This is a genomic window from Aeribacillus sp. FSL k6-2211, assembly GCF_037966125.1.
Taxonomy (GTDB): Bacteria; Bacillota; Bacilli; order Bacillales; family Aeribacillaceae; genus Aeribacillus; species Aeribacillus composti.
The window spans coordinates 2867878-2925548 of the sequence record NZ_CP150190.1; the positions used below are offsets into that span (position 1 = coordinate 2867878).

The window sequence follows — 57671 nt, forward strand, 5'->3', positions numbered from 1 at the left end:
TACCATTTTCCTTCCCGTCGCATCTCCTCCTGCATGGAGAATGCGGCGAAAGGAGTGCGCCCCTTCATTTCCTAAATCCACATTTCCTTGCTCGTCCTTGTCAAATGGAAAGCCCTCATCCATAAGGGATGAAATAATTTCCTTTCCTTCTTGCACGAGCAGCTCAACTGCTTCCTTTTTATTGTGGTAGCGCCCAGCATATAATGTATCTTCATAATGAAGGCAGCTATGATCATTTTCATGTATGGCACATGCAATTCCACCTTGAGCCAAATGAGAATTAGAACTAGTTTTCATCGTTTTTGTAATCATTAATATGTTCATTTTTTCACATAATTCGCTTGCAACCGTTAATGCGGCAATACCGCTTCCGACGATGATGACATCATAATGGGTCATCAACAACCCCCCTTATAAATTTACACATGTCTTGACACATATATTTACACAAAAATACAATATTGACAAGAGGAATTTTTCACAAAATTTTTAAGGCTTGAATAGAGAGGGGCGAAAACAATTGATATACTTTGATTTTGCAGCAACGACCCCCATGAGTGAAAAAGCGATTGCTTCATACACCGAAGCGGCAAAATTTGCTTACGGAAACTCAAGCAGTCTGCATGATATCGGCGGCAAAGCGTATGAACTATTGACAGCGTCAAGGAAAGCATTTGCAGCGTTATTAGGAGGAGATCCAAACGGTGTTTATTTTACTAGCGGCGGTTCTGAAGGCAACATACTGGCCATCCAATCATTATTAAATAGCACGCCAAACAAAAAGCATATTATTGCTTCTTCACTTGAACATGCATCCATTGACCATTATTTGTCTTTATTGCGTGCGAAAGGATATGACATTACATTTTTAAAGCATGATCAAAATGGAAATATTTTAATGGAGCATCTTGAAGAAGAAATCCGTGAAGATACGGCCCTTGTCACCATCCAGCACGGCAATTCCGAAATCGGAACAATTCAAAATATAAAGGAAATTGGCTTGTTTTTAAAAAAGAGGAAAATATACTTTCATACCGATTGTGTGCAAACGTTTGGAAAACTGTTGATTCCCGTCGATGAGATGAATGCTGATGCTTATACATTTTCTTCACATAAAATTTACGGTCCAAAGGGCGTAGGAGCAGTGTATATTCATCCAGCAGCAAGCTGGTCGCCAGTGATTCCCGGAACAACACATGAGGACGGATTTCGTCCAGGCACTGTCAACGTTCCAGGCATTTTTTCCTTTGTCACTGCCGCAAATGAGTTTTATAATCAAAGAGAGAAGCATTTTAACCATTTCATCAAGCTCAAGCAGCATTTGATCAGCCAATTAAAGACACAGCTGCCCACGATAACGATTGTCAATGAAACGAAAAAAGAGGTTCTCCCAAATATTGTTGGTGTTGTCACAAACAGTTTAGAAGGTCAATTTGTAATGCTCGAATTGAACCGAAAAGGATTTGCGGTCTCAACTGGAAGCGCCTGTCAAGCTGGAAATAGTCATCCTTCTAAAACCCTTCTTTCAATCGGCTTTGACAAAGATTCCGCTCATCAATTTATTCGTATTTCCTTTGGAATTACAAATACAATCTCGGAAGTCGATGAGCTTATCAATGCGATTCTATCCATCGTTCGATAAGAGTTTTGAAAGGTTGGTGTTTATGGAAAAAATATTAGGGGACAAGCGGAGGGAAGTGATTCTCGAATGGTTGAAAAATGAAAATCGGCCGATCACGGGAGGGGAATTGGCCTCACGGACGAATGTCAGCCGTCAAGTCATCGTTCAAGATATTTCTCTTTTAAAAGCACTCGGAGAACCGATTTTAGCCACAAGTCAGGGATATATGTATTTAAAAGAAAGAACGAATGAGGCAAAAAAAGCGAAACGTCTTATTGCCTGCAAGCACGCTCCGGAAAAAACAAAGGAGGAATTGAACATTATTGTTGATTACGGAGCGACCGTAAAAGATGTAATCGTTGAACATCCAGTGTATGGGGACTTGACCGCATCGATTATGGTAAGCAATCGAAAAGAAGTAGATGAGTTCATAAAAAAAATCGAAACAACAAACGCCTCTTATTTGTCGGAATTAACGAACGGCATTCATTTGCACACCATTCTTGCCGACAATGAAAAAACTTTAAATGAAGTTTGTGCAGCTCTTGATCAAGCAGGATTTTTAATTCGTGACGATCATTGATTAATCAAGCCAGGCATCCTGCAATGGATGCTCGGCTTTTTTTATAGTTTATAAGCCGGAAAGCTTCCGAGAATCTTGACGCCGCAGCCTAAAGCCTCCAGTTCTTGGATTGCCCCGGGTATTAAAACATCATCCATTTTTGATTCTATATCTATAATAAACAAGTAATCTCCTAATCCCGTTTTCATTGGACGAGATTCAATTTTTGATAAATTCAGTTTTCTCCATGCAAATGCAGACAATACTTGATGCAGGGCGCCTACATGGTCTGTCGGCAACGTTACAACTAATGTCGTCTTTTCACCGACTTTATTATGGTGGTTATTTTCTATTTGAAAATCTTGATCCGGATGTAAAATAACAAATCGTGTATGGTTGTAATCATAATCGTGAATATTATATTTCACAATAGCTAAATCATACTCTTTTGCCGCCAACTCATTGGCAATGACAGCCATATTTTCTTCCGGATGTTGATGGATATATTCTGCAGCGGCTCCTGTCGATGTGGCATATTCGATCGAAACATCCGGCATATGCTCATGTAAAAATTTATGGCATTGTGCAATAGCATGTGAATGAGAAAATACTTTTTCGATTTTTTTCCAATCATCCTTCCTGCAAGGATGAACCATTAAATGCTGCTTGATTGGAACAACAATTTCACCGACAATATGCAGTGTATTTTCATGAATTAAATAATCAATTGTAAGATTGACCGACCCCTCAAGCGCGTTTTCAAGCGGAACAACGGCAATGTTTGTTTCTTGCTTGACGACTGCATCCATGACATGTGGAATCGTTCGGTAAGGGACTAGTTTTACATCGTTTTCAAAAAATTTTGAGACGGCCAAATGAGTAAATGTTGCTTTCGGTCCCAAATAGCTGATTTTCATCTGTATATCTTCCTTCCTAATTCTATGCACCTGAACTTAATAGTTCGACCTTTTCTACAAATTCTAGCTTCCGCAATTTTAATAATAAAACGTTCATATCTTCTTTCATTCCGTTCGTGTTTAATGATAAAGTCACATTGGCTCTCCCTTGAATCGGAATGGTTTGGTGAATTGTCAGCACATTGCAGCCTGCTTCAGCCACAACTTTAAGCAAATGCGACAGCGTTCCGGAACGATCTTCTAAATGGAAAAACAACGTAATGATTTTTTCTTTGACAACAGTATGAAAAGGAAAAACCGCGTCTCTGTATTTATAAAACGCACTTCGGCTCAAGTCAACGAGCTGCACTGCTTCTTGAACGGACGAGACTTTGCCTCGTTCAAGAAGCTTTTTCACTTCGAGCGTTTTTTTCATTGCTTCCGGCAGCACATCTTCCCTTACCAAATAAAAAATTTCGTCTTTCATCTACCGTCTCCTTTCCCACCCATATGCGATGAAGCATGAAGGACACAGATTTTATGTGCAAAATGTTTTATTCAATGAATTCAAATTCAAATTCCAGCAGCCTTACTGTATCCCCATCTTTTGCACCGCGCTCTCTTAATGCGTCGTCTACCCCCATTTTGCGAAGCTGTCTTGCAAAACGGCGAACGGATTCGTCTCTTGAAAAATCGGTCATTTTAAACAGCTTTTCAACCTTTTCACCTGATAAAATAAACGCTCCATCGCTGTCACGGCTGATGGTAAAGCTCGGCTTTTCATCCTTTAATGTATACACGACACGATTCGGAGCAGATGTTTCCGTTTCGTCAAAGTAAAGAGGGAATTCCGGCGTTTTTTCCAATAAATCGGCAATAGCAAATAACAGCTCGCGAATTCCTTGGCGTGTAACGGCTGATATTGGAAAAATGCTGACATTTTTGTCTTGCAGCTTTCTTTTAAATTGTGAAAGATTTTCAGCAGCATTTGGCATATCCATTTTGTTGGCGACAACAATTTGCGGCCGCTCCGTCAGCCTTAAATTATATTGTTTTAATTCTTCATTGATCGTCAGGTAATCCTCATACGGATCACGGCCTTCCATTGCGGACATATCAATGACATGAACGATGACTCTTGTTCTTTCAATATGACGCAAAAATTGATGTCCAAGACCTACTCCTTGATGAGCGCCTTCAATAAGACCCGGTAAATCTGCCATCACAAAACTGCGTCCGTCTTCGGTCTCAACAACACCTAAATTCGGCACTATCGTTGTAAAATGGTAGGCAGCGATTTTTGGTTTAGCACTTGATACAACTGATAAAAGAGTGGACTTCCCAACGCTCGGAAATCCGACAAGCCCGACATCAGCCAAAAGCTTTAATTCCAATGTTACATATCGTTCTTCGCCCGGCTCTCCTTTTTCGCATATTTCGGGCGCCGGATTCGTTGGCGAGGCAAATCGGGTGTTTCCTCTGCCGCCCCGTCCTCCTTTGGCAATCACGCTTCTTTGCCCGTGCTCGGTTAAATCTGCGATCACTTCTTTTGTATCATCATCTATTACAACAGTACCGGGAGGAACTTTCACAACAAGGGGGTCGGCATTTTTCCCGTGCTGATTTTTAGACATCCCGTTTTCGCCTTTTGGAGCTTTAAAATGTTTTTTATAGCGAAAATCCATTAACGTCCGAAGACCTTCATCCACTTCAAAAATCACATCTCCGCCCTTTCCGCCGTCTCCCCCTGCAGGGCCTCCTTTCGGAACATATTTTTCACGGCGGAAAGCAACCATGCCGTTCCCGCCATCTCCGCCCTTCACATATACCTTCACTTGATCGACAAACATTGAGCTTCAGCCTCCTTTCATTGTTTCATCACGACTTACTGACCATCAATGTAAATTCATATGTATCAAAATGTATTTGTTGAATGGTGATTGCATCTGATTGGTACTGCTCTAAAAATGTTAAAAGAGTCTTATCATCCGTTAGTATACCATTAAAATCATAAAAGAACCGGACATTGTTTTCTGTTTTAAAGAGTTCTAATGTTACGGTTATATGATTTTCTTGTTTTTTATCAATATTTTGATTAAGGATTTGAAAAAGATCTGTTGTAAAATGGAACATTTCCTCATCTAGACCAGAACAATCCATCGCTTCCCCTAGCACTTCATAATCCAAAATGAGAAGGTGTCCTTTCCAGTTATATGTTAAAAGCAGCTCTGCAAAACTGGGCATGTTTAAATTGCAAAGTTTTGATTCTTGCTTTGCTTCCACGACAATTTCATCAATAATTTCCTTCACCCGATCGTATTTTTTTAATGATAAATGGCCTTTAATTAATTGCAATTTATTCATCCAATCATGTCTGGAGTGGCTTAATGCGTCAACAATACTCCATCTCTCTCTTTGATCAGCCATGGTTCCACTCCCATCAAGCTATCTTTTTAAACATGTACAAAAATTATATCAACTTTCCATTAAAAAAACACCGAAAAAGAAAACTCTAACCAAAAAGGCTAGAGTTTTTCAAGTGTTTGCTTATGCTTCTTTTGCTATCGGATACACGCTGACTTTTTTCTTGTCGCGTCCATATCGTTCAAAACGGACGATGCCGTCTACTTTCGCATAAAGCGTATCATCCCCGCCGCGGCCAACATTCAAACCAGGATAAACTTTTGTACCTCTTTGACGATAAAGAATGGAGCCGCCTGTAACAAATTGGCCGTCCGCACGTTTTGCACCTAATCGTTTTGCGATGGAATCACGTCCGTTTTTCGTGGACCCAACTCCTTTTTTCGATGCGAAAAATTGAAGATCCAATTTTAACATGAGTGCCACCTCCTAATCTTTTTTTGTAACGATTCGAATAAACTTTCCATACCCTCGCTCGATCGTTTGTAATGAAACAAGCATTCCTTCAAGCAATAATTGGATTTTTTCAAATGAATCCGTGTCAACTTGATCAGGAACCTGTACGTGCAAAAATCCGCCTTCTTCCGATTGTTCAACATTCATATCGACATTGGCTAAAGCTTTGATCGCATTTACTGCTCCAAAAGAAACAGCTGAAGCGCCTGCACATACGATGTCCTTCCCGTGCTCTGCGAAGTCCGCATGCCCTTTCATTGTAAACGACCGGATGAATCCTTCTTTCGAACGATGGATGGTCACATGTATCATATGAAACAGCCTTTATTATGCATTAATTTTTTCAATGACAACTTTTGTGTACGGTTGGCGATGACCTTGTTTTCTACGGTAATTTTTTTTCGGTTTATATTTAAAAACGATAATTTTCTTACCTCGGCCATGCTTTTCAACTTTTGCCGTAACCGTAGCTCCTTCTACCAGCGGGTTACCTACCTTTACGTTGTCTCCTCCAACGAAAAGCACCTTGTCAAAAGTAACTGTTTCACCTTCTTGAGCGTCTAATTTTTCCACATAAATGGCTTGACCCTCTTCAACTTTCACTTGTTTCCCGCCAGTTTCAATGATTGCGTACATATTCTGCACCTCCTATTTAACTAAGACTCGCCAGATTAGGGTGTCGGATAACCGAGCTTCAAACCCAAACTGAGCGGTTGTAGCACGGGTGCTACAAAAAACAATAACAAATTGATCTTAACAAAATATGAATGTATATGTCAATACATTTTGGAGATCCGTAAAGACACTTCCTCTTCTGTTCCCCATTGGCGAATTTCGAATCCTTTTACATGATCGGAAGGACTGAAGAAAATCTTCATGCCTATTAGTTCTTCAAGCTTTTTTAAATGTTGCTCATATCCACATGTAAAAAAATCGCAAACTTCTGGGGCCGCTTCTACAAGGACGGCTTCGTCATCTGATCCAGCATGTTCAAGAAGGGTTCTTTCAAGTTCAAAAGCAATGCTTTCAACCGTCCTTTTTCTTCCTGTTCCGCCGCATGCTGGACATGGTTCGAGCAAAAGCTCGGAAAGAGATTTTCGAGTTTTTTTCCTTGTTAATTGCAATATATTTAATTCGGTAAAACCGATGACTTTTGTGAAAATGCGGTCTTTTTCCAATTCTTTTTGAAACAATCTCAAAATCCGGCTTCGATCTTCCTTCTCCATATCAATAAAATCGATCAAAATGATTCCGCTCAAATTTCTTAATCTTAACTGCCGGGCAATTTCTTTTGCCGCCTCCTCATTGGTTTTTAAAACCGTATCTCGGTACGTATTTTTCCCCGAAAATTTCCCTGTATTAACATCAATGACAATCATTGCTTCCGTTTCTTCAATTACGATAAACGCGCCGTTTTTTAACCAAACAATTTTTTTCAGCGCCTTTTCGATTTCATGTTCGATTGCATAATAAGAAAAAATATTTTCGTTTTCGGAATAAAAATTAATGGAAAATGGGAACAATTCTCCGTAATTTTTTTTCAATTCTTTTACAGTGCTTATGTCATCAATGACAATTTCATCCAATACATGCGGTGAAATTTCAGCGATAATTTGCTCTACAAAACTTTCTGAACCGAATAATAAGCTTGGCACTTTTTTGCTTTTCAGCTGTTGTTCAAAACTGCTCAGCATGTCATCGAACCATTTTTTTATTGTTTGGTCATCCGCTCTTTCAGCAGCAGTTCGGAAAACGATGCCCCCTTTGTTTGAGCATAACGTTTCCCCGAGAAGCTGCAATCTTTTTCTTTCTTCCTGGGAAATAATTTTTTTGGAAATTGCTACCGAGCGGCCAAAGGGCTGATATACAAAAAAAGGGGATCGCAATTCAATATTCATTGTGACTTTAGGGCCTTTAAATTCTCCTGATTCTTTTACAACTTGAACGATTACCTCTTCACCTTGAGAAATAAAATGTCGGACATTTTTATTTTTTAATGCCTCATTCGTTCGGGACGTCTCAAAATATGACATAATGTCATTCCGGTGAAGATAGCCGTTTCTTCCCTGACCTAAATCAACAAAAACAGCCTCCATACCAGGAAGGACTTTTGTTACTTTTCCTTTATAAATGTTGCCGACAATCGTGTTTTTTTCTTTTATCCATACTTCCGCCAGTCGTCCGTTTTCCAACAATGCAATGCGTTCATCATCCGTTTTTTTATTTATAATTAATTGCCGCAACCCAACAACCTCTTTTCATGTATTGTTTCCTATTTCAATATCATGTTTTCCTGCAGGCGTCAATAAACGTACTGTAAATCGCCCATTTTTCTGTCCGTCTTTTTTTCCGAAAAAAAACTGTGCAGCAGCTCATTTTCATCAAGCTGAAAAAGTTTTTTTCCATCGTCCTCCACAATAATAGGGTGCTTGCAACCCCGCTGAAATTTCAGCAGCACGTGGTAAATCAAATCATCGCGATCAACAATGATCGGCTTTAACACTGTGAACGCTTGATGATTTCCATAATACCTTTCCATCAAGAAGCGAATATATACAAACTGTCTTTGTTTATATTCCGTATAAATGGAGTGGACGATAAAGGCTGCGATAATCCACCCGCTTAAAAGAGTAGGGTTGAAAAAAAGCAAAAAAAGGAACAAACATGAAAAAACAACTGCAGATATGCGAAGCATTTCCTTATGAGCAACTGAAAAAGGTTTTTGTTTGCTCAGCAAAATAAAAAGAAGCTTTCCTCCATCAAGGGGCCAAATGGGAAGAAGATTAAAAAGGAAAATAGACATATTAAAAAAAATAAACATTTCATATGTAGAGTCGTTTATGAAATTCGCTTCCCAAAAAATCCATGCAGCTATTTGCATCCATAAATGCTGAATCGGTCCAGATATAACAACAAACAGATCTTCTTTCAAGGGACGATTTCCATGCTCCTCCATTTCCACTGCACCGCCAAAAGGAAGAAGCTGAATGGACTTGATCCTCCATGAAAAAAAACTGGCGCAAACAGCATGCCCCATTTCATGAATAAAAACTATTGAGAAAAGGATGCAAAGAGCTTTAAATTGCGCTGTCATTGCTCCGATTGCAATCAACACCCAAAAGATAGGATGAATATGTATTTTCGACAATAAGGAAAAATATTTATTCAAATGAGATCACCTGACTCGGGTCAATAAATGTGTCGCCCTTTTTTATGGCAAAATAGTATGTTCCGTGCTGGTTTTGGCCTTGCTTTACTTTGCCTACAGGTTTTCCCGTTTCGACAAAGTCATACAGCGCTACATTTAGCTCTTCCAGGTTCCCATACCAGGTTTCTATTCCATCAGCATGTTGAATCACCACAGTCAGACCAGTATCCTCCTTCTTTCCAGCTTCAATAACAATTCCTTCATTCATGGCCTCTACCGTTTTATTATTTGTTTCGATCATCACGCCTTGCCCGGTATCTTTAAAGCTCTGAAGCACCTTTCCTGATGCCGGAACCGCATATTGGCTTTCTTTAGATCCACTTTCCTCTTTCGATTGTTTTTTCAAAAACGCTAATGGATTCCCAAATTGCTCTTCGTACCATTTGGAAACATATGCAAAGTTAAACTCCTTTTCCATCACATGGCTGACGAAATCTCTAGCTTTCAGAAATTCTGCCCGGTCATTTTTAAAAATAATACCGATCATCAGGACGATGCAGGCAGAGATTAGCAATTTTGTTATAAAAACGTCCGAACGAAACAATGGATGAAAATTTTTACTTCCTTCTGCCTCTACATAAAGAGGGGAGTCCGCGTCAACTTGCACGTTTTCTTGTGTGATTTGATTGATAAATGGAACAGATGTATCATCACTGCTGCTTGAACTGCTCGAAAGCATGCTGTTCATTCTTTTTCGTTTACGCTTTGCTATTCGTTTTTTTATTTCTTTTGCTCGACGATTCATCATCCATCATCCTTTTGCAATTTTGTACAAGTTTATGCCCTGTCCTTACCGTTTATGACAATAAAGCCATTTTGCATTTCTTAAAGCGATATCTAGGCAAATGTTTATCTTTGACCTTGATATAGAACTTTTACCTACAACCTAGTAAGTAGGTTCTTCACTGTTTTCTGGTTCAAAGGAATACTGGATGAAGCAAAATAAAATATGGCGCTATCCGAGAAAAGCAAAATTTTGAAATCAAAAAGAAGACCACAAAATGCTTTTGTCGTCTTCTTTTTGAAATAGTAGTATATGGTGAATTAACACAAAAGCTAGACTGCCTTTTATTTGAAGCCGCTTAACGAAATAGGTTGACTAGTTCATTGATCGATAAAATGAAAAATAAAACAATATTTAAACTCAAAAGTACGTTGAAAAACCATTTATTTCGATCTTCCTTATGAGGAAGATGCTTTTTACTATTAAGCAAATAGATAAGGGTCAGCGCCAGAAAGGGCATAAATAGCGCACCAAGGGCACCATACAAAATAATGAGGCTCACAGGTTTTCCTATAAAATGCAAGAGCATTGGCGGGAATGTTAACCAAAAAACAAAAAATTTATAAGCTTTTGTCTTACTTAATTGTTCTTTATTCACATCATGTTTTTTAACAGTATAGACAAAATCAGCAAATAAATAAGAGACGCCATTCCAAACACCTAATACTGATGTAAAGGAAGCTGACCAAAAACCGATGAGAAATAAGATGCGTACAGTTGGGGACAGCTCGTTTCCTAAAATGGTAGCAAATGATACGAGACCTTGCTCACCGTTAATGTTTGTATTCGTTCCATATAGTAATGCAGCCCCTAAAATTAATAAAGAAATTGTAAAAACTGCTGTAGTAATATAGGCAATCATGGAGTCAAATCTAACGTAGCGGAGATAGGATCGATCCTTCCAATTGTTTTCCTGCAGCCAATAGCCATAAGACGCCATGGTAATGGATCCGCCAACTCCCCCAATTAATCCGAGTGCGTAAAGCAGTGACCCTTTCGGCAACGCCGGAACAGCAGTGTCCATGATATCAGAAAGTTCCGGCAGAACAATAACAGCTGAGCCGACAACCGAAATAAACATAAGTAGAATTAAAAGATTCATAACTTTTTCAAATAGCTTATATTGCCCCATCCATGTTAATAAAAAACCTAACAAACCGCTTATAACCGCCCATACCCATAAAGGCAAGACAGGAAATAATGCAGACAGAGCCAATGCACAAGATGAAGTCGCAGCCGCTCCATAAACAAATCCCCAAATAACCGAATAAACGCCAAAATAGCTTGTTGCCCATAATCCCATAGAATGCCAGCCTTCTAAAATAGTTTTTCCAGTCAGCAAATGATATCGGCCAACACCCTCATTTAAGGCAAATTTTAAAATAGCCCCGATAATGATTGCCCATAAAAAGACAAGTCCAAAATTTGTACCGGCAACTAAGGCAGCAACTAGATCACCGGCTCCGACGCCCGTTGCTGCGACAATTAACCCCGGACCAACGGCCGGCCACTTTTTTGTGGATTTGCCATGTTCCATCACTGTCACCTTCCATCTGAGATTTGAACGTAGAAATGAGTCATCTAATATTTCTTATGAATGATCTTTCTCATTAGGGAATATAAATGTGCATGAATCAATTGCTGGATGAACATATTTTCGCATCATGCTGTTATATCTAGTTTTAGCAATTGTTCATCCATGCGAAACTTTCTCACTTATAATTTCTTATGTAAAGAATTCATATTTATTAATTGAATATTCTGTATTTTTAAGTCGATCGTTTTCATTGCTCTTGTATCAGCTGTTTGAAATGATTTCTCGCACCTGTCTCCTTCCCTTTGTAAACGATTACGACTGTAGAAATAAACATTTACATATCGCCTCAATTTTGAAATAATTCTAATTGAAAATCATTATTATTAAGGAGGCATCAGAAATACCAATGGAAACATACAAAGTAGCCAATATAATTAAAGAGCGTCGATCGATTAAAGAATTTAAGAAAGATCCAATCCCTAAAGAAGTAATATGTGAATTATTAAATACGGCTGTTTGGGCTCCTAATCATGGATTAAGAGAGCCATGGCGGTTCGTGCTGTTTATGAATGAAGGAAAAGAAAAATTAGTTGCTGCTATTGCACAAGAAACGAACAATGGAAAAAATATCGATCGATTACGAGAAAAGCTGCTGCCGATTCCAGCACATTTATTGGTAATCATGAAAGAGGATCCGCGTCAAAAGCAGTGGGAGGAGGATTTAAAAGCGACAAGTGCATTAATCCAAAATTTTCAACTAGCTGCATGGGAAAAAGGTATTGGCGTTATATGGAAAACAGGTGCTTATATTTATTCACCATCTTTCCGACAAAAAGTTGGAGTAGAACCAGGAGAAAAAATTGTCGGCCTTCTACATATTGGCTATCCTGACTCAATCCCAGAACCAAAACAGCGGACAAACGCAGAAGAAAAATTGACGATTATTGAATCATATTGAAAGGGAAAAGATTCAAGAGGAAATATTTTGTACAGCCTTCAAAAAATCTCCCACCTCAAGAGATAGAAGAAAAAACCGATCAGCAGGTGGGAGATATATCAGTGTGATGGCAGTGATTCTAATGTGTGCAAAGAAAAAAGCTAATGCCTTATTCAAGGAAGTGTGATTTTTAAATTGATTGAGGTTAAGCACGTACTCCAAAAAATTTTTTGATTTTTGCGATAACACCTTTTTCAGGCTCATCTAATGATTGAAGCGGAACCGCTTCACCTAAAATTCTTCTCGCAATATTGCGGTAGGCAATGGAAGCACGATTGTCAGGGTTCATTACAATCGGTTCACCATTATTAGACGCTTTTATTACCTCATCATCATCAATTACAATCCCCAACAAATCAATAGAAAGATGGCTGACAATTTCATCGACATCCAGCATATCACCGTTTTTCATTAAATGATTTCGGATCCGATTAATAATTAATCGTGGCGGCTCAATATCTTCCTTCTCCAGCAAACCGATAATTCGATCCGCATCTCTCACAGCGGAAACTTCTGGTGTTGTCACGACAATCGCTTGATCCGCACCGGATACGGCATTTTTATATCCTTGTTCAATCCCGGCAGGACAGTCGATAATAATATAATCAAAATCTTGTTTTAGCTGGTCAATTAAATTTTTCATCTGCTCAGGTGTTACGGCAGTTTTATCGCTAGTTTGCGCTGCAGGCAGCAAATAAAGAAAATCATTAAAGCGTTTATCTTTTACGAGAGCTTGATGAATTTTGCATCGTTCTTGGACAACATCAACTAAATCATAAATAATCCTGTTTTCCAATCCCATGACAACATCGAGGTTCCGCAAGCCGATATCTGTATCAACTAGACAAACTTTCTTTCCCATAATGGCAAGGGCTGTACCAACATTTGCAGAAGTTGTTGTTTTGCCGACCCCGCCCTTGCCAGAAGTGACCACAATTGCCTCACCCATTCATTATTCCCCCTTCAAGCCTAGTTAAATTGGGTCTCAGATGAGCTAATTGTTGAATCCGTTCAATAATGATTGTCCCATTTTCATCAATATATGCACATTCCATATCATTTCGAAATGATGGCTCCTTCTGATCGGGTGGCCTACTTAAAATATCGGAGATCCTCAGCTGTGTCGGCTTCATCAAGGAGGCGGCAATCACTGCATTTCGATTCCCTTCAAAACCAGCATGAGCTATGCCTTTTAAAGCCCCCATGACAAAAATATTGCCCGTTGCCATGACTGTCCCGCCAGGATTGACATCTCCTATCAGCAACAAATCCCCTCTAATTTTCAACACTTGCCCAGAACGGACGACTTTAGCAACTGAGATAACATCTGCTTCCTCTTTCCACTTCAACGCCTCTTCCTTTGAGATGACATTTGAATCAATTGCATCGACAATTAAATTTCTTTTTTTTCTTATTACGTCTTTTATTTTCTCCTCTTGTTCCTCCGTCAAAAAACGATTTCCAGCCTTTATCGTCACCCTGATCATCGGTTCATTTTCCTGAACATACTGCCTTTTGGAGAGCATCGAATCCAGTTCATTCACAATATCATGAAACGAACAGGAATCATCTAAATATAATGTTAATCCATCCTTTGTGCCTTTAATCGTTACATAATATGGTCTTTGAGCTTTCACGAAGTTCACCCCAACAAAAATCTATTTCGACAGCAATAACAAAAACTCCTCTATCAAACTTTAAAACTTAATCGTTGTGTTCACCTATTTTCAAGCCCAAAACGAATTTCTTTAAAGGATAGATTAACACACAAGCTAATACAAAATTCAGAGCAAGTGTCGGTAGCAGGCGATCAATTGTAAACAATTGCAGAGGAACAGCTGTCATCCCGATTAGTAAATAAATACCGTATGTGAAAAATTCAAGCAATGCAACGGAAAGCTCAGTTAAAAAAATTAAAACAAAAATATTGGGATTGAGCACCCGCAAAGCTTGCATCACTAAATATGCCAAGGTTGGAAATGAGAAAGCATATATGCCGATAACTTGCGTGTAAACAACATCGAACAATAAACCGAAAACAATTCCATAAATGACGGCAATTTTCCGAGAGCCGTACGCCGCCAAGATGACAATCATCAATAGTAAAAGATGGGGAACTGCCACTTGGTGATCTGAAAGAAAAGGGATCGGAACAAGATCAACGATGATGCTTTCCAATACGAAAATAAACATAACCATTACGGGGAGGAAAAACGTTCTCAAGAGTCTTCCTCCTCTTCCAATTGATTGATATCAACTGTTGGAAGAACCCGCTCGATGATCATGACACGATCTATATCATAAAAGTCAGCTGATGGGGTTATATAAGCTATCTTTGTTAATCCGTACGAATCAAGTTCGACTTTTTTTACTTTTCCGATCACTAAACCTTCAGGAAACACTCCGCCAAGGCCAGAAGTCGCTACAATTTGATTTTCTTTGATTTGAGCATTTGATTCAATGATGTTCATTTCAAGAGCATTTTCCTGCTCACTGTAGCCGACAATGAGGCCGAATACCTTTCCGTTATTCGTATGAACCATTGCTGAAATCCGGTTTTTTCTGTCGGAAGCACTTAAAAGCTGAACGGTGGACGTAAATTCAGAAGTATTTTTCACTTTCCCGATCAATCCTTTTGCCGTTATAACCGCCATGTCTTTTTTGATTCCGTGCTGTTCGCCTTTATCAATTTTGATATAATCATGCCAACGATCAGGATTTCTTGCGATGACTGTCCCTTGGATCGACTTATATTTTCTTATATCGTTATCAGCAGATAATTTTAATTCTTCTTTTAATTGTTTGTTTTCCTGTTCTAATTCCTGCAGCTTTTCCTCCAATTGAATATAATTATTCAGTTGTTTGCGAAGCAGCTCGTTTTCTTCGTATGTATTTTTTAAATGATTCAAATTCTCAAAGAAGCCCGCAATATATTGTGCGGGCTGATGAAATACCTTCTGGACTAGTCCAACCGAATCTTGAATAAACTTCTCCTGCCACGAAAGATTGCGGTCTTCCTTTAGGGAAAAACCAATCAATGCCACCAAAATAATGATCCCGACAAGGAGCACAATTAATCGTTTATTTAGAAAAAATTGTGGCATGATTTACACCTCTAACTTATCTGTGGTCTTTTGTACGATTTTTGAATAGGTGGATATGTTCAAGAGCTTTTCCTGTTCCGACCGCTACACAATCAAGAGGATTTTCCGCAATGATTACAGGCATTTTCGTTTCGTCGCTTATAACTTTGTCTAAATTGCGAAGAAGGGCGCCCCCACCCGTTAAAACAATTCCTCGATCCATAATATCCGCCGCAAGTTCAGGCGGAGTTTTTTCCAAAGTAATTTTTACAGCATCTACGATCGCATAGACAGTATCGCGTAATGCCTCTGAAATTTCTGTCGCAGTAATTTCAATCGTTTTCGGAAGGCCTGTTAACAAATCTCTTCCGCGAATTTCCATGTTTTCAACACCTTCCGGAGCGCTTGCAGAACCGATTTCAAGCTTCACCGCTTCCGCTGTCCGATCACCAATCATTAAGTTGTAGGTTTTACGGATATAGTTAATGATGGCTTCATCCATTTCATCACCGGCAACACGTATAGATTGGCTTGTCACAATTCCGCCGAGAGAAATGATGGCAACTTCCGTTGTTCCCCCGCCGATGTCTACAACCATGCTTCCGGTCGGTTCCCAAACTGGAAGGTTGGCTCCAATAGCAGCCGCAAATGGTTCTTCGATCGTATACGCATCTCTAGCGCCTGCTTGTCTCGTTGCATCAATGACCGCACGTTCTTCAACCGCAGTTATTCCCGAAGGAACACAAACCATCACATAAGGTTTTCGCGAAAAAATACCTGCATTTTTTGTTGCCTGTTTTATGTAGTATTTCATCATCGTAGCAGTCGTTTCATAATCAGCAATCACTCCGTCTTTCATTGGTCGAAGTGCTACAACATTTCCAGGCGTACGCCCGATCATATTTTTTGCATCATTACCAACTGCAACAATTTGCTTTGTATCAGTTTGCAAAGCAACAACAGATGGTTCACGCACTACAATACCTTTTCCTTTCACAAACACTAACGTATTGGCTGTCCCTAAATCTATTCCAAGGTCTCTCGTACCAATTCCAAACATAGCTGTTGTATCTCCCTTTCTTCCAAAATAAATACGTTTTTATATTCATGTAAATGTCTAATCATTATTGAAAAAACCCATAAATTATATTATAACGTAATTTTTCAAAAAAAAAAGTGCTATCAATACCCTGCGTAAAATAAAAATTTGCGAGGTATTTTTCATGAAACTTGATGAAAAGCTGATCATTGTGTTGGACGCCTCAAAAATTTTTACTAAAAAATTTTCCTAGTGGAGAATAGAGGATGAAAAATAGATGTCACAGCAAATACCGCCCGTATGAAAACCTTGATTTAATTTATCCATTGAGAATAATAACTTAAAAATATTACAAGTCCATACAAAAAATATTATTTTATGTTTACAAATCCCCCCTTTGCACTCTTTATTAGCGATGGTTTAGAATGTCATAAAAAATAATGGTTTTTTCAGTTGATTGTGTTTCAATTCAAATGACTCCAATAAAGTATTACATAACAATTCTGCCGAAGTTTCAAGTTCATCTATTATTGAAAATCACTAAAATATGAGATTTTTCTCCAACTTTGGCTCTTCTTATGTCGCAAACCCTTTGTAAATGCGGACATCATTTGGAGCTCGCGAGGCCGTGCAAATGTTTTTTTGAAATTCCTTCTATCATGCACTTATGTGTTGTAATAACGTTACTGCCCTGCTTCAAGCAGCTTTTTATCGTGCTTTGCGAGGCTGGTCAGTATGTTATTTACCGTTGATGTCTCCCATCTGTCCCCCTGCAAATTCAGCAAGACGGTGGTTGTTCGCATTACGTGTCTAGAAGCGCAAAAATCTGTCCGAAAAAGCGCTAGCAGTTCAGAATCCAAAGCTATTAACTGTAATACGTGTTAGGATTGATTTTAAATGAAGGTATACTTTTTCACCCATTTATAACTCGGGAAAATAAGTTTTTTAACCATATAAAGTGTGTAAAAATAACTCCTTTTTCGCAATGACAAAATTTTGGGTGAAATGTAATGATTATACATATAAGTGGTTTTCATAAAACTTTGTTGCTGGAACTGAGGTAGAATGACTAGAGTAAAATGAATTGTTATTTTTCAATAATAAGTTAGCTGGTCTGATGCAGTTGCCAAAAAAAGAACATCAATACAAATTCAAGTGCACAATCACATAGGCAGCAGTGCGACGAGGATCTTAACTTCAGAAGTCTGTAATCTTAAATGAAAACATGCTTCCTTACAATTCATTATAAAAGACAGGAGCATCATATGAGTAATATAAAATAGAACCTTATATATGAAAGTTTTCCAATAAAGTAAAGGGATGCTATTGATTATATATCAAGCCATTCTCCATCAGCAATAGATATTCAAAGATAAAAATTCATAAAACTGCGAATGTCATTTTTAAGCTTAAAAAATTGGAAGTCATTTATCAATAATTTCATAGATCTAATCTTCACACATCATAAAAAGAGGTGCACTTCATATCCAGTGCACCCCAACAATTGACATAGAACCTTTTAAAAAAACGTTATAAATATCCCTTTTCTTTTAAACTGACGTATTTACGCTCTCCGATTATGATATGATCTAAAAGTTCAATCCCGATCAGCTTTCCGCATTCGGACAAGCGCCTCGTGACTTCAATATCCTCTTTGCTTGGGGAGGGATCTCCTGATGGATGATTATGGATACAAATAAAAGATGCAGCTGAACATTTCAATGCCTCCTTGAAGACTTCTCTTGGGTGAACAATTGATGTATTTAAACTGCCAATGAAAATCGTTTGCTTATGCAGCACTTGGTTTTTTGTGTTTAAATATAAACCTACGAAATGCTCTTGTTTTAAAAAGCGCATTTCTTCCATGACATAATTGGAGGCATCTTGCGGAGAACGAATGACATACCGATCTTCGTATGCGAGCTGATGAATTCTTTTTCCCAACTCTAATGCTGCTATAATTTGCACCGCTTTTGCTTTTCCAATGCCGGGTATGCCCATAATTTCCTGAACTGACGCCTCTTTTAACATTCTAAGACCGCCGAATGTTTTTAAAAGCTTATTCGCCAGTTCAAGCACTGATTCTCCCTTTGTCCCTGTTCTCAATAAAATTGCCAGCAGTTCATGGTTGGAAAGGCCTTTTGGTCCGTTGTGTATCAATCGTTCCCTCGGTCTTTCTTCTTCTGGAAAATCTCGAATAGCGAGCATATCTTTCCCCCTTGTTTGTTACCAGTGAAATCCAAAATTTTTTAATTCTCTGTACAGTCTTGAAACAGGAAGACCGACAACTGTAAAATAATCGCCATCAATTTTTTTCACTAGCAATGAGCCGAAATGTTGAATTCCATAAGCACCCGCCTTGTCCATCGGTTCGTTTGTCTCAATGTATTCCAGGATTTCATCGTCTGAAAGCGGCCAAAAAGTAACTTTTGTTGATTCAGAAAATGTTGTATGCTTTTCACCATGAATAATCGAAACTGCTGTTAAAACAGTATGTGTTTTCCCAGAAAGTGATTTTAACATGTAATAGGCGTCACGGCGGTCTTTCGGTTTTCCTAGTATTCGATTTTCGAGGATCACCGCCGTATCTGCTCCGATGACATATGCATCTTTATACCTTTCGGCTACATGAAAGGCTTTTTGAAAGGCAAGTTTTTGAATGGCTTTTTCGGGTTCAGCTTCTTCGTCCAGCCTCTCTTCCAAATTGCTTTCAATCACAGCAAATGGTATTCCTAACAGCTTGAGGAGTTCTTTTCTTCGCGGAGAGCTTGATGCAAGTATGAGGCGTTCCATTTTTATTTCATCCTTTCAACCAATACTATCCGTATGTTATCAAAAAAGGCTTTTGCAAACAATTTTTCAAAAAAGAATTATCTAATCGCCATTAATAAAAACATTTATTCAATTTACAGAAAAAACTACATTATCTAAGGAAAACTGCTTGTGAAAATAAAAAAAGAAAACGAATGCTCGAGCAAACGCTTTCCCGTTATCAAGAAAGTTTTTCAAAAAAATCTAGCAGCGACTGCTGCAGGCTCCATAGCTGTTCATTTGCCGATTTTTCTGTTTGCAGTTTTTTTACTGCTGCCAAAATTGAATCGTCTTTTATTTGACCAGCCTCATTTAATAATGACTCTACTTTCTCTTGTTCCGGGGCGGTTCCATTCACAAAAGACGAAGACAGCTTCAGCATCTCCTCAACGACCGTTTTTGTTTTTTCGTTTTCCACCTTTCCTTCCCATTTCATCTTTTTCACAAACGTTTCAATTTGATGTGATTCAGCCATGTTTTTCAACTCTTCTGCTGTCTTTTTATCCAACGCTGCCCCAACGAATACGTAATGATCGCCGCCTTGTGAAACGATAACAGAAGGCAATCCTTTAGCCTTTATCTGCCCGCTGACGGTTTCCGCCCCTTCTTTTTTTGTAAATTTTCCGGCTTGTACCATATAAACTTCAAAAACGATGTTTTCCGCACCGCTTGGCGCTGAAGCATTGCTAACGTTCTGTCTGTGAGGAGACTTTGACACATCCCTCAATTCAGATGATACAGGCATTGAATCGTTTGAAATAAATTGCAGGGCTAAAACCCCAAAACTCAGTCCAAGAATAACAGCAAATATGATCGATATCACATAATTTTTTATTTTAGGAGGCAGCGTTCTGCTATGGTTCTTTGAGAAGGCTATTTTCGGGTTTTCTTTCTTATCCTCCTCATCATCCGGCAAAATCCAAGGAAAAGATGTCTCCTCTTCGTTCTTATCCTCTGATGCTGCCATTTCTTTTTCAGCCTTCACCTTTTCCTCCCAGCTGGATACTTTTAATTGTTTGCCAGTTTCACTTGGTTCAGCAGAAACATCCGTATCGTTGGAAAAATTGTTTTCCTGACCGTTGATTTTAATGGTTATTTTCGATGATGGCTTGTCCAAAATGATCACCGCCCTTTTTTGCTGGACAAACTTTTTTTTATGCTAACATATGTAAAATAAAAAAGAACGAGACATTTGTCGCCTCGTTCATAATTGTTGTCGTTATTTTTCGACATCCTCGTACTCATGAGCTATGTTTTATATGTTTTCTCACTTCACCGATAAAATAAAGGGAACCTGTAATAATGAGAACCGTTTCGTCATCCATTGTGTTGATAATCTTTTCATAGGCAAGCTCCCAATTGTCTTCATACTCTTTATCCTTCATGTCGCAAGCCTCGTATAATTCTTTCGCATCAGCTGCTTTCGGGAAATGAAAGGTTGTAAAAATAATTCGATTTGCCGTTTGTGCAGCCTGCTCGATCATTTCTTTATATTGCTTGTCCTTCACACACGAAAATAACATGATGATTTTCTTATCAGGGTAAAACTTTTGTACAGTTTCTTTCAACGCTGCCATTCCTTCCGGATTATGTGCTCCGTCCAAAATGACTCTCGGTTTTTCCTTTACTTCTTCAAACCGCCCTTTCCAAAAAGTGCGCTTCAATCCTTCCTGTATATGCTCCTCCTCTATGATAAACGAATAATAAACTCTTAAATAATCAAGCGTCATGACACTCAGTGCAGCATTGATCGCTTGATGGTTTCCTTTCATCTGTAATGAAAGGCTGTTATATCGTTTAAAGGGGGTTTGTACAAAAAATTCATCAAAATCTCCTGCGTGAAAATCCCTAGTGAGCCAATAATGCTTTGCTTTTTTTTCTTTTGCAACACGCTCAATGACATCAAGGGCTTCCTTTTGTTCCACAGCTGTAATGACAGGAACTCCGTTTTTAATAATGCCTGCCTTTTGCTCTGCAATCTCTTCTATCGTTGAGCCAAGGATGTTTAAATGATCATGTCCAATCATTGTAATCACTGAAAGAATAGGATTCGCAATATTCGTAGAATCCCATTTTCCCCCGAGTCCTGTTTCTAATAAAACAACATCCGGCACGTTGATTTTACCAAAATAATAAAACATCATCGCAGTAATGACTTCAAACTCTGTCGGTGCTCCAAGCTCCGTTTTCTCAAGCTCGTCAACAACCGGTTTGATCACATTGGATAGCTGCAATATTTCCTCTTCAGAAATGGGATTGCCATCTATCGTAATTCGTTCATTGAATGATTCCAAATAAGGCGAGGTGAAAGCACCTACTTTATATTCAGCGGCTTTTAACACCTCTTGCATAAAAGCAATCGTTGATCCTTTCCCGTTTGTTCCGGCTACATGAATGAAGCGGCATCTTCTTTCCGGATGATCAAGCTTTTCCATCATCCATTCCATTCGCTGGAGACCAGGCTTTATTCCAAAGGTTAGGCGGGAATGTATCCACTTGAGTGCTTCTTCATATGTTTGAAACATATAAATTCCCCTCCTTGAACTCTCGAACATTTTCAATGAATTTGAATGGCCGGATGTATCATAAACGTTTTGATGGAAGAAAATCCGGGGCATACCCGGATTTGTTTTAGCCTTTCAGCTCCTGAAGTCGTTTTAACACCGCCTGCTGTTTTTCTAAATAGTCCTTTTCTTTTGCCCGCTCTTCTTCTACGACTTCTTTCGGTGCTTTTTTAATAAATCCTTCATTGGCAAGCTTTTTCTGAACGCGCTCGACTTCTTTATTCCATTTCTCTAATTCTTTTTCAAGCCGTTTGATTTCTTCTTCCACATTAATGAGTCCTTCAAGAGGAAGAAATACTTCTGCCCCGCTCACAACAGCTGTCATAGCCTTGTCAGGAGCTTCAATGTTTGTATCAATTGTTAATGAGCTAGGATTGCAAAATCTCTCTAAATAGCTGCGGTTTTTCTCCAACTGGTTTTTAACTTCTTCACTATGAGCATGAATGATCATATCCACCTGCTTCTTCATCGGCGTGTTCACTTCAGCGCGAATATTACGGACTGAGCGAATCACATCAACTAGAAGCTTCATTTCGTTTGCAGCTTTTTCATCAGAAAGCTCCTGACGTACAACCGGCCATGAAGCAATTGTAATCGATTCTCCCTGATGTGGAAGGTGCTGCCAAATTTCTTCTGTTATAAACGGCATAAAAGGATGAAGGAGTCGCAATGTTTGATCTAACACATATGCCAAAATGGAACGAGTTGTCTTTTTCGCTTCCTCATCATTTCCGTACAGCGGAATCTTTGCCATTTCAATATACCAGTCGCAAAAATCATCCCAAATAAAATTGTACAGCACCCGACCGGCTTCGCCAAATTCATATTTTTCCGCAAGTCTTGTGACAAGCTCAATCGTTTCATTTAACCGTGTGAGAATCCATTTATCTACCACTGATTTTTTTCCGTTTAAATCAATTTCTTCATATGTTAAACCGTTCAAATTCATCAGTACAAAGCGGGAGGCGTTCCATATTTTATTGGCAAAATTCCACACGGCTTCTACTTTTTCAAAGCTGAATCTTAAATCCTGTCCTGGACTTGAGCCGGTAGCTAAAAAGTAGCGCAAAGAGTCCGCACCGTATTTGTCAATAACATCCATCGGATCGACGCCATTGCCTAATGATTTGCTCATTTTTCTTCCTTCTGAATCGCGCACAAGTCCATGAATCAAAACATCTTTAAACGGTCTTTTCCCAGTAAACTCCAATCCTTGGAAAATCATCCGCGAAACCCAAAAGAAAATAATGTCATACCCGGTAACAAGGACATCTGTCGGATAATAGCGTTTATAATCTTTTGCCTCTTTATCAGGCCAGCCCATTGTTGAAAACGGCCATAAAGCAGAGCTGAACCATGTATCTAACACATCTGGATCCTGCTCCCAATTTTCAATATCTTTAGGCGGCTCATGATCAACATAAACTTCGCCTGTTTCCTTATGATACCAAGCTGGAATGCGATGTCCCCACCATAACTGACGGGAAATACACCAGTCGCGAATGTTTTCCAGCCAATGCAAATACGTTTTTTCAAATCGTTCAGGAATAAAATGAACTTTCCCTTCTGTTTTCTGAAGGTTCAAAGCAGCTTCGGCCAAAGGCTTCATTTTCACAAACCATTGAGTTGATAAATACGGCTCGATAACTGCTCCGCTTCGTTCACTATGGCCTACGGAATGGATATGCTCTTCAATTTTAAATAAAATTCCTTCCTCCTGCAGGTCTTTCACCAACTGCTTCCGGCATTCAAAGCGATCCATTCCTTCATATTTTCCCGCTTTTTCATTCATTGTCCCGTCTTCATTCATGACTAATATTCTTTCTAAATTGTGGCGGTTTCCGATTTCAAAGTCGTTCGGATCGTGTGCAGGAGTTATTTTTACTGCTCCTGAACCGAATTCCATATCGACATATTCATCTGCGACGATCGGAATTTCCCGTCCTGTTATTGGCAGCTTCACTGTTTTTCCGATTAAATGCTTATACCTATCATCATCAGGATGAACTGCCACTGCTGTATCCCCAAGCATCGTTTCCGGGCGAGTGGTCGCGACTTCAATATATCCGGATCCATCAGCCAGCGGATATTTTAAATGATAAAGTGCCCCTTTCACTTCTTTATAAATGGCTTCGATATCGGAAAGGGCTGTTTTTGTCACCGGATCCCAGTTAATAATGTACTCTCCTCGGTAAATAAGACCTTTTTTATAAAGCGATACAAAAACCTCTCTTACAGCTTTTGAAAGACCTTCATCAAGGGTGAACCTCTCTCTTGTGTAGTCAAGACCTAGGCCTAATTTTGCCCATTGTTTGCGAATATGGTCTGCATATTCTTCCTTCCATTTCCATGTTTCTTCTACAAATTTTTCCCGCCCGAGATCATACCGACTTTTCCCTTCTTCGCGCAGTTTTGCTTCCACCTTGGCTTGTGTGGCGATTCCCGCATGATCCATCCCTGGCAGCCACAAAACATCGTACCCTTGCATTCGCTTCATTCGGGTAATAATATCTTGAAGAGTTGTATCCCATGCATGTCCAAGGTGAAGCTTACCGGTGACGTTTGGCGGAGGAATAACGATCGTGAAAGGAGTTTTCCCCTCATCATCTTTTGCTTCAAAAAATTTTCCCTCGAGCCAAAATGCATACCGATCCTCTTCAACCGTTTTCGGATCGTATTTTGGGGAAAGAGTGATTTCTGAATTCGACATATTTATGAAAACCTCCTTATTTTCATTCTAAAATATAAAAACTCCTTCCATCCTAAAAGGACGAAAGGAGATGTTTTCGCGGTACCACCTTTTTTCACAGATACGTCTGTGCACTTCTTTCAGGTAACGGCTAATGCCGGCTCCCTTTACTAAAAGCTTTCAAGGAAGCTGCTCCAGGGCGACTTTCCAACGGGATCTCCTAGGAAATCTTCCAGCTTGCGATTTCCCTCTCTGGAAGGAGTCGTTCGTTGTACTACTCCCCTTCAACACATTTTCACAAACTATATAAATTTCTATATTTAATAGTACTAAAAAATTGTTTTTTTCGTCAATATTTTCCCCATCTTCCTTAACCTTTAAACAAAAATCACAAAATGTTCTTTATTTCATAATATAAATTAACAAAGTTGAAGGTGATCAACATGAGAAAAAAAATAAAACCATACTATATTCAATCGTTTATTAAACAATTCCGATCTACTCTTGAACAGTTCATCGTTCCTTTAATGATTTTTCAGGGAATTCGAACAATCCTTTTACCAACTATGTTTGATATTATTTTATTAGCCATTTTACTATTTCTAGCAGCCGCGTTGTATATGGAACGGGGTTAAAGCTGCCAGATCCCCCATTCATTCTGATGCCAATGAATCGTTTTCTAGTTTTTCATTCCATTTTAAAGCAATGTACCCGGTATTTTTCATTTGCCAATATGCTCTTAACAGCTGTTTGCAATATTCTAATTCTCCCTTTTCGCTTTTCTTTTTTTGATATTGCCGGACAAGCTTTACTAATTTAGCTGGATAGGATAAATAGCTTACCAACAGCAATCTCTCAGTTTTTGTTAAAGGAAGCACTTTTTCGTAATCTGATATATATTGCACATTTTGATCACTAACGGTTGGTTCCGCTTCGGAGAGGTTCATAAACATTAAGAAAAGGTCGTAAATTGGAGTAGCAAATGCTGCATCTTCCATATTAATAAAATAAATTTTCCCTTTTGGATCTAACAGAAAATGAGATAAGGAGACATTTACTTTGTTCAGTGCAATTCGCATGTGAGGGGATTGCTTTATTTCGTTATACCACTCATCAAGCTTTGCTTCTGCAAATAAGATGGCTTGCCTCGTTTCAAAATAATAACTGAAGACCGCCAATTCAAAAGGCGACATATACCATTTTTTTTCGATTTGTTCCATAAATGCTTCCAGCAGGTTGAAATTTCTCTTCCACTTGTTCTGAATCTGTTGATACACATTTTCGAGCTGAACTAGAGGTATGTTGATTTCCTGTTTTGTTTTTTTATGGAGTTTCGCTAAGTGGTAAAAAAGGATTGAGGCATTTTTTTCATCAACGATTGAACCTTCCATCCAAGGCATTACATAAAACGATTGCGTTGAGTCATTAACAAACACATTTCCGTTCGTTGTCCTATAAATCGGCACGATTCCTAAAGATGGAAAGTCGTGAAAAATTGAATATAATTTTAGAATGTTTCTTTGCTTTTTAATCGTTGTTCGTTTTAAAGCATAGGTTCTTTTTTCACAATGAATTTTCAAGACATTTTTTGTTTTTTTCTCTAAATAAATCGGTTTGATTGGATAATGCTGCAAAATCCTCATGGCCGTTTTCAGATCATCGCTCATCTTCCCACACGCCTTTAAAGAAAATAAAGAAAAGCTTGAGCTGGTTTGATCCCACTCAAGCCGCTTGCAAAAATTACGTTTGTTGTGTTTCAAGAACCGGGATATATAAAATGTCTCCTTCACTAATCTCTTTATCATGGTGAAATTGATTTACTCGATTGAGCTGCTGGAGCGTAATGTTGTAGCGTTCGCAAATATTTTCGAGCGAGTCTCCCTGCTGGACAATGTACATTCTTAATTTAGAAAATTCTTCTTCCTCATTTTTCGTAAACAATTTTGTTAAATATAAGGTGTTATCATTTTTCCTTACAGATTCTTTTTCTTCATCGTCTTTTTCGACATAATTGGAAATTTTATTGATCACTGGCTTTTCTTCTTCAATGCGGCCTTTCTCTTCCAAACTGACTTGATTTTTCTTCGCTTCAACAGTGAATGTATCGTAATCCGTTTCCGTTTCTTCTTCTCTCTTTAATGGCATCATAAAAACAATGTCTGCCGTCTCTTCATTGTCATCCTTTTGAACAGCATCACGATCATGTTCGATTTGCTCATTTTGATCGCGTTCGGCTGTATCGAATTCGAAATATTCATTAAGACTTTTCTGTTCATTATCTTTTTCAATATTTTCCGCTTTGTTGATTGGTTCATCATTGAAACGATTTTCTTTGAGCGTTGATTCGGTTTCATCTTCTTCCCTTTCATCAGACTGTCGATCGGATGAGATTTCCGCTTCAGCATCTATGATCTCGTCCACTTCATTTGCAGCAGTTTCTTCCGCCTGCTCTTCTCGAATTCCGTAAATGGATAGATCAGCTATAAGCTTTAAACCATTTGCTTCCGGAAAATCATAATCAAATGATTCAATCGCCACAAACACCTCTTCTAAATTGGCAATTCTTTTTTTCGGTATTGTAATATCGACCGGAAGCTCGTGTCTAAATTCCATTACACCGTCATTTCTCGCTTCTACATTTTGTATATAACGGGCGATGGAGGAGGTTTGAAGAAGTTTATCATTCTGTTGCTCCTCTCCATCGAATTTGTATTCTCCGGAAAGCTCTAGAGCACCTTTTATCGTTACATATCCATCATGTTCTTCAATTGAGATGTCAGGTTCCAGTGAAATGGACAATAGTTCAGAAGGTTGAAAATGATGGCGAAACAAGACCGATTCCTCTACCGAAAATCGTAAAACGGACGTTTCTTCAATGGACATGCGGACTTCCTCCTTTCTCCAATCAATCTAATTTATCGTGCCATTAAAGATGTATGAAGGAGGATGACAAAATATGCACGGGAAACAAAAATAAAAGGACCAGCTTCAATCAGAAGCTAGTCCTTTTAGCTCGTTATCTCAAAACCGAAAAAGCTTTTTCACATGCTTCTATTGTTTTTTCAATATCTTCATCCGAATGCTCTGTTGACAGAAACATTCCTTCAAATTGGGAAGGAGGCAAGTAAATGCCTTCATCCGCCATAACACGATAATACTTTGCAAAAAAATCAAGGTTTGATGTTTTTGCTTTTTCGTAATTGACAACATCTTCATTTGTAAAGAAAAATCCGATCATTGATCCCGCTCTATTAATTGTATGAGGGATTTCATATTTTTGAGCAGCTTTGCGCAATCCTTCCTCTAATTTATCCGCTTTTCTTTTAAATTCTTTATATGTGTCTGGTGTAAGCTGAATGAGTGTTTCATATCCGGCTGTCATCGCAAGCGGATTTCCTGAAAGTGTCCCCGCTTGATAAATAGGACCGACAGGAGCGATTTTTTCCATGATGTCCGCCCGTCCGCCATAGGCTCCGACTGGAAGTCCTCCTCCAATGACTTTTCCTAAACATGTCAAATCCGGAGTCACTCCAAAGTACCCTTGGGCGCAATGATAGTCAACGCGAAAACCGGTCATCACTTCGTCAAAAATCAGAAGCGATTCGTATTGTTTGGTGATCTCGCGCAAGCCTTCTAAAAAGCCTTCTTTAGGCGGTACAACACCCATATTTCCGGCTACTGGCTCGACGATCACGGCAGCTATGTCTTCGCCAAATTTTTCAAAAGCAAAGCGGACGCTCTCTAAATCATTATATGGAACAGTAATCGTATGCTGGGCAATTCCTTCCGGCACCCCTGGACTATCCGGAAGCCCTAATGTGGCCACTCCTGATCCAGCCTTAATGAGCAGCGAATCTCCATGGCCATGATAACATCCTTCAAATTTTAAAATTTTATTTCTTCCCGTATATCCGCGGGCAAGGCGCAATGCGCTCATTGTCGCTTCCGTACCAGAGTTCACCATCCGCACAATTTCAACGGAAGGAACCCTCTCCACAACAAGCTCCGCCAGCTTATTTTCAATCAAGGTCGGCGCCCCAAAGCTCGTTCCTTGCTCCGCTATTTTCTTTAATGCTTCAACAACTTTGTCATTGGCATGTCCTAAAATTAACGGTCCCCATGAAAGAACATAATCAATATATTCGTTGCCATCAATGTCATACACTTTAGAACCTTTTCCGCGCTCAATAAAGATCGGATTCATTTGAACGGATTTAAACGCGCGCACAGGGCTGTTGACCCCGCCGGGCATCAATGTCTTCGCTTTTTCAAATGCTTTTTTCGAACGTTCATATTTCATGAAATGAGCCCCCTTTTCAATAATCAGACTGTTCATCTAACCAACGGGCAACATCTTTTGCATGGTACGTAATCATTAAATCCGCGCCGGCTCTTTTCATGCTTGTAAGCATTTCAAGGACAGTGCCTTTTTCATCAATCCATCCATTTTCAGCTGCCGCTTTAATCATTGAGTACTCGCCGCTTACATTATAAGCAACGACAGGAAGGTTAAAATGATTTTTAACATCACGGACAATGTCTAAATAAGAAAGCGCCGGTTTCACAATTAAAAAATCGCATCCTTGTTCAACATCTGCTTCTGCTTCCCTTAATGCCTCCAGCCTGTTAGCCGGATCCATCTGGTACGTCTTCCGATCACCGAATTTCGGCGTGCTTTCAGCTGCTTCCCGGAACGGTCCGTAAAAAGCACTGGCATATTTGACCGCATATGACATAATTGGAATATGAACAAATCCTTCTTCATCAAGCGCTTCCCGAATGGCTGCGACAAATCCGTCCATCATATTGGATGGAGCAATTATATCCGCCCCGGCTTTTGCCTGGCTGACAGCTGTTTTGGCTAATAATTTTAACGAAGCATCATTTACAATTTGCCCGTTTTCCACAACTCCGCAATGACCGTGATCAGTATATTCGCATAGACAAGTATCTGCGATAACGACAAGATCAGAATGCTGCTGTTTAATTTGAGCGATAGCCCGCTGCACGATGCCGTGATCATGGTATGCTCCTGAACCGACTTCATCCTTTTCATGAGGAATGCCGAATAAAATAACTGATTTAATTCCCAGCTTGACAACTTCTTCAATTTCTTCATTTAACCGGTCCAATGAAACTTGAAAAACTCCCGGCATCGATTGCACTGGATTTTTTTGATTTTCCCCTTCGACAACAAAAATCGGATATATTAAATCTTCTTTATGAAGGCGGGTTTCCCTGACCATAGCCCGCAGATTAGCTGTATGCCGCAATCGTCTATGCCGTGCAAAATTCAGCATGATCTATTCCTCCCTTTTTTCTGCGTATGCACACATTTTTTCCAGCATTCCATCAATTGTATATTTTTCTGGCATAATGCAAGTACACTTTATTTTATAAGACAGTAATTTATCTCTTGTTATCGGTCCGATGCAAACAAACACAATATCCCGAACCCTGTTTTCCAGCCCGTTTCTTTTGACAATTTGCATAAATGCAGAAGCTGTGGAAGAACTCGTCAGCGTAATAAAATCAATCGTTTTATTTTCAAGCAAATGCAACACTTCTTTTTCATTTTCCAACAATTGTATTGTTTCATAAACAACAAAATCAAAGAAAAAAATCTTTTTTTCTGTTAATACTTCACGTAAATAAGTGCGTGCCAAATTCCCGCGGGCAATTACTATTTTGCTGTCTTGCCGAACATGATCGATTAATTCTTCCGCTAAGCTTTCGGCACGAAACTCTTCAGGACATAAAGAAACCTTCCATCCTATTTTCTCCGCAGCTTTTTTTGTCTTTACACCGACACAAGCAACGTTGACGTTTTTCAGATCTTCTAATTCCAATGACAAGTCTTTTACATGTTCGGAAAAATATTGAACGCCGTTTGCACTAGTAAAAACAATCCAGTCTTTAGATGTTAACTGTTTTAAAACGGGGAGGGCATTGAAATCCGTTTCTGTTTTCCTTGTTGCAATTAACGGAACTTCTATAGGACAGCCTCCCGCCGCTTGAATTTTCTTTGAGAATTCGGCAGCCTGGCTGTTCGCTCTCGTCACTAACACATTAAAACCATTCAATGGTTTTTCAGCACTCATTCATGGTTTAGCTCCTTTCTCACTTGTTCGACCAGCTCTTTGGCGCCTTGAGACGATAGAAGTGCTGCCATATCCTTTCCAAGTAAATTCGGATCTTTTCCAGTTTTCGTCTCTTTATATACCGTTTTTCCATTCGGAGATGCAACAAGTGCTGTTAACACAATTTCTTCATTTTCATCAACTTGAGCTAAACCGGCAATAGGCACTTGACAGCTTCCTTCCATATCATGCAAAAAAGCCCGCTCTGTCAAAACGGCTTTCTCCGTCCGTTCGTCATTTAGTTTTCTTAAAGCTGCAAGCAGTTCATGATCATCTTCTCGGCATTCTATCGCCAAAGCTCCCTGACCGACTGCCGGAACGCACATATCAGGCGGTAAAAAGTACGCATTTTCCAATTCGTCTTTCCAGCCCATTCGTTTAAGACCTGCTGCTGCTAAAATGATTGCATCATAATCGTTGCCTTCCCGCAGCTTCTTTAGACGCGTATCAATATTTCCGCGAATCCAACGGATGGTTACATCGGGGCGGACGGCTAAAATTTGGGCGCTCCTTCTTAAGCTGCTCGTTCCAACAACAGCGCCAGCTTTCAAATCTCTTAAAGTTTGGCAATCCTTCGAAATCAAAACATCGCGGTAATCTTCTCGTTTAGGAATGCAGCCGATCGTCAAGCCATTCGGCAAGACAGACGGCACATCCTTCATGCTGTGCACGGCCATATCAATATCACCGTTTAGCATAGCCTGCTCAATTTCTTTTACAAAAAGGCCTTTCCCGCCTACTTTTGAAAGAGTGACATCAACTATTTTATCACCTTTTGTGACAATTTCTTTTATTTCGAATTCAAATGGGGCTCCAAGCTCTTTTAATCTCTCGATCACCCAATTTGTTTGGGCGATTGCTAACCGACTTCGCCTTGACCCGACAATAATTTTTCGCATAAACATCCTCCTGAGCACATGCATTAATGGAAATTCGATAAGCTTCCAAATAAAAAGAAATTAACTAACAGCACTAAAAATGAGGCAACGTTTAAAAAGGCAATTCTTTTCCATTGCCACTCTTTTACTACTCTGGCATACAAATAAAAACTGTATATGCCTAAAACAGAAAATGAACCGATCACTTTTGCATCATACCAGTTCAAATTTGGCACCTTTAAATAAGCCCATATCATTCCTAAAATGAGAGCTAATAGCAATATAGGTACACCGATCATATTTAAAACATATGTCATATAATCCAGTTTTGCCAAATCTTGAATGCGATGAAGCCTTTTCCCCCATTTTTTCTTTTTTAATAAGTTGTGCTGTATCAAATAAAGAATGGAAAAAACAAATGAAAGCGAAAACGCTCCGTATGATAGTATCGCCATCGTGATATGGATCAATAACAGTTCTGAAATTAACCTGCTGGATACTTCAGTCGATACTGCCTCTGAAGGAGCAAACGTCCGGATGGCCATAATGATAAAACCAATGACATTCGTAAAGAAGACAATAAAATCGACTCGAAGCAGCCGGTTGATCACAAGGGAAAGAGTGACCAATACCCATGCATAAAAATAAAGACCTTCCGCTATGTTTAAAACCGGAAATCTGCCCGTTTGCGCCATTTGCGAAAATAAAAAAAAGGATTGTAAAACCCAGACAATAGAAAGTAACCAGAAGGCTATTTTGTTTGCCTTCCGGTTATGATGCAAAAAATCTATAAAATATAAGAAAACGCTCAATGCATATAAAACAATCATCAATTCGTTTAATCTAATGATATTCCAATCAAACATATATTAGTTTTTCCTTTCACTTACATTTCAAGTGAAACATTTTTTGAATGCGTTTTTAATTGAACGGAAGGAGTTTGTTCTATTAATTCTTCATCTAAATCTAAATTAAAAATCTCTTTAAATAATTCCAAAGATTGTTCGCCATTTGGAAGAGCAGCCAGCTCTTTCACTTTTAAAATCGGATCTCTCAACATTTGATTGACAATGCTTTTCGTATGTTTATTTAATATTTTTCTTTCGCGTTCTGTCAAATTCGGCAGCTTCCGTTCAATACTTTTCATTGTTTCCGATTGGATAAGAAGAGCTTTTTCCCTCAATGCAGCAATAACCGGAACAACCCCTAATGTATTCAGCCATTTCGAAAACTCCAAGACCTCTCGCTCGATCATGATTTCAATTTGTTCAGCCGCTTCTTTTCTTTCCTGCAAATTCGCTTCGACAATTCCTTCCAAATCATCGATGTCATATAAAAAAATGCTGTCTATTTCACTCAATGCAGGATCTAAATCGCGTGGAACCGCAATATCCACCATCAGAAACGGGCGGCCTTTTCTTAACTTTTCAACATCTAACATCATGTCTTTCGAAATCACAAAACTCTTTGCACCTGTTGAACTAATTAAAATATCTGCCTCAATAAGCGCACACTGAAGCTCAGACATCATTTTTGCTTGTCCGGAAAAACGCTTCGCCAATTCATTCGCTTTTTCAAATGTACGGTTCATAACCGTAATTTGTTTGACTCCGCTGCCATGTAAATTTTGTACGGCAAGCTCTCCCATTTTTCCTGCGCCTAAAATAAGCACATGCTTGCTCGATAGGTCGCCGAAAATTTTTTTTGCCAATTCTACGGCAGCATAGCTGACGGAAACAGCATTTGAACCGATTTCCGTTTCCGAATGGGCTTCTTTAGCCAATGTTACTGCCTGTTTAAACAGTTGATTAAAAATCGTTCCGATCGTGTTATGTTCTTGAGCTAATAAAAAGCTTGAACGGACTTGTCCTAAAATTTGCGTTTCGCCTAAAATCATAGAATCCAGGCCGCATGCCACCCGAAACAAGTGCTGGACAGCCTGTTCATTTTCAAAGTATTTTAGATACGAATCGAACTCCTCAATGTCCATATTGAACCATTCAGCTAAAAATGCTTTTATATAATAACGCCCTGTATGAAGCTGATCAACAACTGCATAGATTTCTGTCCGGTTGCAGGTGGAAACGATCACGTTTTCCAAAATGCTTTTTTCATTCTTCAACCGTTTCATTGCAGAAGCTAAATCATTGCTGCTAAAACTCAACCTTTCGCGAATTTCAACAGGGGCTGTTTTATAATTTAACCCAACAGCTAAAATATGCATCTCCGACCCCCCAAAAGCAAATACATACTGACTTTATTATAACAAAATATCGACAAAAAAATGTGAACAGTATATGAAACTGTATGATATGATGATAAAGTAAGAAACAGATATAAATTATATTAATTATTACATTAAAAATATTATCAAAAAAGAGAGCCGGAATCAAGTCATCAAAACAGAGGTGATCGTTAAGTGCGTTGGACGTTTGTTGCTATGATTATGCTGGAGATCGGGCTTTATTTCTTGTTGAAAAATTTCGATCTCTTTTTCAATATGAACATGAACACTTTGCCTTTCTTTTTCATCATGTTTGGCATCGCCTTTATGGTTCAGGCAAAAGCGGAAAAGGATGACCAAGCAATCGTTCCTGCCGTTCTGCTGCTTGGCCTTGGCATCCATTTTTTATGGGGAAAATCATTCCCGTTCTGGCCTGATGATTTAACCGCAATGATCTGGATCATTGCCCTTGCTTTCATTATTCGGTCTGCTCAAGCAAAAAGCGGGTTTGCACAAGGATTTATCCTTCTTTTGATCGGAAGTTTCCTTTACTATTTTCCTTCCGCTTTGACATCTTTTATTCAAAAGAGCGTTTCCAATTGGCAAGCCTTTTGGCCGATTCTTTTTGTTATTGCAGGTTTGTATTTATTGTTTTTCAGAAAAAAATAAAAGGAAACAGCTCGAAGCGGTTAAGCTTCTCGAGCTTTTCCTTCTGTATCCAGCCTAAAGCAATTTCATTTTATGATAGGAATGGATAAATGGCTGACCATGCATCCTCTTTTCCGTAACCAGTTTCTGCTGAAAAAAGAATAAGCGGATCATTTTTTTCCATTTTTAGCGTTTCTTTCACTACTTTTAAGTGTTTTTGCCATTTTCCTTTAGGAATTTTATCCGCCTTTGTGGCGACAATTACAGCAGGAATTCCATGATATTTTAAAAATTCGTACATCATGACATCATCAGATGTAGGTGCATGGCGGATGTCTATGATAAGAATACATGCTTTAAGCTGTTCTCTTTTGAGCAAATACGCTTCGATCATTTTCCCCCATTTTTCCCGCTCCCTTTTCGACACTTTGGCAAATCCATATCCGGGAACATCAACGAAATAAAATTGATCGTTAATTAAATAAAAGTTTAACGTTTGCGTTTTCCCAGGCTTTGAAGAGGTTCTCGCCAAATTTTTTCTATTGATCATTTTATTAATAAACGAAGATTTCCCGACGTTAGACCTTCCTGCCAGAGCGATTTCTGGAAAATCGGTTGATGGATATTGATCAGATTTAACCGCACTTATGACAATTTCTGCTTTTGTTACCTTCATTCTTTTTCTCCTGCCAATGCATGTTTTAATACTTCATCCATATGTGAGACAAGAACAAAAGTCAATTCTTTTCTCACGCTTTCTGGTATATCATCTAAATCCTTTTCATTTTCCTTCGGCAAAATAATTTTCTTTAAACCGGCACGATGGGCGCTTAATGTTTTTTCTTTTAAACCGCCTATCGGCAGAACGCGGCCTCTTAAAGTAATTTCACCTGTCATTCCGACTTCTTTTCGAACCGGTCTTCCAGTTAATGCTGAAATAAGCGCCGTTGCCATCGTAATGCCTGCAGACGGTCCATCTTTTGGAACAGCTCCTTCAGGCACATGAATATGGATATCATATTGTTCGTGGAAATCTGGATCTATCTTTAGTTCTTTTGTTCTAGATCGAATATAGCTGAAAGCGGCTTGAGCCGATTCCTTCATGACATCTCCGAGCTTTCCGGTTAAAATCAGCTTGCCTTTACCCGGAGAGATGGACACTTCAATGGACAGCGTATCGCCGCCGACCGTCGTATATGCGAGACCGGTCGCCACACCGATTTGATCCTGCAATTCTGCCTGACCGTATCGAAACAATTTTTTGCCCAAAAAGTCTTCAAGAGTTTTAGCGGTTACAACAATTCTTTTTCTTTCACCTGTTACAATCGTTTTCGCTGCTTTTCGGCATATTGCTGCGATTTGGCGTTCTAACCCTCTTACCCCTGCTTCGCGCGTATAATAACGAATTATATTTAAAATTGCTTCTTCTCTTATTTGCAAGTGACCTTTTTTCAGTCCATGCTCTTTTAATTGTTTTGGAAGAAGATGATCTTTGGCGATATGAACTTTTTCTAATTCGGTATAACCGGCAATTGTGATAATTTCCATTCTGTCGCGCAGCGGACCTGGAATAGTTGCTAAATTATTGGCTGTCGCAATAAACATGACTTTTGATAAATCATATGGCTCTTCAATATAATGATCGCTGAAATTATGGTTTTGCTCCGGATCCAGCACTTCAAGAAGAGCAGCTGAAGGATCACCGCGAAAATCGCTGGACATTTTATCAATTTCATCCAGCAAAAATACCGGATTAATCGTTCCCGCTTTTTTCATCCCTTGAATGATCCGACCCGGCATCGCACCGACATATGTTCTTCTATGGCCTCTTATTTCCGATTCATCCCGAACGCCGCCAAGAGAAATTCGAACGAACTTTCTATTTAATGATTTTGCAACAGAACGGGCAAGAGATGTTTTCCCAACGCCAGGCGGTCCCACTAAACATAAAATAGGGCCCTTAAGCGAATTTGTTAATTTTTGCACTGCTAAATATTCAAGCACCCGTTCCTTTACTTTATCTAGTCCGTAATGCTCTTCATTTAAGATCACTTCCGCCAGCTTTATATCCAGTCTGTCCTCTGTTGCCTTGTTCCACGGCAAGGAAATGAGCCAGTCTAAGTAATTGCGGATCACCGCACTTTCAGCGGATGTTGAAGGGATTTTTTCATATCGGCTGAGCTCTTTCATAGCCGTTTTATAAACATGTTCCGGCATTCCCGATTTTTCGATTTTTTCAGTCAAATCTTCTATTTCGCCCGTTTTCCCTTCCTTTTCTCCGAGCTCTTTTTGAATGGCCTTCATTTGTTCGCGCAAATAATATTCTTTTTGCGTCCGTTCCATTGATTGACGGACCCGCTGGCCTATTTTCTTTTCAAGCTGCAGGACTTCCTTCTCATTATGGAGCATTTGAATAATTTTATTTAATCTTTCTTTCACATCAAATGTTTCTAATATTTCTTGCTTATCTTTCAGCTTGATCGGCAAGTGGGAAGCAATAATATCGGCCAATCTTCCCGGTTCATCTATATCCAAAACGGTTGCAAACGTCTCACTTGAAATTTTTTTAGACATTTTTATGTATTGCTCAAAATATTCAAGCGCAGTTCGCATCAAAGCTTCTTCTTCAACATCTTTTTGAAGCGGTTCTTCATAAGTATCAACTTGTACAGAAATATATGGTTCCTTGCTTTCAAAACTTTTGATTGCGCCTCTTTTTTGTCCCTCGACTAGCACGCGAATGGTGCCGTTCGGCAGTTTGAGCATTTGCTTAATTTTCGTCAGCGTTCCAATATGGTATAAATCATCCTCTTTTGGATCATCTATTGAAACTTCCTTTTGTGTTGTTAAAAATATCATATGATCATCCATCATCGCCTTCTCAAGCGCCTGTACAGATTTATCGCGTCCTACATCTAAATGTAGCACCATCGATGGATAAACTAACAAACCTCGAAGCGGTAGGAGGGGGACGATTCTATTCTCTTTTTTCGCCATATTTTTACACCTCCATCATGTGAAAAATAGATTATACAGCGTCCTTGTTCAATTCTATCCTATTCTTTCTGCACTGTCTATTTTCAAACTTATCTTTATTGAAAGGAATAAATAACTGCCTCAATAAAAATAAAGGTTCAGTGCCACGGCCTGAACCCTGTTAGGCATTTGGAATAAAGACGCTGCTTTAAACCGATTTTTTCTCTATGATTGTCTCTGGATAAATTTGCTCCGTTGGAGGATTGATGAGCGCACAATCTAACACTTCCTGAAAGCTTCGAACAGGAATAATTTCAATGTCTTCAATCGTTTTTAAAATTGACTGCATATTCTCCTCTGGTATGATCACTTTTTTTGCACCTGCCATCTTGGCAGCTTTTATTTTTGGAATAATTCCGCCAATCGGTTTTACATTCCCATGAATGCTGATCTCTCCAGTCATCGCAACGGTATTATCAACAGGAATTTTGTGGATGGCAGAAAAAATGCCGGTTGCCATCGCTATTCCTGCACTCGGTCCATCAACAGGTACCCCGCCGGGAAAGTTTACATGAATATCATAATCATGGGCATTAACTCCCATTGATCGTAACACTGTTATGACATTTTCAACGGAGCCTTTGGCCATGCTTTTTCTTTTGATGGATTTTCCGCGGTCGCCAATGTTTTCTTCTTCTACAATACCTGTAATGTTGATCGTTCCTTTTTCTTTTGCCGGAATAACCGTCACTTCCACCTCTAATAAAGAGCCGCTGTTTGGTCCGTAAACAGCAAGACCGTTCACCAGTCCAACTTTAGGTTCATTTCCAATTTTCTTTTCATATTTTGGTGTAAGCTGGCTGGAATGGACAATCCATTCAATATCTTCGACTTTCACTTCATTTCGGTCCTCGGTGATGGCAATTCCAGCAGCAATTTGCATCATATTGGCAATTTCTCTTCCATTGCGGGCATAAGAAGTTAAAATGGATATTCCTTTTTCTGAAATTTTTACATTTACTTTTTCAGCCGCTTTCCGAGCAACGACCGCGAGTTCATCGGCCGTTAAATCTCTAAAAAATACTTCAAGGCAGCGCGAGCGAATGGCGGGCGGTATTTCAGATGGTGTTCTTGTAGTTGCCCCGATCAAGCGAAAATCAGCCGGGAGACCGTTTTGGAAAATATCATGAATATGACTTGGAATTTGAGAATTTTCTTCACTATAATAGGCGCTTTCTAAAAAAACTTTTCGGTCTTCAAGTACTTTTAACAGTTTATTCATTTGAATGGGATGGAGTTCGCCAATTTCATCAATAAACAACACGCCGCCGTGTGCATGTGTCACTGCTCCTTGTTTCGGCTGTGGAATTCCGGCTTGTCCCATCGCCCCAGCACCTTGATAAATGGGATCATGAACAGAACCTATTAAAGGATCAGCTATTCCCCGTTCATCAAATCTCGCTGTTGTTGCATCCAATTCAACAAAAACAGCATTATGTTGAAAAGGAGACTTTTTATTTCTTTTCGCTTCTTCAAGAACGAGCCTTGCAGCAGCCGTTTTTCCTACACCAGGAGGTCCGTAAATAATAACATGCTGGGGATTCGGCCCGCATAAAGCTGCTTTTAATGCTTTGATGCCATCCTCCTGTCCGACGATGTCAGAAAAGCTTTTTGGACGAATTCGTTCTGAAAGCGGCTTTGATAATTGGATAGCTCTCATTTTTCTCAATTGTTCCATTTCTTTTTTCGACTCGCGGTCAATGGAAATTTTTTGCGTCCGCTGATTCCGCAATAAATTCCAAAAATAAAGACCGACAATGACTCCGAAAATTAATTGTATGAAAAGGGCAATCCCTGTCCAGTTCATCCTGAGTTTCCTCCTCAACAAATGTTTATCCCCTATTATCTCCTTTGCATATACGGATTAAACATATGTTGAGGACGGATTTTCATGAAAAGAATCGAGTTGTATGAACTCGATCCTTCTTATTTTTATGAGAACAACTATCCTTTTACAAAACTAAACTGCTGCAAATTCAGACTAAAAAGCCCGTCAAAACGTGTCTTATGCGGAAGTTTTCGTATCTTCATTTATAATGGTTCCATCATTTGCAATCAGCTTCGGAGGAATTTTTTCTCTTACAGTGTTTGCCGTGATGACACATTTTGTAATATCATCACGAGACGGCAATTCAAACATCACATCAAGCATAATGCCTTCAATGATAGAACGAAGGCCGCGCGCACCTGTTTTTCGTTCAATTGCTTTTTTCGCAATTTCTGATAATGCTTCTTCTTCAAATTCCAGCTCAACGCCATCTAGCTCGAGCATTTTTTGATATTGTTTAACAAGCGCGTTTTTCGGTTTTGTTAATATTTCGACAAGTGCTGCTTCATCAAGCGGTTCAAGGCTGGCAATGACAGGCAAACGCCCGATAAATTCCGGAATTAACCCGAATTTTAATAAATCCTCAGGTAGCACCTTTGAAAGCAGTTGCTTTTGATCAAGCTCTTTGTTTCGGCTATCTGCTCCAAATCCAATGACCTTTTGCCCTAATCTGCGCTTGATGATTTGCTCTATGCCGTCAAATGCTCCGCCGCAAATAAATAATATATTAGTCGTATCGATTTGGATAAATTCTTGATGCGGATGTTTTCTTCCGCCTTGTGGAGGAACACTTGCTACAGTTCCTTCCAAAATTTTCAGAAGTGCTTGTTGGACGCCTTCACCAGACACATCTCTTGTAATGGATGGATTTTCTGATTTTCTAGCAATTTTGTCAATCTCATCGATGTAAATAATTCCTTTTTCCGCTTTTTCCACATCGTAATCAGCAGCTTGGATTAGCTTCAGCAAAATATTTTCAACATCTTCCCCAACGTATCCAGCTTCCGTTAGCGACGTTGCGTCAGCAATTGCAAATGGAACATTCAAAATGCGTGCAAGCGTTTGTGCAAGCAGCGTTTTTCCGCTTCCTGTCGGCCCGATTAACACAATATTACTTTTGGACAGCTCAACATCATCAATTTTATTGTTTGAATTAATCCGCTTATAATGGTTGTAAACTGCAACCGCCAAAGATTTTTTTGCCTGCTCCTGCCCGATTACATATTCATCTAGGATGCTGAGAATTTCTTTCGGTTTCGGAACATCCTTAAATTCAGCCTCTTCTTCCGTGCCAAGCTCCTCTTCTACAATTTCTGTGCAAAGTTCAATACATTCATCGCATATATAGACGCCAGGACCAGCAACCAGCTTTCTCACTTGATCTTGAGTTTTTCCGCAAAACGAACATTTTAACTGTCCCTTTTCATCGTTAAACTTAAACATGATATCACCCCTTAATTTCCTTCATTGCCTCCCCACCCATATATAAACCGTACGCATGAATCGGGGAACAATGCTTTTCAAACAAAAGAAAAGTATGTATCGCATTTTATCATAAAACAAAAGAAAAGCGGTAATGAAAAGTATGTATAGTTATGTGACAATTATTATGTACAGTTTCGAACGATTTAACGCTTTTCATTTTATAAAACAAGGCACGATCAAATCGCGCCTTGTTTATCAACTTTATCAAAAATCATGATGTCCCTGTAACTATATTATGCAACATCTTTTCTATTTTCTACAAGAAAATCGACCGCTTTTTTAATTTTTAAATCTTCTTTTATTCCTTCTGTTGAACCGAGTGCTCTCTTAACGCTTTCAACTGGCATATTGTACATGTCAGCCATTTTTTGCAGCTCTTCATTTACTTCTTCTTCTGTCACATCAATGTTTTCAGCTTTCGCAATTGCTTCTAATGTTAAGTTATATTTCACGCGCTTTTCAGCGTCTTTTCTCATTTGTTCACGCAATTCTTCTTCGCTTTGGCCAGAGAATTGGTAATACAGTTCTAAGTTCAAGCCATGCAATTGCAAGCGTTGTTGAAATTCATTCATCATTCTTTCAAGTTCATTGTCAATCATCACTTGCGGAATGTCCACTTCAACATTTTCTGCAGCTTTTTCAACAAGTTCATCACGAAGTTTATTTTCAGCTTGTGTGTTCTTTTGCTCTTCTAAACGCTCTCTAATTTTCGCCTTTAATTCTTCAAGTGTTTCAACCTCATCGTTTACATCTTTTGCAAATTCATCATCCAATGCAGGGAGTTCTTTCGTTTTGATTTCATGAATTTTCACTTTAAAGACAGCCGGTTTTCCAGCAAGCTTTTCCTCATGATATTCTTCAGGGAACGTTACTTCTACATCCTTTTCTTCGCCTGCTTCAAGCCCGATCAACTGATCTTCAAAACCAGGGATAAATGTGCCGGAGCCGACTTCCAAAGAATAATTCTCAGCTTTTCCGCCTTCAAACGCTTCGCCGTCAACAAAACCTTCGAAGTCGAGGACGACTGTATCTCCCTCTTCCACTTTTCCTTCTTCTTTCACAACCAATTCAGCATGCCGTTCTTGAAGCTGTTTTAATTCGTTTTCCACATCTTCATCCGTAACGGTTGTATCTTCTTTTTGGACATCCAAACCTTTATATTCGCCAAGTTTCACTTCTGGTTTGACCGTTACTTTAGCCGTAAAAATAAGCGGTTTATCTTTTTCAATTTGTTCAATATCAATTTCAGGACGGTCTACCGGTTCAATTCCAGCTTCTTCAACCGCTTTTGGATAAACTTCTGGAAGCAAAATATCAAGCGCATCTTGATATAGCGCCTCAACACCGAATCTCTTTTCAAAAATAGGGCGCGGCACTCTTCCTTTGCGGAATCCTGGAACGGCTACATTTTTTACAACTTTTTTAAATGCTTGATCCAGCGCTTCTTTAAATGTTTGTGCATCTACTTCAACGGTTAAGACTCCTTCGTTTTTCTCTAATTTTTCCCATTTAACTGACATTTGTTTCCCTCCAACAATCTATAAATATTATTCGTGAGTACACGATAAAAATTTTTTATATGCCTTGTCCGTAAAGAAACAAGCCATAAAATAAATATGTCAAAAAAGGGTAATCGGCACCAATAGCAAGAAAGGTGCATACAAAAAATATACATTTTACAACCATTTTATTATACCATAGGATACAATCCTTTCAATAGGACTCTACCATCTAATGTTTGAAATTTCTTCAATTTGTCTAATTTTATCGCAAACTGAAATAAACTCTGCACTTTTTATGTTGTAAATCCGCTCAACTTCCGTCAGCTTGATGACGATCCCAAAAATTTCGTAGCCAACGTAATGAAGCGCTGCTGCCCAAATATTTGCATTTTCCGGTTTAGGATGAAAAGGATACATGACATATAAATGACGAATCCATATATCTTTTACAGCTTCGAAAAGGGTTGGATTTTCATTTCCTAAAAAATCGTCCAAAAGATTGAGCACTTTTTTGGCAAACGTCATTTCTAATAAATCTTGAAGATGGATAGGATTTACAGCAGTAGTTTCCCCGAATTTCTCGACGGTCATTATTCGTGCTATTTCATGATCTCGTAATATTTGCAGCAGCATTGTTTTCACAACCGGATGGACCGTTTTTGACTGAAGCATCTCTTCAATCGTATGTAAATTTTTTTTAACATTATTATTATTTTTGATCGAATGTATGTAGGAAATTTGCTTGTCCAGCCTGCTGAAAAGATCATCGTCATTCGGTTCTGGACTGATTTGCTCTTCGCTCATCCTCCGGCTAAAATGAAGCAGCTTGTAAAACTGTTCTGCATGTGCTGCCGGAAGTTTATTTTCTTCCAAAACCGCTTCAATCGTCGTTTTTACCTCATCATATTGTCCAAGCTGTACTAAAATCGTTAAATACATCTGCAATATTTCAAAATAATTTCCTTTTGCTTCGTGAAGCATTTTTTTACAAATTTGTTTTGCTTCCTGATATTCTCCAAGCTCCATTAAGCATAAAGCAATTCCTATTTCAATATCAGGGTGATTTGAATTCCATGATCTCGCCTCTAAAAAAAGGTCGAGCGCTTGTTCAAATTGTTTATTATGTAACGCATTCATTCCTTCTTCAATCAATCGTTCTTTAAGTCGGGGAAAGGGAATGATTTTTCCATTCGCTTTTTTCATTGTAGAAAACCTCTTTATGATTTTGCTACAAGTTTACCAGCTGGGCAACGAGAAAACAAGAATCAAAAGAAAAAGCGGAGGATGCAATCATCATCCCCACGCTTTTGCCTTTTGTTCAAATTGGCTGATCTGCTCTTCATATAATAATGTAAATCCTATTTCGTCGCGTCCATTTAAAAGCATTTCCTTCCAATGCTCATTAATGTCAAAATGAAACTCAAATCCTTCTTGATCAAATACTTTTTGCTGTTCTAAATCAATCGTGCATTCGTACACATTTCCTTCCGCTTTTTTGAGCAATGTTTCAAACACTTCTTCATTGACCCGTATCGGCAGGATTCCGTTTTTTAAACAGTTTTGATAAAAAATATCTGCGAAGCTAGGCGCGATAATTGCGCGGAAACCAAAGTCTGCTAAAGCCCATGGAGCATGCTCTCTTGATGAACCGCAACCGAAATTTTCGCCAGCCAGCAAAATTTGTGCGCCTTTGTAGACTGGCTGATTTAACTCGAATTGTGGGTTTTCCTCACCGTTATCTAAATATCTCCAATCAAAAAAAGCAAATCTTCCATATCCTGTCCGTTCAATTCGTTTTAAAAATTGTTTCGGAATGATTTGGTCCGTATCCACATTTGTTCTATTTAATACTGCAATATGGCTAGTTAATGTTGTAAAAGGCTGCATGCTGCTTCTTCCCTCCTCATTTTACTGCTTCAAGCTTCTCTGTCCGAATATCAACAAACTTACCATAAATTGCTGCCACTGCTGCCATTGCAGGACTCACTAAGTGAGTTCTTGCCCCTTTCCCTTGACGTCCTTCAAAGTTGCGGTTGGAAGTAGACGCACATCGTTTTCCAGGAGGCACGACATCGTTATTCATGCTTAAACACATGCTGCATCCAGAATCTCTCCATTCAAAACCAGCATTGATGAAAATTTCATGCAATCCTTCTTGTTCTGCTGCTTGTTTTACTTTTTGGGAGCCTGGAACTACGATCGCTTTCACATTTGGAGCAACCTTTCGTCCTTTAATTACATTCGCCGCTGCACGCAAATCAGTTAGTCTTGAGTTTGTACATGATCCAATGAATACATAATCGATTTCAATGTCTTGAATGTTCGTTCCCGGTTCAAGTCCCATGTACTCATACGCCCGTTTGAAGGAAGCTGCTTCATTTTCATTGCGTGCATCCTCAAGCGTCGGAATCGAATGGTCAACAGGCAGCACCATGCTTGGATTTGTACCCCAGGTAACCATCGGTGCGATGTCTTCCCCGCGGATTTCAATTGTTTTATCAAATGTAGCTCCTGGATCAGATCTTAAAGATTTCCAGTAAGCAACTGCTTTTTCGAACTCTTCCCCTTTCGGAGCATATTTTCTTCCTTTTATATAATTAAAGGTTGTTTCATCCGGAGCTATTAAACCGGCGCGGGCACCTGCTTCGATTGACATATTGCAAATGGTCATCCGTTCATCCATTGATAAGCTTTCAATCACTTCACCCGAATATTCAATAACATAGCCTGTACCGAAATCAACACCAAATTTTCCAATAATGTAAAGGATGACGTCTTTGGCCGTGACTCCTTCTGACAAAGATCCTGTCACTTTCACTTGCAAAGTTTTCGGACGGTGCTGCCATAATGTTTGAGTGGCCAAAACGTGTTCTACTTCACTTGTTCCGATTCCAAATGCCAGCGCCCCAAAAGCGCCGTGTGTCGATGTATGGCTGTCTCCGCATACAATAGTCTTTCCTGGAAGAGTAAGCCCTAATTCCGGACCGATAACATGGACAATTCCTTGATCATCGCTGTCTAATCCTGCCAGAGTAATGCCAAATTCTTGGCAGTTTCTTTCTAAAGCACTTATTTGGTTTTTAGCTACATCATCTTCAATGACAAAGCGGTTCACGGTTGGGATATTATGATCCATTGTGGCAAAGGTTAGATCAGGACGTCTCACTTTCCGTCCGTTTTGTCTCAATCCTTCAAAAGCTTGCGGTGATGTAACTTCATGTATGAGATGAAGGTCAATATAAAGCAGATCCGGTTTTCCCTCTTCCCTTACGACCACATGATCATCCCAGATTTTTTCTATTATGTTTCGAGGCTTCATTTTCTTTTTCCCCCTATTTCCTGTTTTGTATCTATTAAGAAAACGGTGAGCTTCTCCTCCCGGAAAAGCCCACACCCCCCCATTTTATTCGTAGGAATCGATAATATTTAATAGTGCATAATCGTTCGCAAGCACTTCTTTGATTTCTTCCACCATTTCAGTTGTATGAATAAATGCACCTTCATTATTTGTTAAATCTCTCGTGCACTTTCCGGAATCCAACACGTGTTTAACCGCTTTTTCAATGGCTCTAGCTTCTTCATGAAGATCAAAGGAATAGCGGAGCATGAGCGCACCAGATAAAATCATTCCGACAGGGTTTGCCAGGTTTTGGCCGGCAATGTCAGGAGCTGATCCATGCACTGGTTCATATAAGTGCAATCCACTGTTTGATAAGCTTGCTGAAGGAAGCATGCCCAACGATCCAGTGATCATGGATGCTTCATCGCTTAAAATGTCACCAAACATATTTTCCGTCACAATCACATCAAACTGGCTTGGCATGCGGATCAATTGCATGGCCGCATTATCAACAAGCATATGCTCCAATGTGACATCAGGGTATTTAGAAGCCAATTCTTCGGCAATTTCACGCCAAAGCTTGCTAGTTGTAAGCACGTTTGCCTTATCAACAGACGTTACTTTTCCTCGGCGTTTTTGCGCCATTTGAAAAGCTGTTTCCAAAATGCGTTCAATTTCTTTCCGTTTATAAAAAAGCGTGTCAACCGCTGCTTCTTCTCCGTCTGAAACGATTCTTTCACTCGGTTTCCCGAAATAAAGTCCGCTTGTCAATTCGCGTACAATCACCAAGTCAACATCTTCTATTTTTTCTCCCTTTAACGGAGATATTTCTTGAAGGGCTTTATAAGTTTGAACAGGGCGGATATTTGCAAATAAGTCCAACTCTTTTCGAATGCCTAGCAATCCTTTTTCCGGACGGAGTTCAGGAAGATTTTTATCCCATTTCGGACCGCCTACAGCTCCTAATAAAACCGCATCGCTTGAACGACATAATTCAATCGTTTCTTCAGGAAGAGGTGTCCCGCACTTATCTATCGCTTCTCCGCCAATTAAGCCGAATTCAAATTCAAAATCATGTTTGTAATATTGTCCAATAGCCTTTAAAACCTCAATAGCTCCGTACGCTACTTCTTTTCCAATGCCGTCTCCCGGCAAAACAGCGATTTTTTTCTTCATCACGTTCCACCCCTTTCATGATTTTATACAGTCGCCTGATGTTTTTCCTTCGCTGTATGTTTGAGTAATATCGCTCTGTTGACAGCATTTAGATAGGCTTTGGCAGATGCTTCAAGCACATCCTGGGCAATGCCGCGTCCTCCCATTTCAATTCCGTCCACGTTAACTTTTACATATACTTGCGCTAACGCATCGCGTCCTCCTGAATTAGATTGGATTCGGTAGTCCAGCAAAGTGACGGACTGTTTCAAACAGCGCTCTAACGTATTGTAAATAGCTTCTACGCTTCCATTTCCTGTCGCAGCCTCTTGAATTTCCTCGTTTTCTTTCGTTTTCAGCGTCACAGTGGCAGACGGGACTCCAGTCGTACCATATGTTACCTGCAGCGCCGCAAGTTCATATGTTCCTTCTTCACCTGTTAATTGTTCTTCTAATACAAGAGCTACAAGATCATCTTCTGTCAATTCTTTTTTCTTTTCAGAAAGTTCCTTAAAAGCAGTGAATAAACGATTTGTCGCTTCTTCATCCATTGTAAAGCCTAATTCCTTGAGCTTTACCCGAAATGCGTGACGACCGGAATGTTTTCCTAATACTAAACTGTTGGACTGTACCCCAACAAGTTCAGGAGATATGATCTCATATGTTGTTTTTTCTTTCAGCACACCGTCTTGATGTATGCCCGATTCATGGGCAAAAGCGTTTTTCCCGACGATCGCTTTGTTTGGCGGAACTATCATTCCTGTCAATTTGCTCACTAAATCACTTGTTCTCTTAATTTCATTTAAGCGGATGTTTGTTTCAACTTTGTAATAGTCTTTTCGAATGTACAGAGCGACAGCCACTTCCTCTAAAGCTGAATTGCCCGCACGCTCTCCAATTCCGTTAATCGTACCTTCAATTTGCCCTGCTCCATGTTCTACAGCGCTGAGAGCGTTCGCTACTGCCATTCCTAAATCGTCGTGGCAATGAGCGGACAAAATGACTTGATCAATGTTTTTCACATTTTGTTTTAAATATTCAAATATTTTGCCATATTCAATCGGAGTGATATAGCCTACAGTATCAGGAATATTGATGACTTTCGCGCCGGCTTCAATCACTTTTTCAACAATTTCCGCCAAAAAATCGAGTTCAGTGCGGCAGGCATCCTCTGCAGACCATTGTATAATAGGGAAAAATTTCGCTGCATATTTGACGGATTCTACTGCACGCTCGATCACTTGCTCCTTCGTCATTTTCAATTTATATTCCCGATGAACAGGCGATGTTGCAATAAACGTATGAAGTCTTGGCTCCGCCCCGTCTTTCAATGCTTCCCACGCCGCATCGATATCTCCTTTAACAGATCTCGCCAATCCTGTAACAGAAGAATTTTTGATTGTTCTGGCAATTTCCTGTACTGAGCGAAAATCTCCTGGAGAGGAGGCAGGAAAGCCTGCCTCAATAATGTCCATTCCAACTCGTTCCAGCTGTTTTGCGATTTCTAATTTTTCTTTTAAGTTTAGGTTTACTCCAGCGGATTGCTCGCCATCTCTTAAGGTTGTGTCAAAAAAGTTAATTTTTCGCACCAGTTACCACCGCTTCCTTATTTTTAGGCTTTACAAACGGCATCATGTCTCTTAACACTCTTCCGACCTGTTCAATTTGATGCTCATTTTCACGATTGTTGATCGCGTTAAACTGCGGTCTTCCTACTTGGTTTTCCAAAATCCATTCTTTCGCAAATTTTCCAGTTTGAATATCATTCAATACAGCTTTCATGTTTTCTTTTACATGCGCATCGATTACGCGCGGTCCAGATACGAAATCACCCCATTGAGCTGTATCGGAAATGGAGTATCTCATGTTGGAAAGTCCGCCTTCATACAGTAAATCCACAATTAATTTTAGTTCGTGCAAACATTCAAAATATGCAACTTCAGGCTTGTAACCTGCTTCAACAAGCGTTTCAAATCCAGCTTTCACAAGGGATGTTAACCCGCCGCAAAGAACTGCTTGCTCACCGAAAAGATCCGTTTCTGTTTCTTCTTTAAACGTTGTTTCAAGAACGCCGGCACGTGCGGATCCGATTGCTTTTGCATATGCTAAAGCCAATTCTTTCGCTTGACCTGTTACATTTTGCTCAACAGCAATCAATGCCGGAACCCCAGCTCCTTCAGTGTAAGTTCTTCGCACAAGATGACCTGGGCCTTTAGGTGCAACTAAAAATACATCCACATCGCTTGGCGGAACAATTTGATTAAAATGAACGTTAAATCCATGGGCAAATACGAGAGCATTTCCTGCTTTTAGTCCCGGCTTCACTTCATTTTCATAAAGCTCTCTTTGCTTTTCATCCGGAACAAGCACCATAATAATGTCTGCTTCTTCAACAGCTTCACGAACTGTTTTAACTTCCAATCCATCCTCTTGAGCTTTTTCAAATGATTTACCTTTTCTAACGCCAACTACTACATCTACGCCGCTTTCTTTTAAATTTAAAGCATGCGCGTGACCTTGAGAACCATATCCTAAAATCGCTACTTTCTTCCCTTCTAATACAGCTCCGTTAATATCTCCGTTATAGTATACTTTTGTCATTTGTACATCTCCCTTTCTTAAATGTTTTACTATATTTAAAAATGTATTAGACGATTGAAAAAGTTTTTTCGGACTGCTGCAGCTTTTGTGTACCGCGAGGAAAAGCTGTCAGTCCTGTTCTTGCTATTTCCTTGATGCCGTACGGTTTCAATAAGTCAATCAGCGCTTCAATTTTGTTCGGCTCACCTGTTACCTGTACGACAACGCTGTCTCTGCTAACATCAATGATCGATGCGCGAAACGGTTCGATCACACCGTATATTTCCATTCTTGTCGATGGATTTGCAACAACTTTAATTAATGCTAGTTCTCTTGCAACAATTGATTGATTTGTGATATCCATCACTTTCAACACATCAATTTGCTTATTTAATTGCTTTGTAATTTGTTCAATTTCTTTTTCTTCTTTAACATTTACAACAAATGTAATTCGCGAAACGCCTTCTATTTCCGAATGGCCGACAGAAATGCTTTCGATATTATAGTGTCTTTTCGTAAACAGGCCAGTAATTCGGTTTAAAACTCCTGATCTATTCATGACAGTCAGCGTAATGATTCGCTTCATTTCTTTATCCCCACCATTTCATTCAGTCCTTTGCCAGGAGCAATCATTGGATATACGTTTTCTTCCGGTGCTACGACGATTTCAATCAGCTCCGGCTCTCTGTTTGCAAAGCTTTTTTCCAACACTGTCTTAAGATTTTGATGATTTTGGATTCTTACTCCTTTTATTCCAAACGCTTCTGCCAATTTAATAAAATCAGGCTGCGTTTGAAAGACGGAATGAGAATAACGTTTTTCATAAAAGAGCTCTTGCCATTGGCGAACCATACCGAGCGAATTGTTGTTCAAAACGATTACTTTGATTGGCAAATTGTGCTCTTTGATTACCGCAAGCTCTTGGAAGGTCATTTGGAACCCTCCATCACCCAATATCGCGACAACCGTTCTGTTGCGGTCAGCAAATTGCGCGCCGATAGCTGAAGGGAGTCCAAAGCCCATCGTTCCAAGTCCGCCCGATGTCACCCATCTGTTTGGCGAATTAAAGCGATAATATTGCGCAGCCCACATTTGATGCTGGCCTACATCTGTTGTAACAATTGCTTCTCCTTTTGTTTGTTTATAAATTTCTTCGATCACTTCTTGAGGTTTGATTTCATTTTCAGATTTTTCATACCATAATGGATATTCTTTTTTATATTCAGCAAGATGCTGAATCCACTCTTGATGATCGCCTTTATTTCCTTCCTGCTCGATCAAAAGCTTCAATACTTGTTTCGCATCGCCGACAATCGGAATTTGTGTGGGAACATTTTTACCAATTTCGGCAGGATCAATGTCAATATGTGCTACAGTTGCATTAGGCGCAAAATGTTTAAGATTTCCTGTTACTCTGTCATCAAAGCGGGCTCCGATGCTAATCAATAAGTCGCATTCATAAAGAGCCATGTTAGCCGCGTATGTTCCATGCATTCCTGCCATTCCTAAAAATAGAGGATGATCCGCTGGGAAACTTCCTAATCCAAGTAGAGTGTTTGTGATCGGAATTTGCTGCTGTTCAACATATTCTCTCAGTTCATTCGCAGCATTGGCATGGAGAACGCCGGCACCAGCTAAAATCACCGGTTTTTTTGCACTGCTGACCGATTCCACCAGCCTGCGGATTTGCAAGTAATTCGGCTCTAATTTCGGCTGGTAGCCGGGCAATGACAATTCCATATCATATTCGAAATTGCCTTCCGCCTGTGAAATATCTTTTGGAATATCGATCAATACAGGTCCTGGTCTTCCAGTTGTTGCGATATGAAACGCTTCTTTAACAATTCTCGGTAAATCATTTATATCCCGAACTTGATAATTATGTTTTGTAACGGGCATGGTAATTCCGATCACATCTGCTTCTTGGAAAGCATCAGAACCGATCACAGTTGTTGCTACTTGCCCTGTAAAGACGACGAGCGGCAAAGAATCAATTAATGCATCCGCAAGCCCTGTCACTAAGTTGGTTGCACCAGGTCCTGAAGTGGCAATGACGACACCCGGTTTTCCGGATATACGTGCATATCCTTCAGCAGCATGGATTCCTCCTTGCTCGTGTCTTGTTAAGACGTGAAAGACTCCAGAATTATATAGCTTATCATATATTGGCAAAACGGCTCCACCGGGATAGCCGAAAATGACTTCTACATTTTCCCTTTTTAAGGCTTCGATGAGCATTTCCGACCCCGTCATGGTTGTTGTTGTACATTTGGTTTTCAACTCATCCAACTGTACATTCGCAGTCATGAATATATCCTCCTTTTAAACAGATGTGATAGAATTTTTAGATAATGAAAAACCTTCCCGCCCCTATGAAACCCACTTATAGCAGGCCAAAGGGGCGAGAAGGTTGAATTCCCGCGGTACCACCCTTCTTCGTGATCAAATCGATCACCTCATGAACGGAATATCCGTTCTTTTCCTAACGAGTGCATTGGGATGCACCCGGCCAATCCTACTCGCTGTCCGCTTTCGAAAAGGCACTCGGAGGCGAGTTCATCCTTGGTGATAACGCCGGTTTTCAGCTCCCCCGGCTCTCTGGAGTTATCTTAACCAAAGATTACTAATCCTCTTCATCGTTTTCATCTATAAATTTTTACATTCAATTCTTCTACGAAAATTTATGTTTGAGCCTTATAATACGCTGATTTTTCAAAAGTGTCAACACCATTTTTATGAATTATTTGATTATTTTTATGAAACAGTTTTTTTGGTAACGTTTACAAACTCATTATTTCAACATTTTATAATACAATGAAAATTTTTTATGCTCTAAATTGAAATAAATATCGATTCCAAGCCATTAGGCAAAATGTGCGTAATATTTTATTTAAATTAATTTGAATAGCCAACGTTTTCAACAAATGCGGCAAAAGAAAAAACATCCATTTTATTCGAAATTACACCAGTTTTTCTTAAAGGCTCGGCAACCCGAACACTTCAGAAAGAGGGCTGTAATCTGTTTTAAACAGTAATGCAGCATATGTATGTTCTAAAACCTTGAACGTTATTCGATTTTAAATAAAAGCCCTTCACTTGAAACGAGCAATTTCGGAAGAAGGAAAAAAGACAAAGTATGTTGTATAAAAAATATTTGGAACAATATATGGTGGAGGAGATTATATGATGAACAAACAAAAGCTTGAATCTTTCTGTCTCAAACTTCCCGGTTCTGTTCATGATTACCAAATTGATTGGGAAGCAGACCGATATAAAGTGGGAGGCAAAATATTTGCGATTATAGGATGTGATTCTGAAGGAAAGCCAATCATCACGTTAAAATGTGATCCGCATCATTCTGAACAATTAAGAGAAAATTACGATGGCGTCATTCCAGGCTACTATATGAACAAAAATCATTGGATCTCAATATATTTTAACACGAACATCCCGGAGGAAATTTTGGAAAACCTGATTTTTCGTTCCTACGAACTTGTTTTTCAAAAATTGCCGAAGAAAATACAAAAGCAAATAAAACTGCAATAACTTAGGAAATAATGACATTGCTGTTTTGGGCGTCACTTATTAGATGTGAACTCCTCCTCAGTGAAAAGCCTCAAATCTTTTTAAATGGAGCTTAGAATTGGATTTGCATCCACGGATTTCGCTTATACACATGCTAGTCTTTTAATGCATAGAAACCATAGGCCTGCAGCAATAAATTTTTAAACATTGAAACGATAAAAAGCAGAGCAAGCTAAATCCTTACTCTGTCTAATAAACTGTATTAATTATTTTTTTAAATTACTAATTGTTCTAAAGCATGTTCATTGTATTTATTAAGATCTACAATATCAAACCCGATAAAATGTTCAAACTCTTTATCAGAAAAGCAAAAATTAATTCCTTTATATTGGAATTTATTTTTTACTTCTTGTTCTGACAGACGAAACGAAAAGGTATTACCATTTTTCTTATATATTTTCTCTGCCCCAGCTAATTTAGATAATTGATGGGCTGCAGGTCCAAAAAAATTCAATCCCCACAATCCTTTCATGATGATCAATATCAAGCACTAAAAATTCATTAACTTCTAATTCCTCGGTACATTCAATATCATATGGAAAATCTGCAGGGAAAATATATAAATAGGCTAATTTAGCTTCATTGTCATACGTTATTCTAGGTTCCATTTTATCTTTTACCTCGTTATCTTTTTTCATGAACAAGAGGCACAACATTCAAACTATAATTTTTCTTAATAACATTATAACATCTTTTTTCTTCGTCATAATAAAAATCAACCTTCTAAAACGCTCCACTTTTAAAAAGCGATCGAATTCTTGACCGCTTCACTAAGCGCTTTAAAAGGTTGATTTGATGGGCTTTATCGTTATAAAAATGGCGTCCCAGGAGAGATTCGAACTCCCGACCGACGGCTTAGAAGGCCGCTGCTCTATCCAGCTGAGCTACTGGGACATTGGATAATTTTTTATTATTTTTTCGAAAGACAATGTTTATTATAATTTCATGCTAAAAGTATGTCAACTACTTTTTTAAAAAAATTTTTTGAGGGAGAAAAATTCTCCCTCAAGGAAGAGTGGTTAAGCAAATTGGAATTTAGTGGACAAGTTTGAAATTTTCTCTCCATGAAGATTGTAAAAATCTACAATTGCTTGGCCATTCATCAATTCTAGTATAGCATAAGTTTTTTCATTTCTCATCCTCGGAAGGAAAATACTTCCTGGATTGATAAACAATTTCCCGTCTACAAGCTCTGCTCCGGCTATATGCGAATGGCCGAAACAAACAATGTTTGCTTGTGCTTCCTCTGCACGATATTTTAATTTCATTAAAGTCGTTTTGACAGAATATAAATGGCCATGGGTGATAAAAAAGCGATAGGATCCGATTGTTTCAATGATTTCATTCGGGAAGTTTCCAAGGAAATCGCAATTTCCTTTCACGATCAACATATCTTGAATTTGTTCCGCTCCATCATTCAGCTCTGAATCACCGCAATGGATGATTGCTTCTACTTCGTTTATATGCCTTTTCTTAATTTCCACAAGCTCATCCGTAAGACCGTGGCTATCACTAATGATTAAAACTTTCACGATTAGCCTCTCCCCAATCGCCTATTAATTTTTCTAGTTTTTTTAAAGCTTTGGCACGATGGCTGATTTCGTTTTTTTCGAACTGCTTGAGTTGAGCCATCGTTTTTTCTTTGCCTTCCACAAGAAAAATAGGGTCATATCCAAAGCCATTGTCACCGCAAGGTTCAGTTGTAATTTGTCCTTCACACACACCTTCCACCGTCATCGTTTCACGTCCTGGAGCAGCAAACGCCAAAACACATATGAACCTTGCTTTTCGATTTTCAACGCCTTCCATTTTTTTTAAAACCTTTTGAATATTTTTTTGATCATCTTTTTCATTTCCTGCATATCGGGCCGAATAAACCCCTGGTTCGCCATTTAAAGCATCAATCGAAAGCCCGGAATCATCTGCAACAACGGGTTTATGGAGCAATTGGCTGATTGTCTCCGCTTTTAGAACAGCATTTTCATAAAAAGTTTGGCCGGTTTCTTCAACATCTGGCAAATTCGGATAATCCAACAGTGACTTGACCTGTATTCCTTTTTTTTCTAACATCGCGCGAAATTCTTCGATTTTCCCTTTGTTTTTGGTGGCGATCACCAATTCTTTCATGAGCATCCCTCTTCCCGCTGATCCCTGTTATTGATAATTTTTGCAGTCCATTCCCCTAATGCTGCTTTTTGTTTTTCGATTAGTTCCAAAATTCCTTTTTCAGCATATTCCAACAGTAAGTTCAGCTCTTCTTTTGAAAACGTGGATTCTTCTCCAGTTCCCTGCAATTCAACAAAATGGCGGCTTGATGTCATAACAACATTCATATCAACTTTTGCCGCTGAGTCCTCTTCATAATTCAAATCTAAAATGACTCCGTGTTCAGGAACGATCCCTACAGACGTAGCTGCTAAAAAATCTGTTACTGGATATGTATCTAGTACACCGTCATTGAATAATTTACCGAGAGCGAGATTTATTGCAACATAAGAACCTGTTATGGAAGCCGTTCTCGTTCCCCCGTCCGCTTGAATTACATCGCAATCAATCCATAATGTTCTTTCACCCAGTTTCTCCAAATCAACCACTGCACGCAAGCTTCTTCCAATCAGCCGTTGAATTTCCATTGTCCTTCCGGAGATTTTTCCTTTTGATGCCTCCCGGACCGTTCTTTGAGCCGTTGCACGCGGAAGCATGGAATATTCTGCGGTAATCCATCCTTTCCCTTCACCTCTCATAAAAGGAGGGACACGGTCTTCTACACTTGCGCTGCATATCACTTTTGTATCTCCAACCGTTATTAAAACAGACCCTTCCGGATGCTTCAAATAATCCGTTACTATTGTGACTTCTCTTAACTCATCTTGATTTCTGCCATCAAGGCGCATTGTTTTCCCTCCTACCAACTGCAATGTACGAAAACATGAAAGAAGAGGCAGCTATCATGCTCGCCTCTAAAGTCTCATTCTTATAGTATATCAAAAATAGATGTTTAAAAACTACCTGTGTTTACATTTTCAGGTCTTGACACTGGCTCTGACAAACTTTTTCCATCTTCATTCACAAGGTCTTGCTTGCCGTTCACTTTTAGTGCTACTTTTTCTATTCCTTCCTGCTCCGTCAATGTAAGCACAAGGGAGTTTATAACATGATTGGAAACGATCTTTTTCTCCTCATCATAGCTTCCATAAATCGCTTCGTTGAAGTTTAAAGTGACTTGACCGTCTTCATATTTTGGCTTTTCAATCAGCTTCACTTCAGACTGAAACTCGCTTAATAATCCGCTTGAACGGTCTGGACCTTCAACTAATGCGTTAACAGCAGCTACGACTTCGTCTTTTTCTTCATTGCTGATCCTCTTTGTCACGGGAACATAATATACGTTATCCCCTTCTTCCCCAATATAATACACGGTTAGAGGATGAGTATCCGTAATATCAACAGCATCGCTCGTATCAATATTGATGCCGTCTTTTCTAGTCGTTCCTTCGCCGATTGGGGTTCCGTTTACTGGCATTTCTTTCAGTTCATGGCCGTTCACCCAGAGCTTTACTTTATTAATATTTTTAAATTGGGTTAATGTCCATGTAATTGCCTGCAAAATTTTTTCTTCATCTTCCGGCTTGTAGTTAGTAAATTCATTTGAGAAATCTACAATAGCCGTTCCGTCTTTAATATCTACTCCTTTAACAACTGTATCTTCCGGCAATACCGCACGGAACCCGTTCGGGAGAATGTTTGAAACGGGCCCTCCAGCCACTAAATATTCAACGGCTTGTTTGGCTACTTCCTTCGTGTTAGGCAGCTCCAATGTTTGTGGAACGACCATTCCGTTTTTGTCAATTAAATACAGAACTCTTTTCACCGTTTCCTTTGAGGATTCCTCTTTGTCGGACGTTGATTTCGCTGAGTCTAATTGTTGATCAAGCTGATCCCCGTCCTCCAAATAGGTAATATCCTGCGGCGGATCTATTTCTTGTTTTGAACTCTTGCTTCCAAATGAAGAACACCCTGAAAGCAAAACAAAAGTAGCCAAAACTGCTGCTGTCACATTCACCCATCTGTTTTTTGGCATAACAATCCCTCCTAAGGCAGTTTGTACTACTATGTATACGAGCATTGACAAAAAATAGACCAGCTCCAACCAAAAATTCAATGGACAAAAAAACAGCTTGCTCATTTAGAGCAAACTGTTTTCGTTAAAGTTATACTTTCTACATGATCAATGTGATGACCGAACCATTTTGAAGCAATCTTTTGAAACATTTGTTTCGATCCAGTAGTTAAAAATTTGTGGTTTTTATTGCCATCCTCTTGGTTTAAACAATGATGAAAGGATAAAATAGCGCTCACTTCCCGGGCTGTTTCATCTCCCGAGGTGATTATTTTTACGTCTTTCCCGATATATTTTTGAATTAAAGGCCGTAATAGAGGATAATGTGTGCATCCTAAAATAAGCGTATCAATTCTCTTTCCTTTAAAAGGAAGTAAAGATTCTGCAACAATATATTCCGCCCGTTCACCTTCAAATTCGCCGCTTTCTACTAACGGCACAAACTCAGGGCAAGCGAGACTCTCCACAATGACGGAACTATT

Annotated in this window: 54 protein-coding genes, 1 tRNA gene, 1 pseudogene and 3 other annotated features (2 of these 59 only partly in view); of the genes and pseudogenes, 6 read left to right on the top strand and 50 right to left on the bottom strand. The window is 39.2% G+C overall.

Annotated features, from left to right (window positions below; translation table 11 throughout):
• Positions 1–399, bottom strand: partial view of an L-aspartate oxidase gene (gene nadB / locus NSU19_RS13865; protein ID WP_144597696.1) — the beginning only. It extends 1143 nt beyond the left edge of the window; 399 of the gene's 1542 nt are visible here — the first part of the coding sequence; its start codon is at positions 397–399; its stop codon lies off the left edge, out of view.
• 154 nt (positions 400–553) lie between these two features.
• Between nadB and NSU19_RS13870 the strand changes: the two genes are divergently transcribed.
• Both NSU19_RS13870 and NSU19_RS13875 read left to right on the top strand, forming a co-directional pair.
• Entirely contained in the window at positions 554–1642 is a 1089-nt protein-coding gene (locus NSU19_RS13870; protein ID WP_063388165.1) for an IscS subfamily cysteine desulfurase, read from the top strand.
• 22 nt (positions 1643–1664) lie between these two features.
• Entirely contained in the window at positions 1665–2204 is a 540-nt protein-coding gene (locus tag NSU19_RS13875) for a transcription repressor NadR (RefSeq protein WP_063387960.1), read from the top strand.
• Positions 2205–2245: 41 nt separating this feature from the next.
• On the opposite strand, the gene pheA is transcribed toward NSU19_RS13875, so the two are convergent.
• The 11 genes from pheA to NSU19_RS13930 form a co-directional block, all read right to left on the bottom strand.
• The gene (gene pheA, locus NSU19_RS13880; protein ID WP_063387959.1) at positions 2246–3100 is read right to left on the bottom strand and encodes a prephenate dehydratase; all 855 of its coding nucleotides are present in this window, start codon (positions 3098–3100) and stop codon (positions 2246–2248) included.
• A gap of 22 nt (positions 3101–3122) precedes the next feature.
• Entirely contained in the window at positions 3123–3566 is a 444-nt protein-coding gene (locus tag NSU19_RS13885) for an ACT domain-containing protein (protein WP_063387958.1), read from the bottom strand.
• A gap of 67 nt (positions 3567–3633) precedes the next feature.
• Positions 3634–4929, bottom strand: a complete 1296-nt coding sequence (obgE, locus tag NSU19_RS13890; protein ID WP_327856489.1) for a GTPase ObgE — start codon at positions 4927–4929, stop codon at positions 3634–3636.
• A 28-nt stretch (positions 4930–4957) separates the two neighbouring features.
• A complete protein-coding gene (locus NSU19_RS13895; RefSeq protein WP_066249564.1) occupies positions 4958–5506 on the bottom strand; it encodes a Spo0B C-terminal domain-containing protein in 549 nt (182 codons plus the stop codon).
• A 120-nt stretch (positions 5507–5626) separates the two neighbouring features.
• The gene (gene rpmA / locus NSU19_RS13900; RefSeq protein ID WP_063387955.1) at positions 5627–5917 is read right to left on the bottom strand and encodes a 50S ribosomal protein L27; all 291 of its coding nucleotides are present in this window, start codon (positions 5915–5917) and stop codon (positions 5627–5629) included.
• Between the two features lie 12 nt (positions 5918–5929).
• The gene (locus NSU19_RS13905; RefSeq protein WP_063387954.1) at positions 5930–6268 is read right to left on the bottom strand and encodes a ribosomal-processing cysteine protease Prp; all 339 of its coding nucleotides are present in this window, start codon (positions 6266–6268) and stop codon (positions 5930–5932) included.
• A gap of 15 nt (positions 6269–6283) precedes the next feature.
• The gene (gene rplU / locus NSU19_RS13910) at positions 6284–6592 is read right to left on the bottom strand and encodes a 50S ribosomal protein L21 (protein WP_063387953.1); all 309 of its coding nucleotides are present in this window, start codon (positions 6590–6592) and stop codon (positions 6284–6286) included.
• Positions 6593–6605: 13 nt separating this feature from the next.
• Positions 6606–6681: a sequence feature (ribosomal protein L21 leader region), on the bottom strand.
• Between the two features lie 51 nt (positions 6682–6732).
• Positions 6733–8199: an Rne/Rng family ribonuclease gene (locus NSU19_RS13915; RefSeq protein WP_339196943.1), complete on the bottom strand. Its 1467-nt coding sequence runs from the start codon at positions 8197–8199 to the stop codon at positions 6733–6735.
• 59 nt (positions 8200–8258) lie between these two features.
• Positions 8259–9125 carry a M50 family metallopeptidase gene (locus NSU19_RS13920; RefSeq protein ID WP_339196944.1) on the bottom strand — a complete coding sequence of 289 codons (867 nt, stop codon included), beginning with the start codon at positions 9123–9125 and terminating at the stop codon, positions 8259–8261.
• On the bottom strand, positions 9118–9912 hold the full coding sequence (locus tag NSU19_RS13925; RefSeq protein ID WP_339196946.1) for a M23 family metallopeptidase: 795 nt from the start codon (positions 9910–9912) through the stop codon (positions 9118–9120). The genes NSU19_RS13920 and NSU19_RS13925 overlap by 8 nt, the downstream gene beginning before the upstream one ends.
• A gap of 334 nt (positions 9913–10246) precedes the next feature.
• Positions 10247–11485: an Nramp family divalent metal transporter gene (locus NSU19_RS13930; protein ID WP_339196949.1), complete on the bottom strand. Its 1239-nt coding sequence runs from the start codon at positions 11483–11485 to the stop codon at positions 10247–10249.
• A gap of 406 nt (positions 11486–11891) precedes the next feature.
• Between NSU19_RS13930 and NSU19_RS13935 the strand changes: the two genes are divergently transcribed.
• Positions 11892–12443 carry a nitroreductase gene (locus NSU19_RS13935; RefSeq protein ID WP_339196951.1) on the top strand — a complete coding sequence of 184 codons (552 nt, stop codon included), beginning with the start codon at positions 11892–11894 and terminating at the stop codon, positions 12441–12443.
• 184 nt (positions 12444–12627) lie between these two features.
• Here the strand turns inward: NSU19_RS13935 and minD are convergent, their stop codons facing one another.
• The 10 genes from minD to NSU19_RS13985 form a co-directional block, all read right to left on the bottom strand.
• Positions 12628–13431 (bottom strand): septum site-determining protein MinD, encoded by an 804-nt coding sequence (gene minD / locus NSU19_RS13940; RefSeq protein ID WP_327856493.1) that lies wholly within the window; start codon positions 13429–13431, stop codon positions 12628–12630.
• Positions 13424–14128: a septum site-determining protein MinC gene (minC, locus tag NSU19_RS13945; protein ID WP_082829524.1), complete on the bottom strand. Its 705-nt coding sequence runs from the start codon at positions 14126–14128 to the stop codon at positions 13424–13426. The genes minD and minC overlap by 8 nt, the downstream gene beginning before the upstream one ends.
• A 58-nt stretch (positions 14129–14186) precedes the next feature.
• The gene (mreD, locus tag NSU19_RS13950; protein ID WP_339196955.1) at positions 14187–14705 is read right to left on the bottom strand and encodes a rod shape-determining protein MreD; all 519 of its coding nucleotides are present in this window, start codon (positions 14703–14705) and stop codon (positions 14187–14189) included.
• Complete coding sequence (gene mreC, locus NSU19_RS13955) at positions 14702–15586, bottom strand: rod shape-determining protein MreC (RefSeq protein WP_063387943.1); 885 nt, start codon at positions 15584–15586, stop codon at positions 14702–14704. The genes mreD and mreC overlap by 4 nt, the downstream gene beginning before the upstream one ends.
• A 16-nt stretch (positions 15587–15602) precedes the next feature.
• Positions 15603–16625 carry a rod shape-determining protein gene (locus NSU19_RS13960; RefSeq protein WP_063387942.1) on the bottom strand — a complete coding sequence of 341 codons (1023 nt, stop codon included), beginning with the start codon at positions 16623–16625 and terminating at the stop codon, positions 15603–15605.
• Positions 16626–18134: 1509 nt separating this feature from the next.
• Positions 18135–18812 (bottom strand): DNA repair protein RadC, encoded by a 678-nt coding sequence (gene radC, locus NSU19_RS13965; protein WP_130156096.1) that lies wholly within the window; start codon positions 18810–18812, stop codon positions 18135–18137.
• Between the two features lie 18 nt (positions 18813–18830).
• On the bottom strand, positions 18831–19397 hold the full coding sequence (locus tag NSU19_RS13970) for a Maf family protein (RefSeq protein WP_094246292.1): 567 nt from the start codon (positions 19395–19397) through the stop codon (positions 18831–18833).
• A gap of 199 nt (positions 19398–19596) precedes the next feature.
• Positions 19597–20532, bottom strand: coding sequence for an SPOR domain-containing protein (locus tag NSU19_RS13975; RefSeq protein ID WP_339196957.1), 936 nt, complete (start codon positions 20530–20532; stop codon positions 19597–19599).
• Positions 20533–20656: 124 nt separating this feature from the next.
• Positions 20657–21940 (bottom strand): folylpolyglutamate synthase/dihydrofolate synthase family protein, encoded by a 1284-nt coding sequence (locus tag NSU19_RS13980; protein WP_066249739.1) that lies wholly within the window; start codon positions 21938–21940, stop codon positions 20657–20659.
• A 106-nt stretch (positions 21941–22046) separates the two neighbouring features.
• Positions 22047–24689: a valine--tRNA ligase gene (locus NSU19_RS13985; protein ID WP_339196960.1), complete on the bottom strand. Its 2643-nt coding sequence runs from the start codon at positions 24687–24689 to the stop codon at positions 22047–22049.
• A gap of 53 nt (positions 24690–24742) precedes the next feature.
• Positions 24743–24965 (bottom strand) — a binding site (T-box leader).
• A 146-nt stretch (positions 24966–25111) separates the two neighbouring features.
• On the opposite strand from NSU19_RS13985, the gene NSU19_RS13990 reads away from it, so the two are divergent.
• Positions 25112–25303, top strand: a complete 192-nt coding sequence (locus NSU19_RS13990) for a hypothetical protein (protein WP_327847811.1) — start codon at positions 25112–25114, stop codon at positions 25301–25303.
• A gap of 18 nt (positions 25304–25321) precedes the next feature.
• Here the strand turns inward: NSU19_RS13990 and NSU19_RS13995 are convergent, their stop codons facing one another.
• From NSU19_RS13995 to hemA, 8 genes are all read right to left on the bottom strand, one after another.
• Positions 25322–26335: a hypothetical protein gene (locus tag NSU19_RS13995; protein WP_339196962.1), complete on the bottom strand. Its 1014-nt coding sequence runs from the start codon at positions 26333–26335 to the stop codon at positions 25322–25324.
• A 73-nt stretch (positions 26336–26408) separates the two neighbouring features.
• Positions 26409–27551: a stage VI sporulation protein D gene (gene spoVID / locus NSU19_RS14000; RefSeq protein WP_339196965.1), complete on the bottom strand. Its 1143-nt coding sequence runs from the start codon at positions 27549–27551 to the stop codon at positions 26409–26411.
• 133 nt (positions 27552–27684) lie between these two features.
• Positions 27685–28968, bottom strand: a complete 1284-nt coding sequence (gene hemL / locus NSU19_RS14005) for a glutamate-1-semialdehyde 2,1-aminomutase (protein WP_327856497.1) — start codon at positions 28966–28968, stop codon at positions 27685–27687.
• A gap of 16 nt (positions 28969–28984) precedes the next feature.
• Positions 28985–29968 carry a porphobilinogen synthase gene (gene hemB, locus NSU19_RS14010; RefSeq protein WP_339193177.1) on the bottom strand — a complete coding sequence of 328 codons (984 nt, stop codon included), beginning with the start codon at positions 29966–29968 and terminating at the stop codon, positions 28985–28987.
• 3 nt (positions 29969–29971) lie between these two features.
• On the bottom strand, positions 29972–30769 hold the full coding sequence (locus NSU19_RS14015) for a uroporphyrinogen-III synthase (RefSeq protein WP_339196969.1): 798 nt from the start codon (positions 30767–30769) through the stop codon (positions 29972–29974).
• Positions 30766–31707 (bottom strand): hydroxymethylbilane synthase, encoded by a 942-nt coding sequence (gene hemC, locus NSU19_RS14020; RefSeq protein WP_339196972.1) that lies wholly within the window; start codon positions 31705–31707, stop codon positions 30766–30768. The genes NSU19_RS14015 and hemC overlap by 4 nt, the downstream gene beginning before the upstream one ends.
• A 23-nt stretch (positions 31708–31730) precedes the next feature.
• Positions 31731–32552, bottom strand: a complete 822-nt coding sequence (locus tag NSU19_RS14025; RefSeq protein WP_063387468.1) for a cytochrome c biogenesis protein — start codon at positions 32550–32552, stop codon at positions 31731–31733.
• Positions 32553–32572: 20 nt separating this feature from the next.
• Positions 32573–33910, bottom strand: a complete 1338-nt coding sequence (hemA, locus tag NSU19_RS14030; protein WP_094246302.1) for a glutamyl-tRNA reductase — start codon at positions 33908–33910, stop codon at positions 32573–32575.
• Positions 33911–34105: 195 nt separating this feature from the next.
• Here hemA and NSU19_RS14035 point away from each other — a divergent pair, with 195 nt between their 5' ends.
• Positions 34106–34579, top strand: a complete 474-nt coding sequence (locus NSU19_RS14035; protein ID WP_063387466.1) for a hypothetical protein — start codon at positions 34106–34108, stop codon at positions 34577–34579.
• Positions 34580–34649: 70 nt separating this feature from the next.
• On the opposite strand, the gene yihA is transcribed toward NSU19_RS14035, so the two are convergent.
• From yihA to ilvB, 13 genes are all read right to left on the bottom strand, one after another.
• Entirely contained in the window at positions 34650–35234 is a 585-nt protein-coding gene (gene yihA / locus NSU19_RS14040; RefSeq protein ID WP_063387465.1) for a ribosome biogenesis GTP-binding protein YihA/YsxC, read from the bottom strand.
• Complete coding sequence (gene lon / locus NSU19_RS14045) at positions 35231–37555, bottom strand: endopeptidase La (RefSeq protein ID WP_327847814.1); 2325 nt, start codon at positions 37553–37555, stop codon at positions 35231–35233. The genes yihA and lon overlap by 4 nt, the downstream gene beginning before the upstream one ends.
• A gap of 187 nt (positions 37556–37742) precedes the next feature.
• A complete protein-coding gene (gene lonB, locus NSU19_RS14050) occupies positions 37743–39401 on the bottom strand; it encodes an ATP-dependent protease LonB (protein WP_063387463.1) in 1659 nt (552 codons plus the stop codon).
• 198 nt (positions 39402–39599) lie between these two features.
• Positions 39600–40865, bottom strand: coding sequence for an ATP-dependent protease ATP-binding subunit ClpX (gene clpX, locus NSU19_RS14055; protein ID WP_066249773.1), 1266 nt, complete (start codon positions 40863–40865; stop codon positions 39600–39602).
• A 275-nt stretch (positions 40866–41140) separates the two neighbouring features.
• Positions 41141–42427 (bottom strand): trigger factor, encoded by a 1287-nt coding sequence (gene tig, locus NSU19_RS14060; protein ID WP_339196977.1) that lies wholly within the window; start codon positions 42425–42427, stop codon positions 41141–41143.
• 204 nt (positions 42428–42631) lie between these two features.
• The gene (locus NSU19_RS14065; RefSeq protein WP_066249775.1) at positions 42632–43612 is read right to left on the bottom strand and encodes a tetratricopeptide repeat protein; all 981 of its coding nucleotides are present in this window, start codon (positions 43610–43612) and stop codon (positions 42632–42634) included.
• A 90-nt stretch (positions 43613–43702) separates the two neighbouring features.
• Positions 43703–44296 (bottom strand): 3-isopropylmalate dehydratase small subunit, encoded by a 594-nt coding sequence (gene leuD, locus NSU19_RS14070; RefSeq protein ID WP_063387459.1) that lies wholly within the window; start codon positions 44294–44296, stop codon positions 43703–43705.
• A 16-nt stretch (positions 44297–44312) separates the two neighbouring features.
• The gene (leuC, locus tag NSU19_RS14075; RefSeq protein WP_063387458.1) at positions 44313–45728 is read right to left on the bottom strand and encodes a 3-isopropylmalate dehydratase large subunit; all 1416 of its coding nucleotides are present in this window, start codon (positions 45726–45728) and stop codon (positions 44313–44315) included.
• Positions 45729–45812: 84 nt separating this feature from the next.
• The gene (gene leuB / locus NSU19_RS14080; protein WP_339196982.1) at positions 45813–46925 is read right to left on the bottom strand and encodes a 3-isopropylmalate dehydrogenase; all 1113 of its coding nucleotides are present in this window, start codon (positions 46923–46925) and stop codon (positions 45813–45815) included.
• 23 nt (positions 46926–46948) lie between these two features.
• Positions 46949–48493, bottom strand: a complete 1545-nt coding sequence (locus NSU19_RS14085; RefSeq protein WP_063387456.1) for a 2-isopropylmalate synthase — start codon at positions 48491–48493, stop codon at positions 46949–46951.
• Complete coding sequence (ilvC, locus tag NSU19_RS14090; RefSeq protein WP_094246308.1) at positions 48480–49505, bottom strand: ketol-acid reductoisomerase; 1026 nt, start codon at positions 49503–49505, stop codon at positions 48480–48482. Before ilvC ends, NSU19_RS14085 begins: the two co-directional genes overlap by 14 nt.
• 46 nt (positions 49506–49551) lie before the next feature.
• Positions 49552–50070, bottom strand: coding sequence for an acetolactate synthase small subunit (gene ilvN, locus NSU19_RS14095; protein ID WP_144597671.1), 519 nt, complete (start codon positions 50068–50070; stop codon positions 49552–49554).
• A complete protein-coding gene (gene ilvB / locus NSU19_RS14100; RefSeq protein WP_063387453.1) occupies positions 50067–51791 on the bottom strand; it encodes an acetolactate synthase large subunit in 1725 nt (574 codons plus the stop codon). The genes ilvN and ilvB overlap by 4 nt, the downstream gene beginning before the upstream one ends.
• 87 nt (positions 51792–51878) lie before the next feature.
• Positions 51879–52130: a binding site (T-box leader), on the bottom strand.
• Positions 52131–52670: 540 nt separating this feature from the next.
• Between ilvB and NSU19_RS14105 the strand changes: the two genes are divergently transcribed.
• A complete protein-coding gene (locus NSU19_RS14105; RefSeq protein WP_063387491.1) occupies positions 52671–53030 on the top strand; it encodes an MmcQ/YjbR family DNA-binding protein in 360 nt (119 codons plus the stop codon).
• Positions 53031–53283: 253 nt separating this feature from the next.
• On the opposite strand, the pseudogene NSU19_RS14110 reads toward NSU19_RS14105, so the two are convergent.
• The 7 genes and pseudogenes from NSU19_RS14110 to racE form a co-directional block, all read right to left on the bottom strand.
• Positions 53284–53677, bottom strand: a pseudogene (locus NSU19_RS14110) (DUF2283 domain-containing protein).
• Positions 53678–53886: 209 nt separating this feature from the next.
• Positions 53887–53963, bottom strand: a tRNA-Arg gene (locus tag NSU19_RS14115).
• Positions 53964–54088: 125 nt separating this feature from the next.
• On the bottom strand, positions 54089–54601 hold the full coding sequence (locus NSU19_RS14120) for a metallophosphoesterase (protein WP_339196985.1): 513 nt from the start codon (positions 54599–54601) through the stop codon (positions 54089–54091).
• Entirely contained in the window at positions 54582–55196 is a 615-nt protein-coding gene (locus NSU19_RS14125) for an XTP/dITP diphosphatase (RefSeq protein WP_339196988.1), read from the bottom strand. The genes NSU19_RS14120 and NSU19_RS14125 overlap by 20 nt, the downstream gene beginning before the upstream one ends.
• The gene (gene rph / locus NSU19_RS14130; RefSeq protein ID WP_063387450.1) at positions 55193–55963 is read right to left on the bottom strand and encodes a ribonuclease PH; all 771 of its coding nucleotides are present in this window, start codon (positions 55961–55963) and stop codon (positions 55193–55195) included. Before rph ends, NSU19_RS14125 begins: the two co-directional genes overlap by 4 nt.
• 104 nt (positions 55964–56067) lie before the next feature.
• Positions 56068–57150: a GerMN domain-containing protein gene (locus NSU19_RS14135; RefSeq protein ID WP_144597666.1), complete on the bottom strand. Its 1083-nt coding sequence runs from the start codon at positions 57148–57150 to the stop codon at positions 56068–56070.
• 101 nt (positions 57151–57251) lie between these two features.
• Positions 57252–57671 carry the 3' portion of a glutamate racemase gene (racE, locus tag NSU19_RS14140; protein WP_339196991.1) on the bottom strand. 399 nt of this gene lie beyond the right edge of the window, so 420 of the gene's 819 nt are visible here — the last part of the coding sequence; the start codon falls outside the window, past its right edge; the stop codon is at positions 57252–57254.

What these genes read in the sequence shown, in the direction of transcription:
- NSU19_RS13870 (WP_063388165.1), top strand. Translation starts at nt 554, where the DNA reads ATGAGTGAAAAAGCGATTGCTTCATACACCGAAGCGGCAAAATTTGCT.
- NSU19_RS13875 (WP_063387960.1), top strand. Translation starts at nt 1,665, where the DNA reads ATGGAAAAAATATTAGGGGACAAGCGGAGGGAAGTGATTCTCGAATGG.
- pheA (WP_063387959.1), bottom strand. Translation starts at nt 3,100, where the DNA reads ATGAAAATCAGCTATTTGGGACCGAAAGCAACATTTACTCATTTGGCC.
- NSU19_RS13885 (WP_063387958.1), bottom strand. Translation starts at nt 3,566, where the DNA reads ATGAAAGACGAAATTTTTTATTTGGTAAGGGAAGATGTGCTGCCGGAA.
- obgE (WP_327856489.1), bottom strand. Translation starts at nt 4,929, where the DNA reads ATGTTTGTCGATCAAGTGAAGGTATATGTGAAGGGCGGAGATGGCGGG.
- NSU19_RS13895 (WP_066249564.1), bottom strand. Translation starts at nt 5,506, where the DNA reads ATGGCTGATCAAAGAGAGAGATGGAGTATTGTTGACGCATTAAGCCAC.
- rpmA (WP_063387955.1), bottom strand. Translation starts at nt 5,917, where the DNA reads ATGTTAAAATTGGATCTTCAATTTTTCGCATCGAAAAAAGGAGTTGGG.
- NSU19_RS13905 (WP_063387954.1), bottom strand. Translation starts at nt 6,268, where the DNA reads ATGATACATGTGACCATCCATCGTTCGAAAGAAGGATTCATCCGGTCG.
- rplU (WP_063387953.1), bottom strand. Translation starts at nt 6,592, where the DNA reads ATGTACGCAATCATTGAAACTGGCGGGAAACAAGTGAAAGTTGAAGAG.
- NSU19_RS13925 (WP_339196946.1), bottom strand. Translation starts at nt 9,912, where the DNA reads ATGATGAATCGTCGAGCAAAAGAAATAAAAAAACGAATAGCAAAGCGT.
- NSU19_RS13930 (WP_339196949.1), bottom strand. Translation starts at nt 11,485, where the DNA reads ATGGAACATGGCAAATCCACAAAAAAGTGGCCGGCCGTTGGTCCGGGG.
- NSU19_RS13935 (WP_339196951.1), top strand. Translation starts at nt 11,892, where the DNA reads ATGGAAACATACAAAGTAGCCAATATAATTAAAGAGCGTCGATCGATT.
- minD (WP_327856493.1), bottom strand. Translation starts at nt 13,431, where the DNA reads ATGGGTGAGGCAATTGTGGTCACTTCTGGCAAGGGCGGGGTCGGCAAA.
- mreC (WP_063387943.1), bottom strand. Translation starts at nt 15,586, where the DNA reads ATGCCACAATTTTTTCTAAATAAACGATTAATTGTGCTCCTTGTCGGG.
- NSU19_RS13960 (WP_063387942.1), bottom strand. Translation starts at nt 16,625, where the DNA reads ATGTTTGGAATTGGTACGAGAGACCTTGGAATAGATTTAGGGACAGCC.
- radC (WP_130156096.1), bottom strand. Translation starts at nt 18,812, where the DNA reads ATGCTCGCTATTCGAGATTTTCCAGAAGAAGAAAGACCGAGGGAACGA.
- NSU19_RS13970 (WP_094246292.1), bottom strand. Translation starts at nt 19,397, where the DNA reads ATGGAACGCCTCATACTTGCATCAAGCTCTCCGCGAAGAAAAGAACTC.
- NSU19_RS13980 (WP_066249739.1), bottom strand. Translation starts at nt 21,940, where the DNA reads ATGTTTCAAACATATGAAGAAGCACTCAAGTGGATACATTCCCGCCTA.
- NSU19_RS13985 (WP_339196960.1), bottom strand. Translation starts at nt 24,689, where the DNA reads ATGTCGAATTCAGAAATCACTCTTTCCCCAAAATACGATCCGAAAACG.
- NSU19_RS13990 (WP_327847811.1), top strand. Translation starts at nt 25,112, where the DNA reads ATGAGAAAAAAAATAAAACCATACTATATTCAATCGTTTATTAAACAA.
- NSU19_RS13995 (WP_339196962.1), bottom strand. Translation starts at nt 26,335, where the DNA reads ATGAGCGATGATCTGAAAACGGCCATGAGGATTTTGCAGCATTATCCA.
- spoVID (WP_339196965.1), bottom strand. Translation starts at nt 27,551, where the DNA reads ATGTCCATTGAAGAAACGTCCGTTTTACGATTTTCGGTAGAGGAATCG.
- hemL (WP_327856497.1), bottom strand. Translation starts at nt 28,968, where the DNA reads ATGAAATATGAACGTTCGAAAAAAGCATTTGAAAAAGCGAAGACATTG.
- hemB (WP_339193177.1), bottom strand. Translation starts at nt 29,968, where the DNA reads ATGCTGAATTTTGCACGGCATAGACGATTGCGGCATACAGCTAATCTG.
- NSU19_RS14015 (WP_339196969.1), bottom strand. Translation starts at nt 30,769, where the DNA reads ATGAGTGCTGAAAAACCATTGAATGGTTTTAATGTGTTAGTGACGAGA.
- hemC (WP_339196972.1), bottom strand. Translation starts at nt 31,707, where the DNA reads ATGCGAAAAATTATTGTCGGGTCAAGGCGAAGTCGGTTAGCAATCGCC.
- NSU19_RS14025 (WP_063387468.1), bottom strand. Translation starts at nt 32,552, where the DNA reads ATGTTTGATTGGAATATCATTAGATTAAACGAATTGATGATTGTTTTA.
- hemA (WP_094246302.1), bottom strand. Translation starts at nt 33,910, where the DNA reads ATGCATATTTTAGCTGTTGGGTTAAATTATAAAACAGCCCCTGTTGAA.
- yihA (WP_063387465.1), bottom strand. Translation starts at nt 35,234, where the DNA reads ATGAAGGTAACAAAAGCAGAAATTGTCATAAGTGCGGTTAAATCTGAT.
- lon (WP_327847814.1), bottom strand. Translation starts at nt 37,555, where the DNA reads ATGGCGAAAAAAGAGAATAGAATCGTCCCCCTCCTACCGCTTCGAGGT.
- lonB (WP_063387463.1), bottom strand. Translation starts at nt 39,401, where the DNA reads ATGAACTGGACAGGGATTGCCCTTTTCATACAATTAATTTTCGGAGTC.
- clpX (WP_066249773.1), bottom strand. Translation starts at nt 40,865, where the DNA reads ATGTTTAAGTTTAACGATGAAAAGGGACAGTTAAAATGTTCGTTTTGC.
- tig (WP_339196977.1), bottom strand. Translation starts at nt 42,427, where the DNA reads ATGTCAGTTAAATGGGAAAAATTAGAGAAAAACGAAGGAGTCTTAACC.
- NSU19_RS14065 (WP_066249775.1), bottom strand. Translation starts at nt 43,612, where the DNA reads ATGAAAAAAGCGAATGGAAAAATCATTCCCTTTCCCCGACTTAAAGAA.
- leuD (WP_063387459.1), bottom strand. Translation starts at nt 44,296, where the DNA reads ATGCAGCCTTTTACAACATTAACTAGCCATATTGCAGTATTAAATAGA.
- leuC (WP_063387458.1), bottom strand. Translation starts at nt 45,728, where the DNA reads ATGAAGCCTCGAAACATAATAGAAAAAATCTGGGATGATCATGTGGTC.
- leuB (WP_339196982.1), bottom strand. Translation starts at nt 46,925, where the DNA reads ATGAAGAAAAAAATCGCTGTTTTGCCGGGAGACGGCATTGGAAAAGAA.
- ilvC (WP_094246308.1), bottom strand. Translation starts at nt 49,505, where the DNA reads ATGACAAAAGTATACTATAACGGAGATATTAACGGAGCTGTATTAGAA.
- ilvN (WP_144597671.1), bottom strand. Translation starts at nt 50,070, where the DNA reads ATGAAGCGAATCATTACGCTGACTGTCATGAATAGATCAGGAGTTTTA.
- ilvB (WP_063387453.1), bottom strand. Translation starts at nt 51,791, where the DNA reads ATGACTGCGAATGTACAGTTGGATGAGTTGAAAACCAAATGTACAACA.
- NSU19_RS14105 (WP_063387491.1), top strand. Translation starts at nt 52,671, where the DNA reads ATGAACAAACAAAAGCTTGAATCTTTCTGTCTCAAACTTCCCGGTTCT.
- NSU19_RS14125 (WP_339196988.1), bottom strand. Translation starts at nt 55,196, where the DNA reads ATGAAAGAATTGGTGATCGCCACCAAAAACAAAGGGAAAATCGAAGAA.
- rph (WP_063387450.1), bottom strand. Translation starts at nt 55,963, where the DNA reads ATGCGCCTTGATGGCAGAAATCAAGATGAGTTAAGAGAAGTCACAATA.
- NSU19_RS14135 (WP_144597666.1), bottom strand. Translation starts at nt 57,150, where the DNA reads ATGCCAAAAAACAGATGGGTGAATGTGACAGCAGCAGTTTTGGCTACT.